Below are 57,671 nucleotides of genomic sequence, written 5' to 3' on the forward strand. Positions count from 1 at the left end.
TCGTGCAGACCGGCAAAGCTCTCGTGCAGCTACCGACGAAGGTGGAGGCCCTGTGGGATTCGATATTCGGCGGCGAACGTGGCCTCGACACTCCGATGAGCGTGGTCGGTGCCAGTGTCATCGGTGGTCAGGCCGCGGAGACCAACAATTGGGCGACATTCGTCGGATTGCTCGCGTCCCTGAACTTTTTCCTCGGAGCATTCAACATCGTGCCGCTGTTGCCGTTGGACGGTGGACACATCGCCGTGACCATATACGAGCGCATCCGCAACATCTTCCGCAATCGTCGGGGGCTGCCCGACGGGGCACCGGTGGACTACATGAAACTGATGCCGGTCACCTACGTGGTCATCGTCGTTTTCATCGGGTTCTCCTTGTTGACGCTCACGGCGGACATCGTCAACCCGATTCAATTGTTCTAAGTAGACTCGACAGTCGTAGCTAGGAAAGAAGGCCACTGTGTCCGTGTCAGTCGGATTGGGAATGCCCGCACCGCCGGTGCCCGTACTCGCGCCACGTCGAAAGACCAGGCAGCTCCAGGTCGGCTCGGTGGGAGTGGGTAGTGACAGCCCTATTTCGGTGCAGTCCATGTGCACCACCAAAACTCACGACATCAACGCCACGCTGCAGCAGATCGCGGAGCTGACGGCGTCGGGCTGCGACATCGTGCGTGTGGCATGCCCCACACAGGATGACGCCGATGCGTTGGCGATCATCGCCAAGAAGAGCCAGATTCCGGTGATCGCCGACATCCACTTCCAGCCCAAGTACATCTTCGCGGCGATCGATGCAGGCTGCGCCGCGGTGCGTGTCAACCCGGGCAACATCAAGGAGTTCGACGGCCGAGTCAAAGAAGTCGCCAAGGCTGCCGGCGACGCGAACATTCCGATCCGCATCGGCGTCAACGCCGGGTCTCTCGACCCCCGCTTGATGAAGAAGTACGGCAAGGCCACCCCGGAGGCGCTCGTCGAATCGGCGCTGTGGGAAGCGGGGTTGTTCGAAGAACACGGGTTCGGGGACATCAAGATCTCCGTCAAGCACAACGATCCGGTTGTCATGGTTGCCGCTTACGAGCAACTCGCGGCGCAGTGCGATTACCCGCTGCACCTCGGCGTCACCGAGGCGGGCCCCGCCTTCCAGGGCACCATCAAGTCGGCTGTGGCCTTCGGAGCGTTGCTCTCGCGCGGAATCGGCGACACCATTCGGGTGTCGTTGTCGGCGCCGCCCGCCGAGGAGATCAAGGTCGGCAACCAGATTCTGCAGTCGTTCAACTTGCGTCCCCGCAAGCTGGAGATCGTCTCCTGCCCGTCCTGTGGGCGTGCGCAGGTCGACGTGTACACCCTTGCCGACGAGGTCACCGCGGGACTCGAAGGCATGGAGATTCCCCTGCGCGTCGCCGTGATGGGTTGCGTCGTGAACGGGCCGGGTGAGGCACGCGATGCGGACCTGGGAGTGGCATCCGGCAACGGCAAGGGGCAGATCTTCGTCAAGGGCAAGGTCATCAAGACGGTGCCCGAGGCGCAGATCGTGGAGACCTTGATCGAGGAAGCCATGCGTATCGCCGAGGAATTCGAGAAGGACGAGACTGCAGAAGGCGGCGCACCGGTGGTGACCGTCAGCTGAGCAGGGGTGATCCGATAGATGCCCGGTTTGCCGCTCTGCCTCCGGGGGAACAGGTTCTCTGGAATGATTCGGTGCACGCTCGGTCGATGTGTCTGCGGTAGGTGGTTCAGGAGGTCGGTAGGTGCTCAAGCTCCTCGGTGCGAAGCCTCTCGGTAGTCGAGATACCGCACACGTACTGCGGGTGCTCGACGCCGACCCGGTCGCTACCTGCATGGTGGCAGCTCGGGTTCAGGAATCCGGACTCGACCCGAGGTCGTTCCACGGCGAGATGTGGAGCAGGGGCGGCCCGGACGAATCGTTGTGCTTCTACGGCGCGAACCTCGTCCCCCTGCTCGGATCGGGCGACGATCTCCGATCTTTCGCAGATCGTGCGTGCCGCGGCCCACGGTTGTGTTCCTCGCTGGTCGGCCGAGCCGAGTTGACGCTTCCGCTGTGGGAGATGCTCGAGACCGACTGGGGGCCTGCTCGCGAGGTGCGCGGTGAGCAACCACTGCTGGCCACGTCGGTTCGGTCGACCGTTCCTCCCGATCCTCAGGTTCGTCTCGTGCGACCCGACGAGCTCGACGTGTACCTCTCCGCGGCCGTTGCCATGTTCATCGAGGAAGTCGGTGTCGACCCGCGACTGAACGACGGGGGCCGAGGCTACCGTCGTCGGATCGCCAGTCTCATTGCGGCGCAGCGCGCCTGGGCTCGGTTCGAGGACGGCCGAGTGGTGTTCAAGGCCGAGATCGGATCGCAGTCGGCGACGGTGGGCCAGATTCAAGGAGTGTGGGTTCATCCCGATCGCAGGGGTCACGGCCTTGGGGCGTCGGGTACGGCGGCAGTGGTGAACTCGGTGGTCCGCCAGGGCCGAACGGCCAGCCTGTACGTCAACAGCTTCAACTATGTCGCCCGGCGCGCCTACGCGAAGATCGGCCTGACCCAGGTCGCGACGTTCACGACCGTATTGCTCGATTAGCTTGTCGCAAACCGCGATTCGTTGCCGCCGGTAGGGGGCGCGTCCCTTTACGATGGGGCGCAATGAGATCACGTGGTGCAACCGAGACGCGTTCACGAGTCGGCGCAGTGCTGGCGATCGGAGCCGTCGTCACTGCGTCCCTCACCGGCTGCACCCCGAAGCCCGACGGCCCGGAGCCGGCTGCTCAGGAATTCCTCGCCGCATTCGAGTCGAACGACATCGCCGCTGCGGCAGCGGACACCGACAAGCCCGACGCTGCGGCCACTGCACTCACCGAGACGTGGACCAACCTCCAGGCCGAGGCCCTCGATGCCGAGACGACATCGGTGCAGGTCGACGGCGACACCGCCACGGTCGGCTACACCTACACGTGGCAGCTGCCGAAGGATCGGGTGTGGACCTACGACGGTCAGCTGAACATGGGGCGCAGCGAGGGTGAGTGGGTGGTGCGCTGGACGGCGTCGGACATCCATCCCAAGCTCGGCGACACCCAAACCATGTCGCTGCGGTCGACGGCAGCCCCGCGGGCACGCGTGAACGAGCGTTCCGGTACCGACGTGCTGGTGCCCGGCGTCGTGCATCGCATCAAGTTCGACGCGGCCACTGCGAACAACAACGTGGTGGCCTCGGCGACTGCGCTCTCGACATTGCTGACGCCGTTCGACGCGTCGATCACGGCGCAGTCCATCGTGGAGTCGGCCACGTCGGTCGACGGCGACTATCCGGTGGCGCTGTTGCGAGACAGCGATTTTCAACCCATTTCGGCTGCACTCACCGAGATCCCCGGTGTCACGGCGTCCGACGAATCGGACCTGGTGTCCACCGATCCCACGTTCGCGCCCGATCTGGTCGGTCAGGTCAAGAAGGCCGTCATCGACGAGGTCGACGGCAAGGCGGGCTGGAGTGTTGTTACCACCAACCGCAACGGCGTCGACATCGACGTCCTCACCGACACTCCGCCCCAACCTGCGCCGTCCTTCTCGATCAGCCTCGATCGGAACATTCAGGTCGCGGCGCAGCGAGCGGTGAACGCGCGTACGGAGCAGGCGATGACGGTGGTCATCCAGCCGTCCACCGGTGCCATCCTCGCGGTGGCGCAGAACCCGGCCGCCGACCGAGACGGACCGGTCGCGTCCGCCGGCCTCTACCCGCCTGGATCGACATTCAAGATCATCACCGCCGGCGCTGCCATCTCGAGCGGTCTGGCGACCCCGGGCAGCACCGTCCCGTGTCCGGGTCGCATCGAGATCGGCGAGCGCAGCGTGCCCAACTACAACGAATTCGCGCTCGGCGACGTGACGATGAGTACCGCGTTCACTCGATCGTGCAACACCTCGTTCGCGAAGCTCGCGAGCGAGATGTCGCCCGACGCGTTGACCGTGGCGGCATCTCAGTTCGGCGTCGGACCGGACTACGACGTCGTCGGCCTGCCGACCGACTCGGGTTCCGTGCCTCCTGCCGAAGAGTTGGTTCAGCGCACCGAGGACGGTTTCGGGCAGGGCAAAGTGGTCGTCTCGACGTTCGGTATGGCCTTGGCCGCTGCGACCGTGGCGCACGGCTCGACGCCGGTGCCGAACCTGCTGGTGGGCCGCGATACAGCGATCACCGGCGATCACCCGCCGATCGAACCGGCGATGGTCGACGGACTGCGCGGAATGATGCGATCGGTGGTCACCAGCGGTACGGCCGAGCGCATCGCAGATCAGGGTGAGGTCTACGGGAAGACCGGCGAGGCCGAAGTGGAGGGCGGATCGCATTCGTGGTTCGTGGGCTACCGCGGCGATATCGCGTTCGCCACGCTCGTGGTGCGTGGGGGCAGCTCCGACAACGCCGTTGCGGTGACCAGAGAGATGTTCGAGCAACTTCCGTCCGGGTACTGACGGCTCCGAGGTACGTCTGGTTGCTGAGGTATGTCCGGCTCAGGAAGGCAGCACGCCGAGCCGTCGACACGCCACCACGGCCTCGTATCGGGTGTGCGACTCTGTCTTTCGCATGACGCTGCGTAGATACGACTTGACCGTCTCGGCACCGATCGACAGGCGTGCAGCGACCTCGATGTTGGTGCAGCCCAGGGCAACCTGCGAGATGACGTCGATTTCGCGTGGTGTCAACATCTGCGACATCTCCCCGGCCCGTGGGTCGTGGGGCACCTGCTGACCGAGTGACGCGGCCACCCGCGCTGCCACCGCGTCGAGTCTGCGCCGTATCGCTGCGTCACCGATCGAACGGGCGAGCTCGGACAGTTCCTCGTGGACGCTGCGCAGTTCGGCCGTGCGGGAGACATCCGAGTCGAGTATCGATCGGGTGGTCGAGAGCAGGCGGAGTCGGCGGTCGACCTCGTCTCGCACGGCGATCTCCTGGCCGAGACGCCTGGCGGCCGTCGTCATGATGTCGCCGACGCGATCACCGAGCGGGCCGCGCTCGCGCACCGCCGCGTACATGACGATTCGAGCGACTCCCGCCACCACGACGGGCACCGCGAGGATCGATTTGAGGCCTTCGCCGAGCACCGGTCGATCGAAGTGATGGGTGATCGACATCGATGATCCGTAATCACTCACCGCTGCCGGTCGGCGCTGCTCCATGACCCGGCCACCGAGTCCGGATCTGGGTGGGATGGCGAGTCCGTCGAGTCCGCGGGTGCGGGTGCCGTGGAACTCGCTCAAGAACAAGGTGTCCGAAGACACTTCCCCGCCGAACACGACTGGTACGTCGGACGCCGCCGCCACCTGGCGCAGTTCGGCGCGAAGCGCATCGCCGTCCCGAGGTCGCAGCAGATTCGAGTGAACCACGACACTTCCTTTCTCGAGTCGGCTTCGCCGGCGGTGAACGTGACCCAGATCATATCCGGTTGCGGGAACGGCGGTTCGAGTGCATCGGACATCCGCGGCGCTGCGTCGTGGACTCGCTCGCAGGCCGACTACTCTGGTTTTCATGTCTGTGACCGCCGAGAGCAAGCCCCGTCAGCCACTCGTACCAGGCGTCGTATCGCCCGTCCGTTCGGTGCCCAAGTCGATCGAGCGCCCCGAGTACGCCTGGAAGTCGACCGTTGCCGAAGGCAGCGAACCGTGGGTACAGACTCCCGAGGTCATCGAGAAGATGCGCGTGGCGTCGAAGATCGCGGCCAGGGCGCTGCAGGAAGCGGGTCGGGCAGTGGCCCCCGGCGTGACCACCGACGAGCTCGACCGGATTGCCCACGAGTACATGCTCGATCACGGCGCCTACCCGTCGACGTTGGGCTACAGGGGCTTTCCGAAGTCGTGCTGCACCTCGCTCAACGAAGTCATCTGCCACGGCATTCCGGATTCCACGGTGATCGAGGACGGCGACATCGTCAACATCGACGTCACCGCGTACATCGACGGTGTCCACGGCGACACCAACGCGACCTTCTTGGCGGGCGATGTCTCCGAAGAAGCCCGCCTGCTGGTCGAACGTACCCACGAAGCGACGATGCGTGCCATCAAGGCGGTCAAGCCGGGTCGTGCCCTGAACGTGATCGGCCGGGTCATCGAGTCGTATGCCCACCGGTTCGGTTACGGCGTGGTCGAGGACTTCACCGGTCACGGCATCGGTACCACCTTCCACAACGGCCTCGTCGTTCTGCACTACGACCAGCCGTCGGTGGACACCGTCATCGAGCCGGGAATGACCTTCACGATCGAACCGATGATCAACCTGGGCACGATCAACGCCGAGATGTGGGACGACGGCTGGACGGTGGTCACGCACGATCGCAAGTGGACGGCGCAGTTCGAGCACACCCTGGTGGTCACCGACACGGGTAGCGAGATCCTGACTCTCCCGTGAGCGGAGCCTGCGGAGTGAACAGAAAAACCCTGCCGTGAGCCTGAGAGGTGCCCTGCTGGTTGCGGGGACGACGTCGGATGCGGGCAAGAGTGTGTTGGTCGCCGGTTTGTGCCGGATGTTGGCGCGGCGCGGCGTGCGGGTGGCTCCGTTCAAGGCGCAGAACATGTCCAACAATTCGGTGGTCACGCTCGACGGCGGTGAAATCGGTCGGGCCCAGGCGATGCAGGCGGAGGCCTGCGGACTCGAGCCGAGTGTGCGCTTCAATCCGGTGTTGCTGAAGCCGGGAAGCGACCGAACCTCGCAGTTGGTGGTACGTGGTCGGGCGGTGGCGCAGGTGAGCGCGAGCAACTACATCGAGCATCGGACAGCGCTGCGGGCGGTGGTCGCCGACGAGTTGGCCTCTCTGCGTGCAGAATTCGATGTGGTGATCTGCGAGGGCGCGGGTTCGCCCGCCGAGATCAATCTGCGCGCGACCGACCTGGCCAACATGGGTCTTGCGGCGGCGGCGTCGCTGCCGGTGATCGTGGTGGGGGACATCGATCGTGGGGGAGTGCTCGCCCATCTGTTCGGCACGGTCGCGGTGCTGTCTCCCGAAGATCAGGCGCTCGTGGCGGGATTCGTCATCAACAAGTTTCGCGGCGATCCGGCTCTGTTGGCACCGGGTCTCGATCAGTTGCGTGCGCTGACGGGGCGGCCGACGTATGGAGTGGTCCCGTTCGCGGACGGATTGTGGATGGACGCCGAGGATTCCCTCGGAACAGTTGCCGATGCTCCGGTGGGGAGGCCGCGTCCTCCCGTCGGATCCCAGTGGTTACGGGTGGCGGCGGTGCGGTTGCCGAGAATCTCCAATACGACCGATGTGGAGGCGCTGGCGTGCGAGCCCGGAGTGTCGGTGCACTGGGTCACCGAGCCCTCTCGGCTCGACGATGTGGATCTGGTGGTCGTCCCCGGCAGCAAGTCCACGGTGTCGGATCTGGAGTGGTTGCGGCGCAACGGCCTTGCCGATGCGATCGCGGCACGCGGGGCTGCCGGGCTTCCGGTTCTGGGTATCTGCGGCGGCTACCAGATGCTCGGTCGAACCATCTCGGACCCGGTGGAGTCGGGTGTCGGTGTGGTCGAGGGGCTCGGGCTGCTCGATCTCGATATCGAGTTCGCAGCCGACAAGGTACTCGCGCAGGTGTCGGGTCGGTCGGTGCTGTTCGACTCGAGTTCGTTGTCCGGGTACGAGATTCATCACGGACGAGTTGTTCGTAGCGGGGACGATGCACTGCTGACTGCGGCGTCGGGTGTTCGCGAGGGCAGTGTGCGTGGCAGCGTCGTCGGAACTCACTGGCACGGCCTTCTCGAGTCCGACGATTTCAGACGATCCTTCCTTGCCTGGGTGGCGGCGAAGTCGGGTCGCGAGGGATTTCTGGTGGCCCCTGCTACGTCGGTCGCGGCACTGCGGGAGCAGCAGTTGGACCTGCTGGCCGATCTGGTGGAAGACAACCTCGACGTCGACGCCGTACTCGATCTCATCGAGCACGGCGTCGATCCTGCGTTCAAAAAGATTGTCACGCAGTTGCTTTGAGAAGTCCGACCCAGCTGGCTGCGGACAGCACCGCGGTGCTGATCAAGGGGATGACCACCAGCAGAAGAATGCGTGGGGTGTCGGTGAAGAATGTGCCGATATTCGGCCACCAGTTCTGCCAGGTGATCACGATGGCACCGCCGCCGAAGATGATGAGGGCGACCAGTCCGAGGGTGAACAGACCGTTCGTACGGAAGCGCCGATACACCACTCCGACGAAAGCACCGACGGAACCGATCAGCAGCAGGCCGATCACGAGGGTGGCCCACTGAAGCACAGGATTGTCGGTGACGTAGCGGACGATTCCGAACATCCGAATTTTCCTACCGAAGCCACCTGTCGCGGTCTCGATCACCGACAACACGTACACGATCGTGCCGATCGCGACGGACTGCGCCACGCCTACCAGAGCCGTGGCAGTGAGAAACTCACGCCTGGTGATGCTCAGACTCGACGCGAAGGGGAAGACCTGGGTGATGGCGGTGACATAGAAGGCAATGGCGAAGCCGTACACCGCGAATACTCCGCCGGTGAAATTGAAGTCCGATTCGGTGTCCGGAATGACGGAGAACAAAGCGTAGGTAATGAAGAAAACGATCGCGAGAATTCCCAGCGGCCACGCGAATGTCGTTGCCCAGGAGGTGTTGTGGATTCGAGCGACGTTCAGTATTCGTTTCATGAGACTGCCCCCTCGGTGTCGGCGGTGGTGCGTTCGATGATCAACTGCTGCAACGGAACGGCCTCGATGGTGAGTCCGGCTGCAGCGCCGTTCGATTTCTGGCTGTCGGTGAGTCGGCCGTCGATCGTCGCCCGAGCGCTCGCACCTAGAGCGGTGCGGTGCAACGTCCGATGTTCCGCCGCGAACGAATCGACGGCAGGGGCGGGGCCCGTGACCTCGTATGCACTCTCGCGCAACGCATCCGACTCGGCGTCGAGCAGGATCTTGCCCTTGTCGATGAGGATCACGTGTTCGATCAGATCGCTGACCTCGTCGATGAGATGGGTGGACAGGATGACAGTCCTGGGGTGTTCGGCGTAGTCGGCCAGCAATCGGTCGTAGAACAGGTGTCGCGAGACGGCGTCCAGTCCGAGGTACGGCTCGTCGAAGAAGGTCAGAGGTGCCCGTGACGCGAGTCCGATGACGATTCCGAGAGCCGACGTCATTCCGCGAGAGAGCTTTTTGATCTTGCGGCCCAGAGGCAAATCGAAATCGCGGAGCAATTCGGCCGCGAAGCCGTCGTCCCAGTACGGGAGAATGTGGGCCGCCTGCGAAATGGCGTTCTTGACCTTCAGATCGTCGGGGTACTTCTGGCTCTCCTTGACGAAGCACATGTGACTCAATGCGATAGGGTTCTCCCACGGGTGTTGCCCGAATATCGAGACCTCGCCCGCACTCTGGCGCATCTGCGCGGTCATCATCTGCATGACGGTGGTCTTACCCGCGCCGTTACGGCCGAGAAAGCCGTAGATCTTGTTGTGTTCGATCTCGAAGCTCACGTCGTCGACAGCGGTGAACGAGCCGAACTTCTTCGTGAGGTGGGTGGCCTTCGCGATCACGCGGCCACGTTCGCCGATCGAATCGAATTCATGGATGCTCATCGCGCTGCCTCCCAGTTGTCGAGCATTGTCTTGAGTTCGTCGACGGTCATGCCGAGCTTGTGTGCCTCGGTGACGAGCGGGTCGATGTACTGGCGTGCGAAGAGGTCGCGGCGACGGAATCGAAGAGCGTCGCGAGCCCCTGTGGTGACGAACATTCCGATTCCTCGTTTCTTGTAGACGACGCCGTCGGCGACGAGTTTGGCCAGTCCCTTACCTGCGGTGGCCGGGTTGATTCGATGGAACGCGGCCAGTTCGTTGGTCGAGGGAACCTGCTCTTCCTCTGCCAGGGAGCCGTCGATGATGGAGTTCTCGACGATCTCGGCGATCTGCAGAAAGATCGGCCTGCCCTCGTCCATCAGAACCACCGCCGATGCGTGGAGGTTGGTCGCCTCACTGGTTCATTACTCATGTAACTAACCATAGAACCGATGCGGAGTCGGCGCAAGAGGCAGTACCGTCGTCTCCATGGAGTTCACGCATGTGAGTGCTGCGGGTGGGCAATGTTCGGTGCGAGTCGCAGGCCCGGACAGCAGGCACGCCGTTCTCTTGCTTCCCGATGCAGGCGATCCGGTGGATGTGTTCGACGCCGTCAGTGAACGGCTGCACAACTCGGATCTGAAAACCGTTGCGCTGGAAAGCATCGACGGTGTCAGCGACGACGCGATCCTTGCGGTTCTCGACGAGCTGAAGCTGTCGTGGGTGCACCTCGTCGGTAGTGGCGCGGGTGCGGAGTCGGCTTGGACGTTGGCCGCCAAGACCTTCGGACGCTTTGCCAGTCTGATCGCGGTGAACCGTTGCCATCCCGCGATCGCGGACGAGGAGGGCACCGTCCGCGCCGCGGATTGCCCCCCGGTCGAGCTTCCGACAACACTGGTCGTCGGGTCCTCGCTGGGCCGCGCACCCGCCGACGCGAGCGGCCGGTTCGTCTACTCGGATTTTCGAGTGGTTCAGCTCGACGGGGTCCGGGACATCCCCGTCGACGCATCGGCCGAGCTGGCCACAGAGATCGTGCTCCGCACCAGCCCCTGGTAACCGGAGTTACAGGTCGAGACCCAGCAGAGCGTTCTCGACCACCTCGGGCAGTCCCGGGTGAATCCAGTACTGACCACGAGCCATGTCCTGGGCGGACAGCCCGAAACTCATGGCCTGGATGAGGGGCTGAATCAGCGTCGGGGCCTGTGCGCCGATGATGTGGGCTCCGAGGATCTTGCCGGTGCCCTTCTCGGCGATGATCTTGCACAGACCTTCGCTGTCCTCCATCGCCCAGCCGTAGGCGACGTCGCCGTAGTTCTGGACCTTGACGGTGATGTCCAGGCCGGCGTCACGGGCTTGTTCCTCGGTCATGCCCACCTCGGCTATCTGCGGATCGGTGAACACTGCCGCGGGGACGAACCGATGGTCGTTGGCACGCAATGCGGAGGTGTCGCCGTGCCACGCGTCCTGCAGCAGGTTGTATTGGACAACCCGAGCTTCCTGGTTGGCCACGTGCTTGAGCTGGTACGGAGACGAGACGTCGCCGAGGGCGAACACGCCCTCGGCCGTCGTACGGCCGAATTCGTCCACCACGATGCGGCCGTTGTCGTCGAGCTCGATGCCTGCCTTACCCAGATCGAGGCGATCGCCGTTCGGTTCGCGGCCCACGGCCACAAGGAACGCGTCGCCGAGAACCTTGGTGCCGTCGGCCAGTTCGACGCCGTGCAATGAGCCCTCGGACACGGCGCGGGTCTCACCGGAGTCGAGGTGGACGTCCCATTTGGCGCGGGCCAATTCGGTGAACCGCTTCGAAATGTCGGCATCGAGCGCGCGCAACAACGAGTCCTTGCGAGCAACGATGGACACCTTCGAGCCGAGGGCAGAGAACACATGCGCGAATTCTGCTGCGATGTAACCGGATCCGAGAATCACCAGATGCTCGGGAAGCGTCGGTAAGCGCATCACGTCGCTGTTGGTGTGATAGCTGACACCCGAATCTGCAATGGACTGCGGCACCGTCGGACGTGATCCGGCCGCGATGACTACCTGGTCTGCAGTGATGACGGTGCCGGTGCCGGTGTCGATCGTGCGGGGGCCGACGAACGTCGCGTGCCCCTCGAACAATGTGACGTTGGGGCTGCCCTCGGCGCGGTAGCGCTTACCGCCCTCGGAGATGGGGTCGATCCGTCCGAAGACGCGGTCGACGATGTCGGGCCAGCGCACCGCGTCGACGTGGGCATCGACCCCGTACTTCGCCGAGTCTCGTACCGTCCGAGCGACTTCTGCTGCGTACACGAACATCTTGGTGGGGATGCAGCCGACGTTGAGGCAGGTGCCGCCGAACGTGGAGTTCTCCTCGAGCAGAGCGATCTTCTGGTCGTCGAAACGTGAATCGGCGATGGAATTTCCAGATCCGGATCCGATGATCGCGACGTCGAAGTGCTCGGTCATGAAATGTGCCCGCTTTCGCTGTGGTCCTTGCCCGACGCATGGTCGGTGCTTTCTCCTCGGTGCAACCACTCGAGCCATTCGTCCATTTCCTCGAATGCCCGTACCCGCGGACCTTCGGTGGACAGAAACACGTCGTGGCGGGCTCCCTCGATGGGCACGATCGTCGTACGGTCGCCCAGGCAACCGGCCCACCGCGCGATCTGACGAACGTCGAGTACGGCATCCGCGACGTCGACGGCCGAGCTGTAACGGCGGGAGAAGTGCGTCACCTTCGAGCGAAGAATCAGCGAGGGAATGCCGATGTCGAGGCCCCGGTGCAGCTCGGCGTGTCCGTGGCGGACGGCGCGAATCCACCCGAAGGTGATGGGAAAGCCCGCGAGCGGTTTCCAGTCGAGGTCGTAGTCCCATTCGCCGTTCTCCGACGCGGCGAGCGACAATCCGTATGTGTCGAGCCCACTACCGGGGACCTGAGTCTTGGACCGGAACCGGCCGATCACGTCGATCGCTGCGGTGCCGACACTGCGAATGGCGGGCGGGCCCTGCAGGTCGAACCACGGGCTGTTGAGGACGACTCCCGCCAAGCCCAACCCTGCGGACCCGCCCTCCTGGCGATTGAGACGGTTCAGCCACAGCGGCAACACGAGGCCGCCTGTGGAGTGCGCCATCAGCAGCACCGAGGCGTCCGCGCGCTCGGCCCGTACCAGGCTCAGTGCTTCGTTCAACTCGGCGTCGTACATCGCCAGATCGGTCACGAAATGCGCAGTCTGGCCCTCGCGGCGCGAACGCCCGCACTTACGCAGGTCAAGGGCGTAGAACGCGTATCCCTTCGCCGCGAAGTGCTCGGCGATGTGCCGCTGGAAGAAGTAGTCGGTGAAACCGTGAACGTAGATCACCGCGCGCTCGAAATTCGAGGCACCGGACGGTTGATACCGCACGAGAGTGGCCTCGACCTGCCCCTCTCCGTCCGGATCGTCACCGAGTGGAATGGTCGTCTGTTCGTAGCCGTCGCCGAGGACGTCGGGCACCCAGGTAGTCACAGATCACAACTGTAGTGGGCGCCGTGAGCGGCGTCCGAGGAGCACAATCGAGAGCGGGTTGACGTGGTGTCCGATGGGGTAGGCCCAGCTAGTAACCTGACCGCATCGGGTGAATAGCCCTCTACAGCAGAGTTCTCCGGTCGAGACCTCCACAGACAAGGAAGTCGATTCTCCAGTGTCCAAAGAAGAGCAGGGTAAGCGGATCAAGACCGACGTCGTTCTGGTCGGTGCCGGAATCATGAGCGCCACCCTCGGTGCGCTGCTCCGTCAGCTCGAGCCGAACTGGTCGATCGACGTCTACGAGCGCCTCGACGCCGCCGCGGCCGAGAGCAGCGACGCGTGGAACAACGCGGGTACCGGCCACTCGGCACTGTGCGAGTTGAACTACACGCCGCAGAACAAAGACGGCAGTGTCGACATCTCCAAGGCGCTCAACGTCAACGAGCAGTTCCAGGTGTCGCGGCAGTTCTGGGCCCACGGGATCGAGACCGGCGTGCTCTCCGACGCCAAGAATTTCATCAACCCCATTCCGCACGTGAGCTTCGTGCACGGGGCCGACAACGCCAAGTACCTGCGGGCGCGGTACGAGGCACTCGTCGGCAACCCGCTGTTCGCCGGAATGGAATTCATCGATTCCAAGGACGAGTTCTCGGCGCGACTGCCGTTGATGGCCAAGGGCCGCGACTTCTCCGATCCGGTGGCGCTGAACTGGAGCCAGGAGGGCACCGACGTCGACTTCGGCGCACTCACCAAGCAGCTGCTCAACTACCTCTCGTCCGCGGGTGGAACCGTGCACTTCGGCCACGATGTGCGCAACATCACCAAGCAGTCCGACGGCACCTGGGACGTCAAGGTCGCCAACCAGCGGACGGGCGTGAAGAAGACCGTCAATGCAAAGTTCGTGTTCGTCGGCGCAGGCGGCGGCGCACTGCACCTGCTGCAGAAGTCCGGCATCGCGGAGATCAAGGGATTCGGCGGCTTCCCGGTCAGCGGCGAATGGCTGCGGTGCACCAACCCCGAACTGATCGAGCAGCATTCGGCCAAGGTGTACGGCAAGGCCTCGGTGGGCGCTCCTCCCATGTCGGTGCCGCACCTCGACACCCGAGTGATCAACGGTGAGCAGGGTCTGCTGTTCGGCCCGTACGCCGGCTGGTCGCCCAAGTTCCTCAAGCAGGGCAAGATCACCGACCTGCCCGGCTCGGTCAAGCCCGGCAACCTGATGTCCATGCTCGGCGTCGGCGTGACCGAACTCGGGCTCGTCAAGTATCTCGTCAGCGAGCTGGCGCAGTCGCAGGCCGATCGGGTGGAGACTCTTCGCGAGTTCGCCCCCTCGGTCATCGGTAAGGACTGGGAGCTCGTCACCGCAGGTCAGCGCGTTCAGGTCATCCGTAAGAAGGGTCGCGGCGGCGTGCTCGAGTTCGGCACCGCTGTGGTCAACGCTGCGGACGGCACGATCGCGGGATTGCTCGGTGCCTCACCCGGCGCATCGACCGCCGTCCCGGCCATGCTGGACGTTCTGCAGCGGTGCTTCGGCGACAAGTACGACGCGTGGCAGCCCAAGCTCAAGGAAATGGTCCCGTCGCTGGGGGTCAAGCTGGCCCAGAACAGCTCGTTGTTCGACGAGGTCTGGAGTTGGACGTCCAAGACACTGGAGCTCGAAAACTCGCGTGAGCTCGCACAGCCCACGGGTGTGTGATAGCAAAAGGTATGAATACGCAAGCAGCAGCTCTCAAACGATCATGGGCACTAGACCTGTCCAACAACACGTTGTACGACCTGTTGAAGCTGCGTGTCGAGGTGTTCGTGGTCGAGCAGGCATGTGCATATCCGGAGTTGGACGGGCGTGACCTGCTGACCGAGACACGACACTTCTGGCTCGAACGAGACGGCGAAGTGGTGTGCACGCTCCGTCTGCTCGAGGAGCACGACGACGGCGAGAAGGCGTTCCGTATCGGTCGCCTCTGCACCCAGCGCTCGGCCCGAGGGCAGGGTCACACCACGCGGATCCTGCGGGCAGCGCTCGCCGAGGTCGGCTCCGCGCCGTGCCGCATCAATGCTCAGAGCTACCTCGTCGACATGTACGCCAAGCACGGCTTCCTGCCCGACGGCGAGGAAGTTCTCGAGGACGGCATTCCGCACACCCCGATGCGTCGGGGCGGCGGCACCGCCTGGAGCGAGGCCTGACCTCCTGCAGTACTCGATAATTGGTGAGGTCGTTCCGCAGGCTCCACTCCCGGAACGAATGCCACACACGGACCTACCGTGTGTGGCATTCGTTCGTTCGGCGGTAGTGTTCCGTTCGAAGTCGGTTGCGGAGAAGTCCTGTACGAATCAGGCGCGGTCCCGCCACTGTGTTCAGGAGTTTCTCCGTTCGGCAGATTCTCCTGTCAGCCAGATCGCCGCTCGGCTTCGCGTTTTTCTACCGAACGCCCGGCGCGGAACTCCGGGCACGAAGGGACATAGCTGTGCAGCAAGGTGGAAGTGTTCCCGAACCGGGATATCCGTTCAGTGCGATCGTCGGTCAGGACCAACTGCGCCTGTCGTTGATTCTGTGCGCCGTGCATCCCGGAATCGGCGGTGTGCTGGTCCGCGGCGAGAAGGGCACCGCCAAATCGACGGTGGTGCGTGCGCTCGCGACGCTGCTGCCGGCAGTGGACGACGAGGCAGGATCGCGTCCGGCGAAACTCGTAGAGCTTCCGGTGGGAGCCACCGAGGACCGAGTGGTCGGGTCCATCGACCTCGAGAAGGTGCTGCGTGACGGTGAACGCGCCTTCCAGCCCGGCCTGCTCGCAGCTGCACACCGCGGCGTTCTCTACGTCGACGAAGTGAATCTGCTGCACGATCATCTGGTCGACGTCCTGCTCGACGCGGCCGCGATGGGCCGTGTACACGTCGAGCGTGACGGTGTATCACATTCGCACCCAGCACAATTCGTCTTGGTCGGCACGATGAACCCCGAGGAGGGTGAGCTGCGACCGCAGCTGCTCGACCGGTTCGGTCTCGCAGTGGACGTGACGGCCTCGCGTGATGTGGATGTTCGGATGAACGTCGTCCGCCGCCGGATGAACTACGAGCGCGATCCGCACGCGTTCGCCGCCCAATTTCGCGACGACGATATCGCGGTGGCCGAGCAGATTCTGGCCGCCCGGAAGATCCTCGACGATGTGGAGTTGAGCGACAAGGAGCTTCGGCGTATCGCGGCCCTCTGCGCGTCGTTCGATGTCGACGGCATGCGCGCCGATCTGGTGCTGGCACGCACGGCGTCCGCCCACGCGGCGTGGCGGGGCGCGAGCGAGGTGGGCGAGGAAGACGTGCGGGTCGCCGCGGAGCTGGCATTACCGCATCGGCGTCGACGCGACCCGTTCGACGAGCCGGGCATCGACGACAAGCAGTTGGACGACGCCATGCGCGACGCCGCGGAACAGGCAGAGCAGCAACCGGATCCAGATCCCGACCCGACGCCGGACGGCGACGGGGGAGCACCGGTGCCGGACAGTGCCGACGGGACCGAGCGTTCGGCGTCGTCCCCGTCGTCGCCCGACACCGAAACCTCGGGCACCCCTGAGCCACAGCCCTCGGGAACGGGCAAAAACAAGCAGGCAGGAACTCCGGGTGCCCAGTTCAAGGCCCGGCTGCTCGAGGTTCCCGGAGTAGGAGAGGGCGCGCCGGGTCGACGCTCGCGGTCACGCTCCTCGCACGGACGGTCGGTGCGGCCCACCGTCGAGCGAGGCAAAGGCCTGCATCTGGTCGGCACGTTGTTCGCCGCCGCCGAGCAGCAGGTCGTCCGCGGCCGTACCTCCGGCCGGCTGAAGCTCGAGCCTGCGGATCTTCGGGGCGCGATCAAGGAGGGGCGCGAGGGCAACTTGATCGTCTTCGTGGTCGATGCCTCGGGATCGATGGCTGCACGAGATCGACTCTCGGCGGTGACCGGTGCGGTGCTGTCACTGCTGCGTGATGCGTATCAACGACGCGACAAGGTCGCCGTCATCACCGTGCGCGGCAAGGAAGCCGAGACGGTATTGCCGCCGACATCATCGGTGGACGTGGCCGTGACGCGGTTGCGCAACATGAAGACCGGTGGTCGGTCTCCGTTGGCGCAGGGATTCCTGAAGGCCCGGGATCTGGTTCTGCGAGAACGGGTTCGAGACCCGCTGCGCCGCGCGTTGGTGGTTGCGTTGACCGACGGCCGAGCGACCGGAGGCACCGACCCCGTCGGCCGAGCGCGCATCGCCGCCCGGCGCATCGCATCGGACAAGATCGCCTCGGTCGTCGTCGACTGCGAATCGGGAATGGTTCGCCTCGGCCTGGCCGCAGACTTCGCCACCTGTCTCGGCGGAGGCTACGTTGCGCTGGCCGATCTCTCGGCGGAGCAGGTCACCGCCGTCGTCCGCGCAGCGGCATAGGGGGCACGCGATGCCTCAGGGTGTGCCCGCTCCCGGAACCGTTCCGCAGGACGGCCTCACGACGCGTCAGCGCCGCAATCTGCCCGTCCTCGCCGTCCACACCGGCCCGGGCAAGGGGAAATCGACCGCGGCATTCGGAATGGCGTTGCGGGCGTGGAACCAAGGGTTCGACGTAGGAGTGTTCCAGTTCGTCAAGAGTGCCAAGTGGAAAGTCGGCGAGGAAGCAGCGTTTCGGACTCTCGGCGAACTGCACGAGAGCACCGGTGTCGGCGGAGCCGTCGAATGGCACAAGATGGGCGAGGGCTGGTCATGGACTCGCAAGAAGGGCAGCGACGTCGATCACGCCGAGGCCGCAGCCGAGGGCTGGCGGGAGATCGCCCGGCGGATCGAGCAGGAGTCACACCGCTTCTACGTGCTGGACGAGTTCACCTACCCGCTCAAGTGGGGCTGGGTCGATGTCGCCGAGGTGGTCGAGGTTCTGACCCATCGACCGGGCAACCAACACGTCGTCATCACCGGACGGGATGCGCCCCGTGAGCTGATCGAGGCCGCGGATCTCGTGACCGAGATGGCCAAGGTCAAGCACCCGATGGACGCGGGACGTAAAGGTCAGCGAGGCATCGAATGGTGAATCGGTCGTGCCCCGCCGTGGTCATCGCGGCTCCGGCGTCGGGCAGCGGTAAGACGACGGTGGCCACCGGGTTGATGGGCGCACTACGTGCTGCCGGCCGAAAGGTCGCACCGTTCAAGGTGGGTCCGGACTACATCGACCCCGGCTATCACGGTCTGGCGGCCGGGCTGCCCGGCCGCAATCTCGATGCGGTCATGGTGGGTGCCGATCGAATCGGGCCTCTCTTTCGGCACGGCAGCCGGGGCTGCGACATCGCGGTCGTCGAAGGCGTCATGGGACTGTTCGACGGCAAGATCGACATGACCGGCCCCGGGGAGGCGTCCGCCGAGGGGTCGACTGCGCGGGTGGCGGCGATGCTCGGTGCCCCGGTGATCCTCGTGGTCGATGCGCGCGGCCACAGTCAGTCTCTTGCGGCTGTGCTGCACGGTTTTTCGACGTTCGATTCCAGTGTCCGCATCGGCGGAGTGATCCTCAACCGGGTCGGCAGCCAGCGGCACGAGGATGTGCTGCGTCAAGCGTGCGAGCGGGTGGGTGTGCCGGTACTCGGCGCTCTACCGAGAATGAGCGAATTGGTCGTGCCATCACGACATCTGGGCCTGATCACCGCCGTCGAACACGGTGGAGCTGCCACCGATGCGGTCGATGCGATGAGCGCACTGGTGTCGCAGTTCGTCGACATCGAGGCAGTGAGCGCGCTGGCACGATCGTCGATTCCCGCGCCGGAATGGAATCCGGCGGACGAGGTCCGCAGGTCCGAGGGATCGCCGGTCGTTGCGGTGGCCGGTGGGCCCGCATTCACCTTCGGCTACACCGAGCACGTCGAACTCCTGCGCGCAGCCGGGGCCGACGTCGCAGTCTTCGACCCTCTACGCGACGGATTGCCCACCGACACAGCAGCAGTCGTGCTGCCCGGCGGATTCCCCGAGGAGCACGCGGCCGCGCTGGCAGCGAACGAACCGCTGCTGGCCGACATCAGGACGGCCGCGGCCCGGGGGTTGCCGGTTCATGCCGAATGTGCCGGATTGCTGTATCTGGCAGGGCGATTGGACGGTCACGCCATGGCAGGCGTCGTCGACGTCGACGCGGAATTCGGGAACACTCTCACCCTCGGATATCGCGATGCCGTTGCCCTCGAATCATCCACACTGTTCGACGCAGGAACCCGTGTCACCGGCCACGAGTTCCACCGAACGAAACTCGTCGCAGTGCGCGAGAGCGCCCCGGCGGCCTGGGGCTGGCACAGGCAGAGCCCCGACGGCAGGACTGCTGCGCGTGAAGGATTCGTCCAGGGCGGTGTCCACGCGTCGTACCTGCACACCCATGCCGCGGGCAATCCCGAGTCGGTCACTCGATTCGTGTCCGCCGCAGTCGACTACGCGCGAGTGTAGAGGGATCGCGAGAGTGCAGGTGGTCGTCGGAATCGGTGCCCGAGCCGGCGTCGAACCCGCCGCCGTTGTGGCCGCGATCTCCACAGTGCTGCAGCCGAATTGGCGTGTCGAGACCATCGCCTCGATCGACCGAAAAGCGGATCTGCTGGCCGCGGTGGCGTCGAGCATGGGGGTTCGGGGGGTGACCTACTCGGCGAGGGAACTGTCGACCGTCGTCACGCCCACCGTGTCGGTCCGGGTAGCCCGTGCCGTCGGAAGTGCCAGTGTCGCCGAAGCAGCGGCACTGCTGGCCGGCAATTCGACGGAGTTGACGGTGCCCAGGTTGTGTCTGGACGGTGTCACCGTTGCCGTTGTCGAGCTCTGCCTTGACGGTGGACCGGGGGTTCGGGCCATCCTGTAGATATGACCGAAACGATGAAAGCCGTGGCCTACACCCGCTCGCTTCCGATCGACGACGCCGCCAGCCTCACCGATGTGGTCATCGACGTGCCCACCGTGCGGCCGCGCGACCTGCTGGTCGAGGTACGAGCAGTGTCGGTGAACCCGGTCGATGTCAAGGTCCGTGCCGGCAACGATCCGCAGGGCGTGTCGAAGGTTCTCGGGTTCGACGCCGCTGGTGTGGTGCGGGCCGCCGGTGCCGACGTCACCATGTTCGCACCGGGGGACGAGGTCTACTACGCGGGAGACATCGGCCGACCCGGGACCGACTCGCAGTTCCATGCCGTGGACGAGCGCATCGTGGCGAAGAAACCTAGCACCCTGGATTTCGCGGAGGCTGCGGCCCTACCGCTGACGGCCATCACAGCGTGGGAGGGGCTTTTCGACAAACTTCGCATCGACGCCGACACCACCGGGACGCTACTGATGGTGGGGGCGACCGGCGGCGTCGGATCGATCGTCCTGCAACTCGTTCGCGCTCTGGTGCCAGGGCTGCGCGTGATCGCGACTGCGTCGGATGACGCCGGCACCCAGTGGGTTCGGGCGCTCGGGGCTGCGGACATCGTCGACCACCATCTGAATCTCCGGGACGAAGTCCGTCGTGTTGCCCCGGACGGCATCGACTACGTCTTCACCACGCACTCGACGGGTCAGGTCGAGACCTATGCAGACCTGTTGAAGCCGTTCGGTCAGATAGTGGCGATCGACGATCCCGAGACGCTCGACGTTCTCCCGCTGAAGCCGAAGGCGATCTCCTGGCACTGGGAGTTCATGTTCGCTCGCCCGATCCACGAGACTGCGGATCTGATTCGTCAGCGCGAGCTACTGACCAGGGTGGCCGAGCTCGTCGATGAGGGTTCGGTGCGCACCACCGCCACGACGGTTCTTTCTCCGATCGATGCCGAGCAACTTCGCGAAGCACATCGGTTGGTCGAGACCGGGCACGTACGGGGCAAGGTCGTCGTCGCCGCCCGCTGGTGACGGCCGATCTGCTCGACTGACTGGCGAAAGCCGGCCGACGAGGGCACTGTGAATCGAATGACCTCCGACAGCCTTGTCCTCCTAGGCCCTATCGTCCGATACGTCGGCACCGAGACTGCGACCCTCTGGTTCGAGATGGCCGAAGCGTCGACCGTCACGGTCGTCACCGATGCCGGCGTCCGCGCGGCGGAACGAACCTGGGGTGTGCACGGTCACCACTACGCGCTGGTTCCACTCGAGGGTCTACCTGCCAATTCCGCGGTGCGCTACGAGGTGTTCGTCGATGAGCGGAAGGTCTGGCCGCGCGAAGGCCACACTGCGGCCATCCACACTGTCGACGCTCAGGGGCCCGTCACGTTGGCGTTCGGATCGTGCCGGCGAGGCGACAACTACAGCGAGGAATCTCTGAAACAGATCGGCGCCGACGCGTTGGCCGGGCTGGGTAACGCGCTGATCGAGGAGGATCCGAGTCGGTGGCCGCAGGCATTGCTGCTCCTCGGTGACCAGGTCTATGCCGACGACCCGTCCCCGGAAATCGTCGAACGACTTCAGGCGCGCCGAAGCTCGGGCGAGGGACCGCAGAGCGCCATCGGTACCGACGCGGAGAACGAGATCTGCGATTTCGAGGAGTACTCCTGGCTGTACCGGGAATCGTGGGGACTCGAACCCGTCAGGACACTGATGGCGAGTATCCCGTCGTGCATGATTCTCGACGACCACGACCTACGCGACGACTGGAACTCGTCCGCGTCCTGGCGTCGGGACATCGAGACTCGGCCGTGGTGGAACGATCGCGTGATCGGCGCGTACTCGTCGTACTGGGTGTACCAACACCTGGGCAATCTGTCGCCGAAGGAATTGGCGCAGGACGAGATGTACGCGGCGGTCCGGTCCGCTGCCAGTGACGCGGATCGTGAGAAGTTGTTAGCCGACTTTGCATTACGAATCGACCGCAATCCCGAGACGGGGCGCTGGAGCTTCTACCGCGATTTCGGGGACACGCGTCTGATCATGATCGATTCGCGGTGCTCGCGAAATCTGGATCCGAACAACCGAGAGATGGTGGACGAGAAGGAGTGGGCGTGGGTACGTGAGCGCGCGCTCGAAGCCACTCCGCGACACCTGCTGTTCGGTTCGTCGCTGCCCTATCTCATGCTGCCCGCTCTGCACTACTTGGAACAGTGGAACGAGGCTGTGGCGCAGGGGAGTTGGGGTTCCATGCCGGCCAAGGTGGCAGAGAAGATGCGAATCGGGCTCGACCTCGAACACTGGGCTGCCTTCACCAATTCGTTCAACGACATGGCGGCGCTGACGCGTGAGCTCTCCCGCGGCGAGAACAAGCCTGCCTCCATCATGTGGCTGTCCGGCGACGTGCACTGCTCCTATGTGGCGAACGCGGACTTCGGGGTCGGTGGGCAAGATGTGCCTGCCACCTATCAACTCACCATGTCTCCGTTCCGCAATCCGCTCGATCTCCCTATCCGCGCGGTCAACAAGCTGGCCATCAAACGTCCCGCAGCTCGGATCCTGTCGAAACTCGCCCGAGCCGCGCACGTGGGCCCCTCAGGAGTCGAATGGGAGGCAGAGGCGGGACCGTGGTTCGACAACGGCGTCATGTTGCTGACTCTGCACGGGGATTCGGCGCGGTTGCAGGTGCGCCATGCTCACGTCGACGATACCGGTGAGCAGGTTCTGACCGAGACCTCGACCCTGGCCCTCGCCTAGAGAAGATTTGACCCCCGGTAAACGATTGGCCATCCCGAGGTCGATGAGGTTGGCTGGTTCGTTGTGGCCCACCTCGAACTCAACGACATCGTGTACTTCCTGCCCGACGGACGGCAGCTCCTCGACGGTGTCGGGTTTCGCGTCGGCGACGGTGCCAAGACGGCGTTGATCGGTCCCAACGGAACCGGCAAGACGACACTGACTCGGATCATCGCAGGTGACGAGATCACCGACGAGGGTTCGGTGTCGAGTTCCGGCTCCCTCGGAGTGATGCGGCAGTTCGTCGGCCAGTTGCGCGACGACTCGACCGTGCGCGATCTGCTGCTGTCCGTCGCATCCCCGGCCGTCCGGGCTGCAGCTGCGGCACTCGACGCTGCCGAGAACACGATGATCGAGGTCGACGACGAGAAGACCCAGATGAAATACGCGCAGGCTCTCTCGGACTGGGGCGACGTCGGAGGCTACGAACTCGAGCCGTTCTGGGACAAGGTCACCACCGCAGCTCTCGGCATGCCGTTCGACCGCGCGAAGTGGCGCGCTGCGTCGACGCTCAGTGGTGGTGAGCAGAAGCGTCTGGTGCTCGAAGCGCTTTTCGCCGGGCCGGACAACCTGTTGCTTCTCGACGAGCCGGACAACTACCTCGACGTGCCGGGCAAGCGTTGGCTGGAGGCGACCATTCGCGACTCGGACAAGTCGGTGCTGTTCATCAGCCACGATCGCGAATTGATCGCCAATGCCGCGAACCGGATCGTGACCCTGGAACCGGGCGTCAGCGGTGCGACGTCCTGGGTGCACGGCGGCGGGTTCGCGACCTATCACGCTGCGCGCGAGGACCGGAATGCTCGGCTCGACGAACTGAGACGGCGGTGGGACGAGGAACTGGTCAAATTACGCGCGCTGGTGTTGCGACTGCGTGAGAAGGCGAAGTTCAACGACGGAGTGGCCGCGCGTTATCACGCGTCCCAGACTCGGTTGGCCAAATTCGAGGAGGCCGGACCGCCGGAGGCGGTGCCGTTGAAGCAGCATGTCACCGTCCGTCTTCGAGGCGGGCGAACAGCCAAGCGCGCGTTGGTGTGTACGGCGCTGGAACTGACCGGCCTGATGAAGCCCTTCGACACCGAGATCTGGTACGGAGACCGCGTTGCGGTGCTCGGGTCCAACGGTTCCGGTAAGTCTCACTTTCTCCGATTGCTCGCCAACGGTGGGACCGATCCGGAGAAGGAACACGAACCGGTGCAGGAATTGGCACTGGAGCCGGTTCCCCACACCGGCACGGCTGTCCTCGGTGCACGGGTGCGACCGGGCCTGTTCGCGCAGACCCACACTCGCCCCGATCTGGCGGGTAACACGTTGCTCGACATCTTGCACATGGGCAACGAACACCGTGACGGCATGGGGCGCGAGGCCGCAGGCCGGGCGTTGGATCGCTACGGTCTGGCTCGCGCGGCCGAGCAGTCCTACGACAATCTCTCGGGTGGACAGCAGGCCCGAGTGCAGATTCTTCTTCTCGAACTCTCGGGCGCAACACTGTTGCTGCTGGACGAGCCGACCGACAACCTCGATCTGATGTCCGCCGACGCACTGGAGGACGCGATCGCGGCGTTCGAGGGCACTGTCATCGCAGTGACCCACGACCGATGGTTCGCCCGTAGTTTCGACCGATTTCTGGTGTTCGGCAGTACCGGGCAGGCCTACGAATCCGACGAGCCCGTATGGGACGAAAAGCGAGTGCAGCGCGCGCGGTAGCGTTTCCTCCCGTGAACGCGACTGACTCTCCCTATCTGGTCGGCCTGAATCTCGACGGCCGCCGCGTCGTCGTGGTCGGGGGCGGCACCGTCGCGCAGCGCAGATTGCCGCTGCTCATCTCGTCCGGAGCCGTGGTGCACGTCATCACTCGAGAAGCCACGCCCGCGGTGGAGGCCATGGCGACCGCCGGACAGGTGACTCTCGAATTGCGCGACTACCGCCACGGCGACCTTGCCGACGCCTGGTACGCCATCGCCTGCACCGACGAGGCCGAGACCAACGTTGCGATCGTCGCAGAGGCCACCGCATCCAAGATCTTCTGTGTTCGGGCCGATATCGCCAAGGACGGCACCGCGGTCACTCCGGCCTCGGCCGAGTGGGACGGCCTGACCCTCGGTGTGCTGGCAGGCGGCGAACATCGGCGTTCCGCCGCTGTTCGCAACGCGGTGATCGAGGCCCTGCAGTCCGGGGTCGTCGCGGACTCGGCCCACGCGCCGATGACCGGCGTCGCGCTGGTCGGTGGAGGCCCCGGCGATCCGGATCTCATCACCGTCCGGGGCCGCAGACTGCTTGCCTACGCCGACGTCGTGGTGGCCGATCGCCTTGCTCCGCCGGAGCTGCTCGCCGAGCTGGGTCCGCATGTCGAGGTCATCGACGCCTCGAAGATTCCGTACGGCCGCGCGATGGCTCAGGAAGCGATCAACCAGGCGTTGATCGACGGCGCCAAGGCGGGCAAGTTCGTCGTCCGGCTCAAGGGCGGCGATCCCTACGTGTTCGGTCGGGGATACGAGGAACTCGAAGCGCTGGCAGCCGAGGGTATTCCGGTCACGGTCGTGCCCGGTATCACCAGTGCCATCTCGGTACCATCCTCCGCTGGAATCCCGGTGACACATCGGGCCGTCACCCACGAGTTCGTCGTCGTCAGCGGCCATGTTGCACCCGATCACCCCGATTCGCTGGTCGACTGGGACGCGCTCGCCAAGCTCAAAGGCACCATCGTGCTGCTGATGGCCGTCGAGCGGATCGGGAAGTTCGCCGACGTGCTCGTCGCCGGTGGACGGCCGTCCGACACCCCGGTCATCGTTGTGCAGGAGGGCACCATGCGTACGCAGCGTGAAGTTCGGGCGGACCTGAGCACCGTCGCCGAGGCCGTTCGCGAAGCAGGGATCAGGCCTCCCGCCATCGTGGTCATCGGAACCGTTGCCGGTTTCTCCGTGAACGCCGGTAACGTGAACGCTCGTGCCTGAGTCATCGATGTCCCAGACCTCCGCCACCGAGATCAAATATCCGGTGACGACCCGAGCGTTCGGGATGGCGATCATCGTCCTGAGTGGCCTGCAGCTGATGGTGGTGCTCGACGGCACCGTCGCCAACCTGGCCCTGGCACCCCTGCAGGCCGATCTCGGGCTGTCCGACGCCGGCCGCAACTGGGTGCTGACGTCGTACGCCCTGGCCTTCGGCGGACTGATGCTGCTCGGCGGCAGGCTCGGCGATGCATTCGGTCGCAAGAAGATGTTCCTGGCCGGCGTGGTGCTGTTCACGATCGCATCGCTGCTGTGCGGCCTCGCGGTCAACGAAGCCACGCTGGTCGCGGCTCGCGCGCTGCAGGGCGTCGGGGCCGCCGTGGCGTCGCCCACGGCATTCGCGCTGGTGGCCACCACCTTCGCACCGGGCCCGGTCCGCAATCAGGCCATCGCAATCTATGCGGCCATGACGGGTGTCGGTTCCATTGCCGGGCTGATCATCGGCGGTGCGCTGACCGAGGTGTCCTGGCGCTGGATCTTCCTGATCAATGTGCCGATCGGCGTGGTCATCGTGGTTCTCGCGATCGTGTCGCTGCAGGAGACGGTGGGCGCTAAGTTGGCTCTCGACGTTCCCGGCGCGATTCTGGCCACACTGGGCTGCACCGGCGTGGTGCTGGCTCTGAGCGAGGGCACCGAACTGGGCTGGACCAATCCGATCGTCGTCATCTCGCTCATCGCTGGGTTGCTCTTCCTCGGATTGTTCCTCCTGGTCGAGCGTCGTGCCGACAATCCGCTGCTGCCGTTCTCGCTGTTCCGCAACCGGGATCGGGTCGCGACCTTCGTGGCCATTTTCTTCGCCGGCGGAGTGATGTTCTGCCTCGCCGCCTACGTGGCCCTGTTCGTCCAGGACATCCTGGGATACAGCCCGCTTCATGCCGGTCTGGCGTTCGTGCCGTTCGCTTTCGGGCTCGGAGCTGCCGCGTTCCTGGCCTCGCAACTGGTGACCCGAATCGCTCCCCGCTGGTTGATTCTGAGCGGTGCCGTCATCATGGTCGGCTGGCTCATGGTGTCGGTCACGACGATGAATGCGGACTCGTCGTACTTCCCCGGACTGTTCTTCCCCGTCATCGGCATCGGCTTCGGTGTCGGACTGACGGTCGTGCCGCTCCCGCTGTGCGCCATCGCCGGAGTGAGCCCCACCGAAATAGGGCCGTTGACGGCGATTTCCCTGGTTGCTCAAACCCTCGGCGGCCCGTTGGCCTTGGCCGTCATCGGTGCGCTGGTCACCTCGCGCACCCTCTCACTGGGCGGCATCTCGGGTCCGGCGACGCTGATGAACGACAACCAGCTCGATGCATTGAGCTCGGGCTACATGTTCGCGTTGTTCTGCTGCGCCGTCTGCGCCGTGATAGCCGGCTTCGCGGCCCTCTTCATCCGATTCACCCCGCAGCAGGTCGCCCAGGCCCAGGCAGCTCAAGAAGACGCCCAGAAAGGCTGACCAGCAGGGCCGATCACACGCCCAGCACGGCCTTCGCGATGAGGAAGTAGACGATCAATCCCGTCGCATCGCAGAAGGTGGAGATGAAAGGCGTCGAGAACACCGCGGGATCGACGCCGATCTTCTTGGCAAGGAGAGGCATTGCACCGCCGACCGTGGCCGCAAGTGTGCAGATCGACAGCAGCGTGGTTCCGATCACGACGCCGAGGTGCCAGTCGTAGACGAGGCCTGCGATGACGAAGCCCAAGGTGCCCAGCATCGCACCCATCGTCGCTCCGACCCGAACCTCGCGAAACAGCACGGCGGCTATGTCCCGCGGTCGCACGTCACCCAGCGCGAGTGCCCGCGTGACAGTGGTCGCGGCCTGCGAGCCGGTGTTGCCGCCGGTTCCGGTCAGCAACGGAATGAACAGTGCGAGAGTGACGACTGCGGCGAGCGCGTGCTCGAATATCTCGAGAACCTGCACCGTGAGGATGGCCGACAGCGCGAGCACCAGCAACCACACCACGCGAGAGCGAACGATGGACAGCACCGGCGTCGACAGATACGGCCGTCGCAGCGGCTCGGAGCCGCCGGCACGGGCAGCGTCCTCGTCCTCGGCTTCTTCCAGGATTCGAGAGGACTGCTCGACCGTGAGAATGCCGATCAGTCGTTGCTCGGAATCGACCACCACCACCGCCGGACTGCGGTGCTCGAAGCACAGCCGTGCGGCCTCCTCCGCCGACGAATCGGCCTCGACCACTGGATGATCCGAGTACAGATCGCCGACCGGAGTGCTCGGTACCGCCGTCGCCAGATCGGCGAGGGTCACCACCCCCAGCAGAGTTCGGTGATCGTCGGTGATCGGCAACAGGTACACCGACTCCGCGTCCGAACCGGTGCGCCGGACGGCATCGAGCGCGTCGCCAGCGGTCGCGGCGGTTCGTAGCCGAACGAACTCCGGGCTCATGCGGCGGCCGACCGATCTGCGGTCGTATCCCATCATGGGGGCGGTGAGTGCGCGTTCGTCGGGCGACAAGCCCACCAACAACCGATGCGCGACGTTGGAGGGGAGTTCGTCGAGCAACTCGACGCGGTCGTCCGGGTCGAGCTCCTCGAACAGAGCGATCACATCGTAGCTGCGGAGACATTCGAACAACTCGCCGCGAACGGTGGCGTCGAAGCGCTCGAAGACCGCCACCGCCTCATCCTTGGGCAGAAGGCGAAACAACACCGCGCGCCGAGACGAGTCGACACGCTCGAGCACGCGGACCGCATCGGTCGTCGACAGCTCGGCCATCAGAGTGGACAGGGCGGCCATGTCACGGTCGGTCAGGAGTTCGGACGTTCGTGTCATGATGGCGTCGAGAGTTTGAAGCACGAATCCATTTTGCCCTGTCACACCTCGGTGCAGAGCCCTGCGGGGCCGGCTCGGTCAGCGCGAGAGGTCCGCCCGATCCGCTGCGGCCTGGCCCGAATCCCAGCCCTCGGCGTCCAGGCGAGGACCGCGCATCGGCTTTGCCGTCGGGAACAGTCGATCGAACTCGGCTTCGACCGCAACCGTCTGTGCGGCGAGTATCGGGAGCAGATCTCCGGATTCGTGACGCGCCTCCTCCAGGGCGTGCGCGTCGGCGTCGGTCAGGCGGTCTCCGATACGGACGGCGTATGCGTACAGGAACGCCTTGCCGAATGCAGCCGACCCGGCTTTCTTGCGCTTCTTCGCCTCCGGCGAATGGCCGAGGGCGCGGGTTGCCTGAACCAACAGGGAGGTGAACAACAATTCCGTCTGTTCCACATCCACCGGGGCACCCACCAGGGTTGCGACGGCGAACTCGGTGTCCCAGATCGCCTTGACACGGTTGGCAGTTCCGACGACGTGCAGCAGTTGCGCCTTGGCGGGCGCATGGGGGCCGTCGACATGAACACGTCGGCCGTGAATATCGATGTGGCCCTGCGAGAGCAGCATGGTGTCGATGGAGTAGCGCGTCATCAACTCCTGCGCCTTGGCCGTCAACGTTTCGGCTTCCTCCTCGAAATCCGTGGCGTCGGCCTTGGCCAGTAGGCCGCGAATCTTGCTCAGCATCTTGGTGTTCGGCGAGTCGGAGCCTGAAACACCCTGCAGTGTGGGACGAACGCGCGGCCACTGGGACGGCTTGGCTCCCAGCTGCGGCCACCGGGGGAGTGTCTGCCATTGACCGAGCAGGGTCAGTACGTTCAGCCACTGATCACTGGCAGCGATGTAATCGGACTTACCGGAGGAGTTCAGATATGCGGTCAGGAAATCCGGCGTGGCCTCGACTCGGGCCGCAACTCTGGGGAACTGCTCACAGATGGACGACATCTGATCCACCCAGTCCTGCGGGGCCCGTGAGTCGGCGTCGGTGAGGTCGGCCTGATGCAGCAGTACCGCTGCAGCGAGGTTGGCAACGGCCACCGTGTGCTGACGCCGCACGACGTGCACCAGATCCATGGGCTGCCAGCCGTTTTCGTACATCGTCTCGATCATGTTCGTCAGCGCCAGAGAGCCGAGTTCGGTCGCGTCCATCGACACCAGTCGATCTGCGACGTCGTCGGCGACGCGTTGGCTCTTGGCCTTTCCGACGGACGCGTCGGCACCGCGGCGGAGCAGTCCCGGAATCTCGTTCATTCGGTGAGCACGATCAATTCGGTGTTCGACGCCACTTCGACTCGCAGGCCTGCCTTCGATGCCACGCGCGCAATGCCTTTCACGTCTTTCGGCTCGGCTGTGGTGAGGGTCAACGCACGTGCCAGCAGTCCCTTGTGATGCTTGTTGAAGTGGCTCACCACCGATCGGCTGCCGTCGGGCTTCTCCGTGAGAACCGTTGCGGTGATCGCGCCCGGAACAGGACCGAGTTGTTGATAGGTGCCGGATCGTAGGTCGACGACGATGCCTTCGTCCTCGGCGTCGATGGCATCGGAGAGTTCGGGCTTCCAATGTGATCGCAGCGTGCCGAAGTTCGGAATCGTCGATCCGCCGGAGAGTCGGTAGGACGGGATGGGGTCCGATGCGCGAACGGCTCCGAACAATGCCGAGCCGATCCACAGCCGTGCGTCCGCCCTGGCGCGACCGGCTCGGGTGAACGACGCCGCGTCGAGGGCGTCGTAGAGCACGCCGGTGTACCGCTTCAAGGCAGGCGTGGTGGGTGAGGTCCACAACCGGGCGTTGCGTTCGATCTCGTCGACCTGGGTGGGACCGAGGCCGAGCGCGGTGACGGACGCATCGACGTCGCCGGCGAGTTCGACCAGCGCATCGGCGAGCTTTCGGCGAAGCGGAAGGAGTGACGGCAACGACAGTCGGTCCAGATCGAGAGGTGCCCCGGAACCGCCGTCGGACTTCGTCTCGGAGGGAGGCAACAGAATCAGCACGGGCTCGAGGCTACTCACTCCACGGCCGCCTGCTCACAGGTGCTGCGCGACCGACTAGTCTGACAACCCGTGATCACCCGTCTTTCGCAGCTGTTCCTCCGCACTCTTCGAGACGACCCGGCCGACGCCGAGGTCGACAGCCACAAGCTGTTGGTTCGCGCCGGTTACGTTCGTCGTATCGCGCCGGGCGTCTACTCCTGGCTGCCGCTCGGTCTGCGGGTGCTGCGGCAGGTCGAGCGTGTCGTGCGCGAGGAGATGAATGCCATCGGTGCGCAGGAGATCTCGCTGCCCGCACTGCTGCCACGCGAGCCGTACGAGACCACCAATCGGTGGACCGAATACGGCGACGCGCTGTTCCGGCTGCAGGACCGCAAGGGCAACGACATGCTGCTGGGGCCCACCCACGAAGAGCTCTTCGCATTGACGGTGAAGGCCGAGTACAACTCGTACAAGGATCTGCCGGTCACGCTCTACCAGATCCAGACCAAGTACCGGGACGAGGAGCGCCCCCGCGCGGGCATCCTCCGCGGACGCGAATTCGTCATGAAGGACTCCTACTCCTTCGACATGGACGAGGACGGACTGAAGAAGTCCTACGACGCTCATCGGGAGGCCTACCAGCGCATCTTCGCCAGGCTCGGTGTCTCGTATGTCATCGTCGCCGCGACGTCGGGGGCCATGGGCGGCAGCGCATCCGAGGAATTCCTGGCCGAGAGCGACATCGGCGAAGACACCTACGTCCGCTGCGTCGAATCGGGTTACGCCGCCAACGTCGAGGCCGTCACCACGCCTGCACCCGAGCCGCTCCCCATCGAGGGCCAGCCGGCCGCCGTCGACTACGAGACGGGCGAGACTCCGACCATCGCGACGTTGGTCGAATGGGCCAACAGCGCCGATCTGGGTCGCACCGTCACCGGGGCCGACACGCTCAAGAACATTCTGCTCAAGGTTCGGGGTGCCGAGGGGGAGTGGGAGCTGCTGGCGATCGGGCTGCCCGGTGACCGTGAGGTGGACGAGAAGCGGCTCGAAGCATCGCTCGAGCCCGCCGAGTTCGCTCTGCTGACCGACGCGGACTTCGCTGCCAATCCGTTCCTGGTCAAGGGCTACATCGGACCTCGCGGGTTGCAGGCGAACGGAGTTCGCTATCTCGTGGACCCGCGGGTGGTCGACGGCACGTCGTGGATCACCGGCGCGGACGTCAAGGGTAAGCACGTGGTGAACCTCGTTGCCGGTCGCGATTTCGTTCCCGACGGCACCATCGAAGCGGCGGAGGTGCGTGACGGCGACATGTCTCCCGACGGTCGTGGACCGCTGATCAGTGCCCGCGGAATCGAGATCGGGCACATCTTCCAGCTCGGCTACAAGTACACCGACGCGTTCTCGGTCGACGTCCTGGGCGAGACCGGTAAGCCCGTCCGTCTGGTGCAGGGTTCCTACGGAGTCGGTGTCTCTCGCCTGGTGGCTGTGATCGCCGAGCAGATGCACGACGACAAGGGCCTGCGGTGGCCGTCGGAGGTTGCGCCCGCCGATGTCCATCTGGTGATCGCGAACAAGGACGACGCGGCTCGCGCCGGCGCGGAATCGATTGCGACACAACTCGATACACAGGGTATCGAGGTTCTCTTCGACGATCGCAAGGCCTCGCCGGGAGTGAAGTTCAAGGACTCGGAACTGATCGGCGTTCCGCTCGTGGTCGTGCTCGGCCGTGGCTGGGCCGACGGCAAGGTCGAGATCCGCGATCGCTTCTCCGGTGAGAGCCGCGAGCTGGACATCGACTCGGCGGTCGAGGAGATCGTCAAGGCCGTGCGGCACACGCCGTAGAACAGTACTGCGATCTGTGTGCGCGGTCGTTTACCCGCTGGTAGCTTCGGGTCAACGACTAGGAGAGGTCACACCGTGGCTCAGTATGCGCTGTTCGATCCGAGTACGTTCGATCCGGCCGAGCTCGACGAGGATTCTCGCCGACAGTTGCGTGCGTTGATCGAGTGGTTCGAGAGTCGCGGCAAAGGCAGGCTCTTGGCGGACGATCTCGACAGCGTCTGGCCGGCCGACTTTCTCGAATTCGTCGCCGAGCAGAAGTTGTTCGCAACGTTCTCCACGCCCGCCGCCTTCGCCGACGGTGCGCCGAACACGCGATGGGACGCCGCTCGCAACGCCGCGCTGAGCGAGATTCTGGGGTTCTACGGTCTTGCCTACTGGTACACCTGGCAGGTCACTGTCCTCGGTCTCGGTCCGATCTGGATGAGCGCCAACGACGACGCCAAGCGGCGCGCAGCGACCGAACTGGACCGCGGCGGAGTCATGGCCTTCGGCCTGTCCGAGCGGGCGCACGGTGCCGACGTGTACTCCACCGACATGCTGTTGACGCCCACGACCGAGGACTCGGACATCGAGTTCACCGCGTCGGGGGAGAAGTACTACATCGGAAACGGCAACGTGGCAGGCATGGTGTCGGTGTTCGGGCGACGCACCGATATCGAGGGTCCCGATTCGTACGTGTTCTTCGTGGCCGACAGTGCGCATCCTGCATATCTGTTGCGTGAGAGCGTCGTGCACGGCCAGATGTACGTCAGCACGTTCTCGCTCGACAACTACCCCGTTCGCGAGCAGGACATCCTGCACACCGGGGCCGATGCTTTCTCGGCGGCACTGAACACGGTCAACGTCGGCAAGTTCAACCTCTGTACCGGTTCGATCGGGATCTGCGAGCACGCGTTCTACGAGGCGATCACGCACGCGAACAACAGAATTCTCTACGGAAATCGAGTCACCGACTTTCCGCATGTACGCAGCGCATTCGTCGACGGCTACTCGCGCCTGATCGCGATGAAGCTCTTCAGCGCCCGAGCGGTGGACTACTTCCGTGCTGCCGGACCCGAGGACCGGCGCTACCTGCTGTTCAATCCGATGACCAAGGCCAAGGTCACCTCGGAGGGTGAAACCGTCGTTCGTCTGTTGCACGACGTCATCGCAGCCAAGGGGTACGAGAAGAACACCTACTTCCGTGAGGCCGCCCAGTTGATCGGAACACTTCCCAAACTCGAAGGCACCGTGCACGTCAACGTTGCCCTGATGCTCAAGTTCATGCCCGCGTACATGTTTTCGCCCACCGATTACCCCGACGTCGGCACTCGGACCGAGCCGGTGGACGACAGCTTCTTCTTCGCTCAGGGCCCGGCCAGGGGTGCGAGCTCGGTGCGGTTCCACGACTGGAATCCGGTGTACCAGAAGCACTCCGGTATCCCGAATGTCGGACGGTTCTACGAGCAGGCGCAGGCGTTCGGGTCATTTCTCGCCGAGTGCGCGCCCGACGAAGCGCAGCAGAAGGACCTCGACTTCCTGCTCGTGGTGGGCCACCTGTTCTCGCTCGTCGTCTACGGTCACCTACTGCTCGAGCAGGCCCACGAGATCTCGTCCGAGATGATGGACCAGATCTTCGATTTCCAGATCAGAGACTTTTCCGGTTATGCCGTCGCGCTGTACGGGAAACCGTCATCGACTGTGGCGCAACAACAGTGGGCTATGGACGCGATTCGGAAGCCGGTGGTCGATGCGGGCCGTTTCGAGACGGTCTGGAACGAGGTCGTCTCGTACGACGGTCGGTACGAGATGCGTCCCTGATCTTCACAGCGCTCCGGGGTCGGCCGGAACGAGCTTGGTTCCGAACGCGCACATCGTCATCTCGTGTAGACCAGCGCTGTCTTCGGGATGCTCCGGTGCCTGCATCGACATCAGGACGTTGAGCAGCATTCCGTGGGCGATGAACTGTCGTGCCTGATCTTCCGAACACCGGGTTCCGTTGCGGATCTGGCTGTAGATCGCGCCCATTCCTTCTCTGGCCTGACGGCCGATCTCGGGTACCGCCCCTGCGCCGAATCCGTGCATCATGACCATCAACAGGTCGCGGTCGGCGACCAGATCGGCGTAGGCACCGCCGAGGTCGGCCCAGGTCCGGTCGTCGGCCGGGTCGAGCGGGCCCGAAGCCAGGACTTCGTCGAATGCCGTCATGATGCCGTCGATGGAGCGTTGGAAGACGAGCCGAAACAATTCCACCTTGGTTCCGAACATCCGGACCACGTACGGCTGCGATACGCCGGCTTCCTTCGCCACTGCGTCGGTACTCGTTCCGGCAAAGCCCCCGCGTGCGAACGCACGCGTCGCGGCGTCGAGGACGAGTTCTCGCCGTTCGGCCGCGTCCATGCGGGTGGCTCTGGGCTTGGACACTGGGGCGTCGGACATGTTGACAGGTTATCAGTCGATAACTTACGGTCGGATATAAGTAATCATTCGATGCTTACAAGTTCGAGACAGGACCTGAACGATGACCGCCACAGCCTCTCCGCCTGCAGTGCAGCCGTCCACTCGGAATGTTCCCGTGTGGCTCGGCATCGTCGCAGCATCGTTACCGATGTTCATGGCAACACTCGACAATTTGGTGATGACCAGCGCGTTGCCGGTCATCCAGCAGGATCTGAACGCCTCTGTCGGACAACTGCAGTGGTTCCTCAACGCATACACCCTCAGCTTCGCGACGTTCATGCTCACGGCGGCAACGCTCGGTGACAGATGGGGCAGACGCGCGGTGTTCCTCGGCGGAATCGCTGTTTTCACCGCCGCCTCGGTGGCCAGCGCGCTCGCTGCGACTCCATCGATGCTCATCGCAGCGCGTGCCGTGCAAGGAATCGGTGCCGCCGCGATCATGCCGTTGTCCCTGGCGCTGCTCGCCGCGGTGGTGCCGGTGGGCAAGCGCGCGATGGCAATCGGGATCTGGGGTGGAGTCTCCGGACTCGGGGTCGCTCTGGGTCCGGTGGTCGGCGGAGCCGTGGTCGACGGGATTTCCTGGCAGGCGATCTTCTGGATCAACGTCCCGGTGGCACTCGTCGCCATTCCGCTGGCGTACCTCGCGCTGAAGGAAACCGCAGGGCGCAGCCAGCCGCTCGATCTGCTCGGCGTGGTCCTCGCGGGCGGCGGTGTCTTCCTCCTGGTCTGGGCGGTGGTCCACGGCAATGACGACGGGTGGGCGTCGGCCACGGTGCTCGCCGGGTTCATCGGCTCGGCGGTGCTGCTCGTGACCTTCGTTCTGCGTGCCTCGCGCACCCGCTACTCGGTACTGCCGCTCGCCCTCTTCCGTTCTCGCAGCTTCACCATCGCCAACATCATCGGAATCGCATTCTCACTCGGCATGTTCGGCGCGGTCTTCCTCCTCGCGCAGTACTTGCAGATCGTCATGAACTACACCCCGTTCCAGGCGGGCCTACGCACACTGCCGTGGACGGCAGCACCGATGGTGGTCGCACCGATCGCAGGTGTGCTCGCCGAGCGCGTCGGGCTGCGCGGACTTTTGGTCAGCGGTTTGGCGCTGCAGTCGGTCTCGCTCGTGTGGATGGCGCTGATCCTTGGACCCGACACCGAGTACCCGTCGATGGTCCCGGCGTTGCTGATGGCCGGAGTGGGTATGGGACTGACGTTCGCTCCGTCCGCTACCGCAGTGCTGCGCGATATGAAGGACGACGATCACGCCACCGCGAGCAGCGCGAACTCCACTGTGCGAGAGGTGGGTATCGCGCTCGGCATCGCGGTACTGACTGCGGTGTTCATCGGAGCAGGCGGATCTCTGACGCCCACCGGTTACACCGACGCCTTGGCACCCGCACTGCTCGTCGGCACAGGGGCGGTGGCGATCGGACTCGTGGCGGCGCTGTTCATGCCGAGGGGATCCGCCGGACCGGCGGACGGCCTCACGGTCGGCCGGGAAATGCCGTCGACGACGGACTGACGCCCAGAATCTGCTGCCACGTCGCGAGGCGAACTGCGGCGTCGGTCAGTGCCTGTACCCCCATCTCGCGGGTGGCACCGGACTGGCTGCGCTCGATCAGCGACCGCCACGCGATGCTCGTGTCGATCTCGGCCTGCGCGGCCAACTGCGCAGCCGAGATCGCGTCGGTCACCGGAAACGGAGACGCATACGCCGGATCGGGCAGCGGCACAGCGACACTCGCCGCTTGGAGGGCATCGATAGTCGAATCTCGACGCGCGCGGTGTGCCGAAGTGTTCGCCGCCACCACGTCGGCGCGGGCGGGGTTGGAGAACGCCGCGACGACGCCGTAGGCGAACACCGCCGCGTACTCCGCGTGCAGGGCGTCGACAAGGCCTTGCTGTTCCGGACCGAGATCGCTCATGCCAGCACCACCAGGGCCGAGACGGTGCACGAGGCGCTGATCGAACCGAGAAGTCCTGCGCGGTAACCGCTTTCGTTTCGAGCCGCTTCTGCTGCGCTACGGGCGGATGTGGTCAGGATGTCCCGCACTGCGGCGAGATCGGGTGGCGGCCCTGTAGGCGCGGTGGTCGTGGTGGGCCCTGCCGAGGTGGTATCGGCCGACGAAGTGTCGGTCGAGATACCGGTCGCGCGGGCGATCTCGGTGTCGAGAGCATCGGCGTGCTCGGTCCGCTGGGCCGCGACGATCCCGAGCGCAGCTGCATAGTCGGGGATCGCCGTTGCCGCCGCAGTGGCGTCCGCGGCATCGCTGCGAGCAGCGCGCAGTTGTGCGGTCAGAGAATCGAGCGCAGGGCCTGAGATCTCCTCTCGGCCGCAGGCCACCGACACGGAGACTGTGGTTGCCGACAGTACGGCGGCACCGGCGAGTCGGAACAACCCGCGGCGACTGAGTGCGAATGGGGCGATCGGCGTGGGCACCCCGACATCGTGCCAGATCGCCGCGCCTGCCCGTGCCACGAACATGTTGCGCCGCCCGTGCGTGGTCACGAGCACCGTCCCCGGGGCGGTAGGCTGTTGGTTCTGCAAACGCAGTCCGGCTGCAGCCCGCCGGATCGCTCACAACTACACACGAGGAGTTCGCGACATGCCTGTTCCGTCGAAGGAGAGGGTTGTCGAACTGCTCGTCGACCTCGTTCGAGATCGAGGCTACGACCTCGAGGACGTGAACGTCGTCGCCGCAGGAAAGCACAGTGCGGTGCGGATCATGGTCGACCGCGAAGAGGGAATCGACCTCGACGCGCTCCCGGAACTCAGCCGCGAGATTTCCGACGCCTTCGATGCCGTGTCGGATTTCGGGGAAGCCCCGTACACGCTGGAAGTCACCACTCCGGGAATCGACCGCCCGCTGACCGAGGCGCGGCACTGGCGTCGGTCTCGGGGCCGGAAGGTGCGCATCGAGCTCGCCGACGCCAAGTTCGAGGGCCGGATCGGCGAGCTCGACGGAAATTCGGTCACCGTGGTGATCAAGGAGAAGGGCGTGCTGTCCACTCGTTCGATTGCTCTGGCTGAAGTTGTGAAAGCTGTTGTGCAGGTGGAATTCTCACGGCCGACCGCTGAAGAGATGGACCTGGCGGGTGGTGTGGTCGGCAGTAGGCCGTCACCCGCGAACACCGACGAGATCGTGGATGTGGAAGCACCGGAAGAAGGGTCGAACAAGTGAATATCGACATTGCCGCATTGCGTGCCATCGAGGCGGACAAGGGAATTCCGATCGAGATGGTGATCTCGACGATCCAGACCGCATTGCTGACCGCCTACCGACACACCGAGGGGCACCAGTCCAACGCGTGGATCGATGTCGATCGAAAGACCGGCTCGGTCCGGGTCATGGCCAAGGAAATCGACGCGGACGGCAACGTGATCTCCGAGTGGGACGACACCCCGGAGGGATTCGGGCGTATCGCGGCGACCACCGCTCGCCAGGTCATTCTGCAGCGCCTGCGCGACGCCGAGCACGAGCGCTCGTTCGGCGAGTACTCCACTCACGAAGGTGAGATCGTCAACGGCGTCATCCAGCGCGACACCCGCGCCAACGCCAAGGGCACCGTCATCGTGCGCATCGGCAGCGACGCCAACGGGGCCGACGGCCTCCTGCCTCCCGCCGAGCAGGTTCCGGGTGAGAGCTACGAGCACGGTGAGCGCATCAAGTGCTACGTAGTCGGAGTCGCTCGGGGCAACCGGGGTCCGCAGATCACACTCTCACGCACCCATCCCAATCTGGTCCGCAAACTGTTCGCCCTCGAGGTGCCCGAGATCGCCGACGGTTCGGTCGACATCGTCGCCGTTGCACGCGAGTCGGGTCACCGATCCAAGATTGCTGTCGCCTCGACCGTGTCGGGTCTCAACGCCAAGGGTGCCTGCATCGGACCGATGGGGCAGCGAGTGCGGAACGTGATGAGCGAGCTGGCAGGCGAGAAGATCGACATCATCGACTTCGACGAGGACCCGGCCACGTTCGTCGGGAATGCGCTCTCGCCTTCGAAGGTTGTGTCTGTGACCGTCGTGGATGCTGCTGCCCGCGCGGCTCGTGTGGTCGTTCCCGAGTACCAGCTCTCTCTGGCGATCGGCAAAGAAGGACAGAACGCCCGACTGGCCGCTCGGCTGACCGGTTGGCGCATAGATATCCGAAGCGATGCGGCGGCACCCGAGACGACCAGCGCGTAGGGCCGGAATGCGGAGTTCGAGGCAATACAGCGGTAGAGTGGTCGATGGTTCGGTAACGAACTCTCTGCCCAGGAACACGAACGCGACTATCCGGTTGTGACAGGCCGGCCAGTTCGCACGTGTGTCGGGTGCAGGGAGCGAGTGCCGGCCGCCGATCTGTTGAGGATCGTGGTTCGAGAAGCTGGTTCGCACGAATTCGCTCTCGTCCCCGACGTCCGGCATTCGATGTCCGGTCGTGGTGCGTGGTTGCACTACAGCCGAGAATGCCTGCACAATGCGGAGCGACGCCGAGTTTTCGGTCGCGCGTTTCGGATATCGGGAAATGTGGACTCGTCGGCAGTGACAGACGTGCTCGTCGAGCACGAACAGCTGCAGGACGAAGACACGACAAGAGCAACACCCGTCGACAAGAACAGGCAACAGCACTGATGAGCACACCGTGAAGCACCAACGATGAACGTCCATCGGAGATAACCCGAGGTCGTGCGGGCACCAAGCCTCGCTCGGCCTCTCAGTGAGGAGAGCAGTGGCAGGCAAGGCCCGCGTGCACGAGTTGGCAAAAGAACTCGGTGTCACCAGTAAGGAACTACTCGCACGGCTCAAAGAGCAGGGCGAGTTCGTCAAGTCCGCATCATCCACAGTCGAGGCCCCCGTGGCTCGTCGACTGCGTGAATCCTTCCCGTCCGAGAACACGGACGCACCGGCAACCAGCGCAGCTGCACCGAACGGTCGCGCAGCGGCCGATCGCGCTGCCGGCAGCACCTCGAAGCCGAGCGCGGCAAAGCCGGGCGGACCCCGTCCCGGCCCCAAGCCGGCCCCTCGACAGGCAGAACCGGAAGCACCCGCAGTGCAGGAGCCGGTGGTTCAGGCACCCGCGGAAGCAGCTCCGGCTGTACCCGCAGCACCGGCACCGGCTGCACCCGTCGCCCAGCCTGCTGCTCCCGTAGAGCAGGCACCGGCCGCGTCGGCCGGCACCGGCGAGGCAGCGCAGGCTGCGACGACACCCAAGCCTGCAGGTCCCGGCCCCAAGCCCGGGCCCAAGGCACCGCGTGTCGGAAACAACCCGTACTCCTCGGCTCCTGTGGAACGGCCGGCTCCCCGGCCCGCTCCCGGTGCGCCGCGTCCCGGCGGCGGACGGCCGGCTCCCGGACAGGGCGGGCCTCGTCCCGCCGCACCGTCCGGCGGCACTCGGCCGGCTCCCGGCCAGGGCGGACCCCGTCCCGCACCGGGCCAGGCCGGACCTCGTCCGAGCCCCGGCTCGATGCCTCCTCGCCCGAACCCGGGTGCGATGCCGACCCGTTCGGCACGTCCCGGTCCCGCAGCGGGACGCCCCGGGCGTCCCGGTGGCGCTCCGGGCGGTCGTCCCGGCGGCGGCGGTGGCGGTGGCTACCGCGGCGGCGGTGCTCCCGGCGCTCCCGGTGGTGCCCCCGCAGGCGGCGCTCCCGCAGGCGGCTTCCGTGGTCGTCCCGGCGGCGGTGGACGCCCCGGTCAGCGCGGCGCAGCAGCAGGTGCATTCGGTCGTCCCGGCGGAGCAGTTCGTCGTGGCCGCAAGTCGAAGCGGGCGAAACGCGCCGAGTACGAGAGCATGCAGGCTCCCGCAGTCGGTGGCGTCAGGCTGCCCCGCGGAAACGGTGAGACCATTCGTCTCGCTCGCGGCGCATCGCTGTCGGACTTCGCGGACAAGATCGACGCGAACCCGGCCGCACTCGTGCAGGCCCTGTTCAACCTCGGTGAGATGGTCACCGCGACGCAGTCCGTCAACGACGAGACGCTGGAGCTTCTCGGCGGCGAGATGAACTACGTCGTTCAGGTCGTCAGCCCCGAGGACGAAGACCGCGAACTGCTCGACTCGTTCGACCTCACCTACGGCGAGGACGCCGGCGGCGAGGAAGATCTCGAGCAGCGTCCCCCGGTGGTCACCGTCATGGGCCACGTCGATCACGGTAAGACGCGACTGCTCGACTCGATTCGTAACACCACGGTGCGCGAAGGCGAGGCCGGCGGCATCACGCAGCACATCGGTGCATACCAGGTGCTGACCGAGCTCGAGGGCAACGAGCGTTTGGTCACCTTCATCGACACCCCCGGTCACGAGGCCTTCACGGCCATGCGTGCCCGTGGTGCGAAGGCCACCGACCTCGCGATCCTGGTGGTCGCAGCCGACGACGGCGTCATGCCGCAGACGGTGGAGGCCATCAACCACGCCCAGGCGGCCGACGTGCCGATCGTGGTCGCGGTGAACAAGATCGACAAGGAAGGCGCGAACCCGGACAAGATCCGGCAGCAGCTGACCGAATACGGCCTGGTCGCCGAGGAGTACGGCGGCGAGACGATGTTCGTCGACATCTCCGCCAAGCAGGGCACCAACATCGATGCCCTCCTCGAAGCGGTGCTGCTGACGGCCGACGCGTCGCTCGATCTGCGCGCCAACCCGGACATGGACGCTCAGGGTGTCGCCATCGAGGCGCACCTCGACCGTGGTCGTGGCCCGGTCGCGACCGTGCTCATCGCACGCGGAACGCTCCGTGTCGGTGACTCGATCGTCGCCGGTGACGCATACGGACGCGTCCGCCGGATGGTCGACGAGCACGGCGAGGATGTCACCGAAGCGATGCCGTCCCGTCCCGTGCAGGTCATCGGCTTCACGTCGGTGCCCGGTGCAGGCGACAACCTTCTCGTCGTCGACGAGGACCGGATCGCCCGCCAGATCGCCGACCGTCGAAACGCGCGTAAGCGCAATGCTCTCGCGGCCAAGAGCCGTAAGCGCATCAGCCTCGACGATCTCGATGCAGCTCTGAAGGAGACTTCGCAGCTGAACTTGATCCTCAAGGGTGACAACTCGGGAACCGTGGAAGCACTCGAAGAGGCGCTGCTCGGTATCGAGATCGACGACGAGGTGGAGCTGCGCGTCATCGACCGCGGTGTCGGTGGCGTCACGGAGACCAACGTCAACCTGGCGTCGGCATCCAACGCGATCATCATCGGCTTCAACGTTCGCGCGGAGGGCAAGGCCACCGAGCTGGCCAACCGCGAGGGCGTCGACATCCGGTACTACTCGGTGATCTACCAGGCGATCGACGAGATCGAGAAGGCCCTCAAGGGCATGCTCAAGCCGGTGTACGAGGAGGTTGCCCTCGGGCAGGCCGAGATCCGCGCGCTGTTCCGTTCCTCCAAGGTCGGAAACATCGCCGGTTGCCTCGTCACCTCCGGTACGATCCGTCGCAACGCGAAGGCACGACTCATCCGAGACAGTGCCGTTGTTGCGGAAACCGTCACGATCTCCTCGCTCCGCCGCGAGAAGGACGACGCGACGGAGGTTCGTGAGGGATACGAGTGTGGTTTGACGGTGACGTACTCCGACATCAAGGTGGGCGATGTCATCGAGGCGTACGAACTCCGTGAAAAGCCACGCGACTAGAACCGATGCGGAGCCGTTCGGCTCCGCATCCGGTCGCGTCGGCTCGGTGGTGAAGCCAGGGGAGTGACACTGCGCTCCGACTTTCGAGCCGGTGGTGGTACGACAGCTGTACTGCCACCGGCTTTGTCGTCGAAGCTGATCGAAGGACGTCAGCGTGTATCTGGGTGCTTTGGAGTTGGACGTGTTGTTGGGGGACGTGCGTTCGCTCGCCGAGAAGCGGTCGATGGTGGAACCGGTTCTCGGTGATCTGCAACGGCTGGGAGTTTCGGCTGCCGAAACCGGTGAGCGAGAACGTATTCGGCGGTCCCTGCTGGGGGTTGCCGCTGCCGGTACCGATGTCGATCTCTTGCACGACAAACTGGACGAGTGCGAACGGCATGTCGCCGAACGTCACGATCTGGAACTGTTGGCGGTACGCCGGAGAATCTTCGGACCCGAGGATTGATCCGGGCGTCTGCCGAGCACTGTTCGGCAGAGTGAAGTGCACAACCGTCGAATGTCGCAAGAGAACCGACGTTCGGCCATGAAAGAGGAGTGTGATTGTCGTGGTGGATCAGGCCAGGGCTCGTAAGTTGTCCAAGCGAATCGCCGCCATCGTTGCAACGGCGATCGATCACGAGATCAAGGATCCGCGGCTGGCATTCGTGACCATCACCGATACCAAGGTGACTGCCGACCTGCACGACGCCACGGTGTACTACACCGTCATGGGTGAAGATCTCGATACTCCGCCCGACCTGCAGGCTGCCGCCGCGGGACTGGAGAAGGCCAAGGGTGTGCTGCGCTCGAAGGTCGGTGCCGGAACGGGCGTGCGGTACACACCGACATTGACGTTCGTGACCGACACTGTGCCCGACACCGCGCGCCACATGGAAGACCTTCTCGAACGCGCTCGCGTGGCCGACGAGGAATTGGCTCGCGCCCGAGCGAACGCCAAGCCCGCAGGCGACCCCGATCCGTACAAAGCCCCCCGTGAGCTTGCAGACGTCGAGCCCTCCGAAGCCGACTGACATGTCCGATGGTTCGGGGACAGCGACGGAGGCCGACAGCGATCTGGCGCAGGCGATCGAGATGCTCGAACGTGCATCCTCGGTGACCGTTCTGTGTCACGTTCAGCCCGACGCCGACACGATCGGGAGTGGGCTTGCGCTCGGTTCCGTGCTCGAACGGCGCGGTGCGACCGTCCAGGTGGCGTTCGCTGCGCCGGCGTCCCTGCCCGAGTCGATGGACGAGTTGCCCGGGAGGCACCTACTCGTCGACGCCGACAAGGTCACCGATACCGTCGACTTGGTCGTCACGGTCGACGCCGGAAGCCGGGGTCGGCTGGGTTCGCTGGGTGATCGACTCGATTCTGCGTCGGCCAGCCTCGTGATCGACCATCACCGCAGCAACACCCGGTTCGGAACGGTCAATGTGGTGCATGCGTCCGCGGAGTCGACCACTGCGGTGATCGCGAGACTGTTGGACCAGTGGGGTGTCGAGATCGATGCAGATCTGGCGCACCTGCTGTTCGCAGGCTTGGTCACCGACACCGGTTCGTTCCGATGGGTTCGCCCTGGTTCGCACCTGTTGGCCGAGAGACTGCTCGCGACAGGTATCGACGGCGCACACATCGCGCGCAAACTGCTCGACACGCATCCGTTCGACTGGCTGCCGATGCTCGGTTCGGTCCTCGGTTCGGCCTCCCTGCTTGCCGACGCCGTCGACGGTCGCGGGCTGGTGTACGCCGTCATTCGAAGCGAGGATTCGGCCGGATTGCGGTCCGAGGAGATCGAGAGTGTCATCGACATCGTGCGCACCACCTCCGAAGCCGAAGTGGCCGCCGTGTTGAAGCAGCAGGATTTCGGCTCGGTGTGGGTGGTGTCGCTGCGCTCGAAGACCGAGGTCGACGTGTCGGCGGTGGCGTGCACGCTCGGCGGTGGCGGGCACCGCAATGCGGCGGGTTACACCGCGACGGGCGAGCTTGCCGATGTCGTGGACGCGTTGCGCGAGGCCCTGTCGGCCTCGTGAGTTCCACCCCGGTCACTGCTCGCAAGATTCTCGGTCTCTCCCTGCCTTCTCTCGGCGTCCTCGCTGCCGAACCCCTCTACCTGTTGTTCGACGCCGCCGTGGTCGGCCGGCTGGGTGCTGTGGCGCTCGCAGGCCTGGCGATAGGCGGTCTCGTGTTGGCTCAGGTCAGCACACAACTGACGTTTCTGTCCTACGGCACGACCGCGCGTGCGGCTCGCAAACACGGTGCCGGTCGTGAACGCGACGCCGTCGGGGAGGGCGTGCAGGCAACCTGGTTGGCCTTCGCCATCGGAATCGCCATCGTTGCGGTGATGCAACTTGCGGCCGAGCCGGTGGTATCGGTACTGACCGGCGGCGGCGACATCGCGGCCGAGGCGATCTCGTGGCTGCGAGTGGCTCTGCTGGGTGTGCCGTTCATCCTGGTATCGCTGGCCGGAAACGGATGGATGCGCGGCGTCCAGAACACGGTGACGCCACTGCGTTTCGTCGTGTTCGGCTTCGGTGTGTCGGCGGTGCTGTGCCCACTTCTGGTCCATGGGTTGCTCGGGTTCCCGCGGCTGGAACTGGTGGGATCGGCCGTGGCCAACGTGATCGGCCAGGGTGTCGCCGGTGCGCTGTTCGTCGTCGCGGTAGTTCGGTCGAGCACCGAACTTCGCCCCCACTGGACGGTGATGCGCGCACAATTGGTGCTCGGCCGCGACCTGATCGTGCGCAGCCTGGCGTTTCAGGCCTGCTTCCTGTCCGCCGCTGCCGTCGCGTCGAGGTTCGGTGCGGCGTCGGTCGCCGCCAACCAGGTGGTGCTGCACATGTGGAACCTGGTGTCGTTGATGCTCGATTCGCTGGCGATCGCCGCTCAGACTCTGGTGGGAGCCGCCCTGGGAGCGAGCAGGACCGATGACGCGCGCGCACTCGCATGGCGTCTGACCGCATGGTCCACGGTGTTCGCGGTGGTCCTCGCCGGGGTGTTCGCCGTCGGGCGTTCGTTCGTCCCGGATCTGTTCACCACCGACGCCTCGGTCATCGACGAGATGCATGCGATCTGGTGGATCTTCGTCGCGATCATTCCCATCGCCGGAGTGGTGTTCGCGCTGGACGGAGTCCTGCTGGGCAGTGGCGACGCGGCGTTTCTACGCAACGCGACCATGGCCTGCGCCGTCGTGGGTTTTCTGCCGTTCATCTGGTCGGCTCTCGTAGTCGACTGGGGGCTGGTAGGAATCTGGATCGGCCTCGGTGTCTTCGTCGGGCTGCGCATGCTCGCCGTCGCGGGTCGAGTGCTGTCGGGCAGGTGGCTCGTGATCGGCAGCGATCGACAACTACACCGGTAACTGTCGGTCAGAGCCGCGACGGTAGCGCCGGGTGCAGTGCCACTTCGAGGCTCTTCACCACGAAGAACACGCTGCGACCCGGTTCGAGCCCGAGATCCGAGACCGCAGCGGGAGTGATGTCGGCCGCGATTCCGGGGGAGCCGTCCGGATGCGGGCGGGATCGGACACGAATGCCGGAGCCCTGCACCTCCATCTCCTCGACCACCACTTCGAAGACGTTGCGGGGGCTCGCGTGCGGAGCAACCGGATGTACCGAGACGGCAGCGGGGGAGAACACCGCGACCACGGGCGTTCCAGCGGCGTGCTGTCCGGAGCCATGGACCGTCACACCCCAGTCGGTACGCAGAGCCGTGGTGTCGTCGGCGTCGATCGCGCGGCCCGAGAGCAGGTTGATTCCGGCGATCCGGGCACCGAATTCGCTGCGGGGGGCGGTGAGGACCTCGGCAACCGAGCCCCGCTCGACCACGCGTCCACCCTCGACGACTGCGACGGAATCGGCCAGCGCTACGACGTCGAGCAGATCGTGGGTGACGATCAGCGCCGTGCGAGAGCTCTCACGCAATACCGTGCGCAGCACTCGCCGGACGGCCGGTGCCGTCTCGACATCGAGAGCGGCACAGGGTTCGTCGAGTAGCAGCAGTCGAGGATCCGCCGCGAGAGCACGCGCAATCGCGACCCGTTGGGCCTGGCCACCGGACAGCTGGGCAGGGCGGCGTCCGGCCAGGTGGGAGGCTCCGACGGCGTCGAGCCACCTGTCGGCCACGACTTTCGCACGTGCTCGGTTCGCGCCGGTACTTCGCGGCGCGAAGGCAACGTTCGTGCGCGCGTCCATGTGGGGAAACAGCAGTGCGTCCTGAGCCAGAGTTGCGACGCCCCGTGCGTGTATCGGGACGAAGGTCTTCGACGACGTGTCGGTCAACACATCCTCGCCGAGTAGGACGACACCGTCATCGGGTGTGACCGACCCCGACACCAATTGGAGCAGCGTCGATTTCCCGGCCCCGTTGGGCCCGAGTACCGCAACGGTCTCGCCCTCTTCGACGTCCAGTTCGAGGGCGACGCCGCGGGCGCCGAGGGTGGCACGCAGATGCAGTGAGCTCACAGCGTTCCCGACGATCGAGTGCCCCGCGCAGTGACGACGACGAGTGCCGCGACCAGTATCAACAGTATCGACAGCGCCACCGCGGCATCGGGATCGGTTTCGCGTTGAAGATAGATCTCCAGCGGCAGTGTCCGGGTCACCCCCTCGAGCGAGCCGGCGAACGTCAACGTCGCGCCGAATTCTCCGAGTGCGCGGGCGAAGGCGAGAACGGTTCCGGACAGTAGTCCGGGAAGAATCAGGGGAACGGTGACCCGGCGCAGGACGGTGGTGGGAGTGGCCCCCAGGGTCGCGGCCACCACGTCGTAGCGGTTGCCGGCCGTGCGCAAGGCACCCTCGACGCTGACGACGAGAAACGGCAGCGAGACGAACACCTGAGCCAACACGACGGCCGAGGTGGTGAACGCGATCCTGATTCCGAAGGCCTCCAGATGCTCACCGAGCAGTCCCTGACGCCCGAAGGTGTAGAGCAGGGCGATGCCGCCGACGACCGGGGGCAGTACGAGAGGGAGAACGACGAGGGAACGCAGTACCGAGAGTCCTCGTATCGGGCTGCGTGAGAGCACGATTGCCATCGGCACGCCCAGTACCAGGCACAATGCTGTGCTGGCCGTCGCCGTCTTCACACTCAGCATCAACGCCGCAACCGCAGACTCGGAGGTGACGAGCCCCACGAAGTTCGACCAGTCGATCCTGGTGAACATCGCGGCCAGCGGGGCAACGACGACGAGCGCGCCGACGGCGGCCGGAACGAAAATCCAGATCGGCACACCGACGGTCGACCGCCCGTCATCGGCGACTCGTAGGGTCACGGAGCGCCGAAGCCGGCGCGACCGAGGACGTCACGGCCGACCGGTCCGGCGACGAATTCGGCGAACGCACGAGCGGTGGCTTCGTTGTCGGACTCACTCAATGCCGCAACCGGGTAGGTGTTGACGGCTCCGCTCGATTCCGCGAACGGCACTGCGGTCACGGCGTCTCCCGCTCCGGACGCGTCGGTGACGTAGACCAGGCCGGCATCGGCTTGTCCCGACGTGACTTTGCCCAGCACGTCGGTGACCGAGGATTCCTCGCTGACCGCCGGAATGTCGGTACCGGATGCGGCCTCGACGGACGCGGTGGCGGCTCCGCACGGTACCTGGGGCGCGCAGATCACCGTCAGGACGTCGGGGTCGGCCAGTTCGGCCAACGACGTGATGCCGTCCGGGTTCCCCGGCGCGGTCACGATGGTCAGGGTGTTGGAGGCGAAGTCGACGGGATCGCCCGCGACCACGCCGGCGTCGACCGCGGCGGTCATGTTCTTGGTGTCCGCGGACGCGAAGACATCCGCGGGTGCTCCGGAGATCAACTGCGCGACCAGGTCGGAAGAGCCTGCGAAGCTGAATTCGACGGAGGTGCCGGGGTGCTCGGCCTCGAACCGTGCACCGAGATCGGTGAACGTGGTCTTCAGCGATGCCGCGGCGAACACGGTGATGTCACCATCGATGGCGTCGACGCTCGGTGCCGGGTCGGTGTCGACCGTCTCGGATTGTCCGGCGCATCCGGTGAATACGAGGGTGACGGCACTCAGAGCCACGACTGCCGGGCGAACTCTCTTCACGACATTTCTCCTGAGATCTAGGGTGTCTCGACGATGACGGTCGTGGCCTTGACGACCGCAACGGTGACCTTGCCCGGCTCCAGGCCCAGCTCACGAACCGATGCGGTACTCATCAAGGACACGATGGAGAACGGTCCGCACTGCATGCTGACCTCGCTCATCACCGTGTCCGAGACGACGTCGGTGACCAGTCCGACCAGCCGGTTGCGTGCGGAACTGGCACCGGAGGTGACTTCCGGTGGGGGTGCGGCGTGCTCACGGGCGTAGGCGGCCAGGTCCTGGCCGGCGATCACCTTGCGTCCCGTCCGGTCCTCGTGCGATGCGAGCGTGCCGCTGTCGATCCACCGACGCACGGTGTCGTCACTGACGCCGAGGAGCGCAGCTGCATCTCGAACTCGTACCGGGGGAACCGTCATCGATGTACCTGCATTGGCGGAAATCTCCGCAGATAAGTCATGCATGGCACCATATACCCGAATCTGCGGTCGACGCGACCGGATTGCCGCCGCGAGGTTCCGAGTCGGTCGTCCGCTCGACGGGGCTTCGCTTCACCCCGACGGCACCGGCTACGGAATCTCCGTGGAGTATTGAGCGTTGGTACGTTCTCGGACGGTTCCGGCGATTCGACGTCGACGGCCGTGCGGACCGGAAGGGGTCATCAGTGGCAGCGAAGCTGTGGGCAGTGAGCGACATTCACGTCGGACATCGGGGCAACCGGCCCGTCACAGAGGACATCTTTCCCGAATCGCCCGAAGATTGGCTGATCGTTGCCGGCGACGTGTCGGAGAAGACCGATGACATCAAGTGGGCGCTCGAACTGCTCCGTAGCCGGTTCGCGAAGGTCATCTGGGTACCCGGGAACCACGAACTGTGGACGACGGTCAAGGACCCCGTTCAGATCCACGGAGCCGCTCGCTACGAGTATCTGGTCAACCTGTGCCGCGAGATCGACGTCATCACCCCCGAGGACCCGTATCTGCGCTGGGAAGGTGAGGGCGGACCCGCGACGATAGTGCCGATGTTTCTGCTCTACGACTACTCGTTCCTCCCGCAGGGAGCGCGGGACAAAGAACACGGGCTGGCGATCGCGCGCGAGAAGAACGTCGTCGCCACCGACGAGTTCCTGCTGTCCTCGCAGCCGTATGCAACGCGGGATGCCTGGTGCCACGCTCGAATCGAGGCCACCCGGGAGCGCCTCGACGCACTGGACACCACGGTTCCCACCGTGCTCATCAACCACTTTCCGATGGTTCGCCAGCCGACCGAGGTGCTGTTCTACCCGGAGTTCGCCCTGTGGTGCGGGTCGACTCTGACGGCGGACTGGCACACCAGATACAACGCGATCTGCTCGGTGTACGGGCACCTGCACATCCCGCGGACCACCTACTACGACGGTGTCCGCTTCGAGGAGGTCTCGGTGGGATACCCGCGTGAATGGCAGCGCCGTGGACTACCGAACAACGTTCTGCGCCAGATCCTTCCGGTTCCCGAGTATCCGCCGGGCACGTTGAACAAATGGGGTGGACACTTCACCGTGACGCCCGAGATGGAGGCAGAGGTCGAGAAGATGAGGGCTGGCAAGTGATCGAATCGATACTCCCCAACGGGGTCGTCTCGGCCGAATTATTCGCTGATCCACCGGGTTTGACGCCGCATCCACTCGAAGCGCCGTTGGTCGCCAAGGCCGTGGACAAACGTAAACGTGAGTTCACCTCGGCTCGACACTGCGCGCGTGTGGCGATGGAGAAGCTGGGCGTGGAGCCCGCGCCGATCATGCGCGGCAAATCCGGTGCACCGCAGTGGCCGAAGGGTGTGGTCGGATCCCTGACTCACTGCGACGGGTATCGCGGTGCCGTATTGGCGTATTCGATGCAGGTGCGTTCGGTGGGTATCGACGCCGAGCCGCACGGCCCCTTGCCCGACGGAGTCTTGGAGGCGGTGAGCCTGCCGGCCGAGCGAGACTGGCTCGCGACCGCCGGTCGTGAGGACGTCCATTGGGACCGAGTGTTGTTCTGCGCCAAGGAAGCCACGTACAAGGCGTGGGAGCCGCTGACCGGACGGTGGCTCGGGTTCGAGGACGCGCACATCACGTTCGAGCGAACCGGCTCCGGTGACGACATCTCGGGAACGTTCCACTCCGAGTTGTTGGTGCCGGGGGACACCGTCACCGGCCCGCCTCTGTCGGCGTTCGACGGTCGATGGATGGTGGCGGGCGGTCTGGTGATGACTGCGATCTCGGTGACGTGACGACCGGATTCGCGAGCCTGGCACAATGCTCTCTCGTGAGTGCTCGCGAAAAGATTTCGTCCGGTCTCGTCGGTGCCGGCTTGCTTGTGGTCGACAAGGGGCCGGGTGTGACGAGCCACGATGTCGTGGCGTCGTGCCGAAAGCTGTTGCGCACCAGAAAAGTCGGTCATGCGGGGACTCTCGATCCCATGGCGACGGGAGTTCTCGTGCTCGGCGTGGAGCGTGCGACGAAAATGCTCGGTCTACTTTCGCTGACCACCAAGTCGTATACCGCGACCGTTCGGCTGGGCCGCAGCACGACGACCGACGATGCCGAGGGCGACGTGCTGGCGGACGTGTCGGCAGCGCACGTGGCCGACTCCGACATCGCCACTGCGATCGCAGCTCTGACCGGAGACATCGACCAGGTGCCTGCCAGTGTCAGCGCCATCAAGGTCGACGGTCAGCGGGCCCACAAGTTGTCCCGCGCAGGTGAGGAGTTCACCCTCGCTGCCCGCACGGTGAGCGTCACCCGGTTCGACGTGGCGGCCAGGCGAGACGTGGCCGACGGTGAGTCCACGTTCGTCGATCTCGACGTGGAGGTGGATTGTTCGTCGGGGACCTACGTGCGGGCGCTGGCACGCGATCTCGGTTCGGCACTCGGTGTCGGTGGTCATCTGACTGTGCTGCGTCGCACTCGAGTCGGTCCCTTCACACTCGAGCACGCACGCACGCTCGACGAACTGGCCGAGGATCCGGCCGTCAGCCTGGATATCGACCAGGCGGCGCGTACCGCATTTCCACACCGGCAGATCGATGCCGCCGAGGCGGAATCACTGAGCCAGGGGCGCTGGCTGGACCCGATCGGAATCGATGGGGTGTACGCGGCCGTCGATCCGACGGGCCACACCATCGCTCTGCTTCAGGAGAAGGGCAAGAGGGCGAGCTCGGTCATGGTCGTACGGCCCGCGACCCTGCGCGGACACTGAACCGCCAGGTGATCAGTTGGCCGGAACCATCCAGATGGCTTCGGCGGCGCGGTGACCGAGGTCGATTGCGTCCTTGGTACCGGTGCGAGCGAGTTCGATGGCAACGGTTCCGGCGTAGTCGCGTCGTTCGATCACCGTGATCGGTAGGTCGAGCGTGATGCCGACGGAATCGAAGTAGCGAAGCATTGCCGGGTCGGAATCGGAGATTCGGGCAACGCGGCCGGACTGTCCGTCCAGGTACTCGCTCAGGCGCGTTGCGGACGGCGTGTCGATTGCGCCGTCGACCGAGGGAATCGGGTCTCCGTGCGGATCTCGCTCGGGGTGGCCGAGTTTCGCGTCGATGCGGTCCATCATCAGGTCGGAGACGGCGTGTTCGAGGATCTCGGCCTCGTCGTGCACCTCGTCCCATCCGTATCCGAGTTCGCGAACCAGGTAGGTCTCGATCAGACGGTGCCGACGAACCATTCCGATGGCAGCCAGGCGGCCCTTCTCGGTCAGCGAGATCGCTCCGTACCGGGCGTGGTCGACCATGCCCTGGTCGGCGAGCTTGCGAATCGCCTCGGACACCGTCGATGCGGAGACACCGATGCGCTCGGAGAGCATCTTGGTGCTGACGGAGTCCTCGCTCCACTCGCTGGCCGTCCAGATGACCTTCAGATAGTCCTGCGCAACCGCCGACAGCTGGACGCCCTCGTCGGCCGGAGCGGGATCGTCTTTTCGTTGCGCCACGTCGCCGAGCTTAGGCAATCCAATGGAAAAAGACACCTCACCCGGCCGGAGCTGTCGGCACCTGTCCGCGTTGCCGGAGAGCACGGGTGACGATGCCCTGTGACGGGCTGAAGAGGTACGCGAGCACGAAGACGAGCCCCTGGGTCAGCACGACGCTGCCACCGGAGGACACGTCGAGGTAGAAGCTGGCATAGATCCCGACCAGCGCGCATCCCACCGAGATCAGTGGTGCCAGCACCAGCATCCGGCCGAAGCTGTGCGTGAGCAGATACGCCGACGCACCGGGGGTGATGAGCATCGCCACCACGAGAATCACGCCGACGGCCTGAAGTGCCACCACGGTCGTCAACGCCAGCAGGGTCAGCATCACGGCCGAGATAACGGTCGGATTGATGCCGACGGCCCGAGCCTGGGTGCGGTCGAATGCGAAGAGCGTGAAATCGCGACGCTTGACGACCATGACGGCGAGCGCAATGCCGCCGAGAACGAACACCTGAATCATGTCTGCCTGCGATACGCCCAGGAGATTGCCGAACAGGATGTGGTTGAGGTCGATCTGGCTGGGAAACTTCGAGATCAGGACGACACCGAGCGCGAACAAGGTCGTGAAGACGACGCCGATCGCGGCGTCCTCCTTGACGATGGTGGTGTTGCGCACGACCCCGATGGCGCCGACTGCGATGAGGGCGAACAGGAGAGCGCCGATTGCGAACGGTGCACCCAACAGATACGACAATGCGACGCCGGGGAGCACTGCGTGCGAGACGGCGTCGCCCATCAGAGACCAGCCGATGAGGACGAGCCAGCAGCTCAGCACAGCGCACACGATCGAGGCGGTGACGGTCACCAGGAGCGCCCGCTGCATGAAGGTGTATTCGAGTGGGTCCACGAGAAAGTCGACGAGGTACACGGTTCAGCTCGCTTCCGTGGTTCGGGTGGCGGGAGTTCGAGTGCCCGCACCGAGCTGGTCGACCTTCGACGGGTCGATGCCGAAGGCCAGCGCGAGGTTCTCCGGTCTCAGTACCTCGGCCGGACTGCCGTGCATCAGCACCCGCTGCTGCAGCAGGATCGCCTCGTCGCACAGATCCGGTAGGGCGTGAAGATCGTGCGTGGACACGAGAACCGAGGCTCCGTGCGCGGCGAGTTCGCGCAGCAGCCGGGTGATGGTCGCTTCGGTCTTCTTGTCCACTCCGGCGAAGGGCTCGTCGAGCAACAACAACGACGCCTCCTGGGCGATGGCGCGGGCGACGAACGCTCGTTTGCGTTGGCCACCGGAGAGTTGGCCGATCTGTCGGTTCGCGAGTTCGCCGAGGTCGACGCGCTGCAGTGCCTCGTCGACGGCCAGTCGATCGGCTGCGCGGGGGGTGCGGAGGAAGTTCTGCTTCCCGTATCGGCCCATCATCACCACGTCGCGCACGCTGATCGGGAACGTCCAGTCGACTGATTCCGCCTGGGGCACGTAACTGACCGTGCCTGCCTTGCGTGCCTGGGCAGGGTCGCCGCCGAACACGGTGATCGAACCGGAGTTGGGCCTGACGACGCCCATGACGGCCTTGAACAGCGTCGATTTGCCCGATCCGTTCATGCCGACCAGCCCGCACACCCGACCCGGTGCGAGCGTCAGGCTGGCATCGACGAGTGCCACGACGTCTCGATATCGGACGTTGACGGTATCGACCGTCAGAGCTGCCCCGTTCTCGTGCGGTGCTGCAGCATGCTCGGTCATCGTTCTCCTACCAATGCGTCGGCGATCAACCGTGCGTCGTAGCGCAGTAGATCCAGGTATGTGGGGACGGGGCCTGCCGCATCGCTCAGCGAGTCGACGTAGAGCTTTCCCCCGAATCGAGCACCGGTGTCCTCGGCGACCTGCAGCTGTGCCTTGTCCGAGACGGTCGACTCGCAGAACACGGCGGGTACGTCGTTGTCACGAACGAAATCGATGGTGCGCACCACCTGCTTCGGCGTTCCTTCCTGCTCTGCGTTGACCGGCCACAGGTAGGCCTCCTGCAGGTCGAAGTCGCGGGCCAGATAGCCGAATGCACCTTCACAGGTGACGAGTGCACGCTGACGTTCGGGCAGGGCGGAGAGGTCTGCGTCGAGTTCGGTACCGACCTCGCGGAGTTGTCCGATGTAGCCGGCTGCGTTGGCTCGGTAGTCGTCGGTGTTGGCGGGGTCGAGGGCGACGAACGCGTCGGCGATGTTCTCGACGTACGTCTCGGCCACGACCGGGGACATCCATGCGTGGGGGTTCGCTTTGCCCGCGTAGGCGTCGTCGCGGATGTAGATCGGGTCCACATTCGCACTCACCACTGCGTGGGGTGCGGGGATGCGCTCGACGAATTTCTCGAACCAGGCCTCCAGTCCGAGTCCGTTGTCGAGGATCAGCTCGGCCTGCTCGGCCGTACGCAGATCTCCTGGCGTCGGTTCGTAACCGTGGATCTCGGCACCGGCTTTTGTGATGGATTCCACTCGTAAATGATCGCCGGCGACATTGGCGGCCATGTCGGCGAGGACGGTGAATGTCGTCAGAACCAAGGGTCTGCCGTCGTCGAGCGCAGTGTGATCGTCGTCGCCCACGGACCGGGCGCAGCTGGTCGACGCCACTACTAGTAGTCCAGCCACGGCCCAGCTCGCAACCACTCGTCCGGCGTGGGATCCATCCGAGCGAAGAAAAAAGTTAGGCACCCCGAAATATTTACCGTGGGGATACCTTTTTGTCCATACCTGCCGCACACGACACGCCTGTCCGAGAGTGACCGGGCGGCCGTGGGGCCGTAGGCTTCCCGGTGTGCAGAGATGGCGAGGTCTCGACGATGTACCTGCCGACTGGGGCAGGTGCGTGCTCACGATCGGCGTATTCGACGGCGTTCATCGTGGACACGCACAACTGATCGGGCGCGCGGTGGCCGCAGCGAAGAAGCGCGGCGTTCCGAGCGTGCTCATGACGTTCGATCCCCACCCGATGGAAGTGGTCCGGCCCGGAAGTCATCCCGCCCAGCTGACAACGCTGACCAGGCGGGCCGAGTTGGCCGAACAGCTGGGAATCGAAGTGTTCTGCGTCATGCCGTTCACGCCCGAGCTGATGAAGCTGACGCCCGAGCGGTACGTGCACGAGATTCTCATCGAACGGCTGCACGTTGCCGAGGTCGTCGTCGGCGAGAACTTCACGTACGGCAAGAAGGCGCTCGGCACCGTTCCGATGCTGCGCAAGATCGGGGAACGGGCAGGATTCGCGGTCGACGGAGTGAACCTGCTCGCCGAGCACGCCGTGACCTTCTCCTCCACCTACATCAGATCCTGTGTGGACGCGGGAGACGTCGCTGCCGCCACCGCCGCGCTCGGGCGTCCGCATCGCGTGGAGGGTGTCGTCGTGCACGGCGATGGACGAGGCCGCCAAATGGGCTATCCCACAGCCAATGTTGCGCCGCCCATGTATTCGGCCATACCCGCGGACGGTGTCTACGCGGCGTGGTTCACCGTGCTCGGGCCCGGTCCGATCATGGGTACGGTGACGCCGGGGGAGCGGCACCCGGCCGCGGTGTCGGTGGGGACCAATCCCACGTTCTCGGGTCGAACCAGGACCGTCGAGGCATTCGTACTCGACGGCGAGGCAGACCTGTACGGGCAGCATGTGGCAGTCGACTTCGTCGACCGGCTGCGCGGCATGGAGAAGTTCGACTCCATGGAGGCGCTCGTCGAGGAAATGGGACGCGATGCCGAGCGAGCCCGCTCGATTCTGGCGGCGAGCACGGCCTGATAGGCTGTCCCCTCGGTGCTCGCTGCGGTCCGTGGCGGCTGTACCGGCTTCGATCCCCTCGTGTCGACCTCGGTTGCTCGATGGGGGCGCGTTGCTTCCTTTCACGCGGACGTCATTGATCAGGAGTAGTACCAGTGGCATTGACCACCGAACAGAAGAAGGCCGTTCTCGGCGAGTACGGCTTGCACCCCACCGACACGGGCTCGCCCGAGGCGCAGGTTGCAATGCTCACCAAGCGCATCGTCGACTTGACCGAGCACCTCAAGACGCACAAGCACGACCACCACTCCCGCCGCGGCCTGCTGCTGCTGGTCGGACGTCGTCGTCGTCTGCTCAAGTACATCGCGAAGGTCGACGTCACCCGCTACCGCTCGCTCATCGAGCGTCTGGGTCTGCGTCGATAATTCGCATCGACGCGAGGTTGTCACCGACGCACGGTTCGACGCGCCGGTGCGCACCCGACTCGCAGCAATAGTGCAGTAGCCAACGAGGCAGTGCTTAGACTGTTCCTCGTTGGCTATCTGTGTTTGTACCGCAAGAACAGTTACGCCAGCACGAAGAAGCGGATGCACGGCATCCGCACACCGCCGTGTATGCCTGTCACGCCGTGGTGACGGTCTTCGGTAGTGGCCTTTCGGATACGAGATCCGGCGGGCTTCGATCGATGGCCGCCTCCGCGCAGCCGCGTCCCGAGAGAATCTCTCGTCGGATGGACGGCACAGGTATGCCGCCACAGCCAGGAGGGCTAGTGGTGTGTCCGCGCGGGCACGGCAAAGACGAGAGGACGAGAAGAGAACATATGACAGAGACAACAACCGTGGACATCGAAGAAGGCGTCTACGAAGCAACCGCGATCATCGACAACGGCACGTTCGGCAAGCGGACCATCCGCTTCGAGACCGGTCGCCTCGCACAGCAGGCCGCAGGCGCAGTTGCCGCGTACCTCGACGAGGACACGATGCTGCTGTCGGCGACGACCGCAGGCAAGCACCCCCGCGAAGGGTTCGATTTCTTCCCGCTGACGGTCGACGTCGAAGAGCGCATGTACGCGGCCGGCCGTATCCCCGGATCGTTCTTCCGCCGCGAGGGTCGTCCGTCCACCGACGCCATCCTCACCTGCCGCCTGATCGACCGGCCGCTGCGTCCGACGTTCGTCGACGGACTGCGTAACGAGATCCAGGTCGTCATCACCGTGATGAGCCTCAATCCCGCCGATCTGTACGACGTCGTCGCGATCAACGCGGCCTCGGCTTCGACGCAGATCGCCGGACTGCCGTTCTCCGGCCCGATCGGCGGCGTCCGCGTCGCACTGATCGACAAGCAGTGGGTCGCGTTCCCGACCAACGAGCAGCTCGAGAAGGCCGTGTTCAACATGGTCGTCGCCGGCCGCATCGTCTCCGGCTCCGGTGCCGACGCAGACGTCGCCATCATGATGGTCGAAGCAGAGGCCACGGAGAACGTCATCGAGCTCATCGAGGGCGGTGCCACCGCCCCCAACGAGTCGGTGGTCGCCGAGGGCCTCGAGGCTTCGAAGCCCTTCATCGCTGCCCTGTGCACCGCACAGCAGGAGCTCGCGTCCAAGGCAGCCAAGCCCACCGGCGACTACCCGGTCTTCCCGGCGTACCAGTCGGACGTCT

The 57,671-nt window shown here is 65.0% G+C and carries 55 protein-coding genes (2 of these 55 running past the window's edge); 35 read left to right on the forward strand and 20 right to left on the reverse strand.

What is annotated here, in order from left to right:
- The 4 genes from CH275_RS03230 to CH275_RS03245 form a co-directional block, all read left to right on the forward strand.
- A protein-coding gene (locus CH275_RS03230; protein WP_094675043.1) for a M50 family metallopeptidase crosses the window boundary here: on the forward strand, nucleotides 1-422 show its final stretch. 790 nt of this gene lie to the left of the window's left edge; 422 of the gene's 1,212 nt are visible here — the last part of the coding sequence; its start codon lies off the left edge, out of view; it ends in the stop codon at nucleotides 420-422.
- Between the two features lie 61 nt (nucleotides 423-483).
- Nucleotides 484-1,623, forward strand: coding sequence for a flavodoxin-dependent (E)-4-hydroxy-3-methylbut-2-enyl-diphosphate synthase (gene ispG, locus CH275_RS03235; RefSeq protein ID WP_094675388.1), 1,140 nt, complete (start codon nucleotides 484-486; stop codon nucleotides 1,621-1,623).
- 121 nt (nucleotides 1,624-1,744) lie between these two features.
- A complete protein-coding gene (locus CH275_RS03240; RefSeq protein WP_094675045.1) occupies nucleotides 1,745-2,581 on the forward strand; it encodes a GNAT family N-acetyltransferase in 837 nt (278 codons plus the stop codon).
- 62 nt (nucleotides 2,582-2,643) lie between these two features.
- The gene (locus tag CH275_RS03245; RefSeq protein WP_179275945.1) at nucleotides 2,644-4,461 is read left to right on the forward strand and encodes a penicillin-binding transpeptidase domain-containing protein; all 1,818 of its coding nucleotides are present in this window, start codon (nucleotides 2,644-2,646) and stop codon (nucleotides 4,459-4,461) included.
- Between the two features lie 39 nt (nucleotides 4,462-4,500).
- Here CH275_RS03245 and CH275_RS03250 read toward each other — a convergent pair whose 3' ends face one another.
- Nucleotides 4,501-5,373 carry a helix-turn-helix transcriptional regulator gene (locus CH275_RS03250; RefSeq protein ID WP_256990832.1) on the reverse strand — a complete coding sequence of 291 codons (873 nt, stop codon included), beginning with the start codon at nucleotides 5,371-5,373 and terminating at the stop codon, nucleotides 4,501-4,503.
- 142 nt (nucleotides 5,374-5,515) lie between these two features.
- On the opposite strand from CH275_RS03250, the gene map reads away from it, so the two are divergent.
- Both map and CH275_RS03260 read left to right on the forward strand, forming a co-directional pair.
- Nucleotides 5,516-6,391 carry a type I methionyl aminopeptidase gene (gene map / locus CH275_RS03255; protein WP_094675049.1) on the forward strand — a complete coding sequence of 292 codons (876 nt, stop codon included), beginning with the start codon at nucleotides 5,516-5,518 and terminating at the stop codon, nucleotides 6,389-6,391.
- A 40-nt stretch (nucleotides 6,392-6,431) separates the two neighbouring features.
- The gene (locus tag CH275_RS03260) at nucleotides 6,432-7,961 is read left to right on the forward strand and encodes a cobyric acid synthase (RefSeq protein WP_094675392.1); all 1,530 of its coding nucleotides are present in this window, start codon (nucleotides 6,432-6,434) and stop codon (nucleotides 7,959-7,961) included.
- Here the strand turns inward: CH275_RS03260 and CH275_RS03265 are convergent.
- The 3 genes from CH275_RS03265 to CH275_RS03275 are packed head-to-tail and all read right to left on the reverse strand — an operon-like array spanning nucleotide 7,945 to nucleotide 9,919.
- Nucleotides 7,945-8,640, reverse strand: a complete 696-nt coding sequence (locus CH275_RS03265) for an ABC transporter permease (protein WP_094675051.1) — start codon at nucleotides 8,638-8,640, stop codon at nucleotides 7,945-7,947. The genes CH275_RS03260 and CH275_RS03265 overlap by 17 nt on opposite strands.
- Nucleotides 8,637-9,560 carry an ABC transporter ATP-binding protein gene (locus CH275_RS03270; protein ID WP_094675053.1) on the reverse strand — a complete coding sequence of 308 codons (924 nt, stop codon included), beginning with the start codon at nucleotides 9,558-9,560 and terminating at the stop codon, nucleotides 8,637-8,639. Before CH275_RS03270 ends, CH275_RS03265 begins: the two co-directional genes overlap by 4 nt.
- Entirely contained in the window at nucleotides 9,557-9,919 is a 363-nt protein-coding gene (locus CH275_RS03275) for a GntR family transcriptional regulator (RefSeq protein WP_179275965.1), read from the reverse strand. The genes CH275_RS03270 and CH275_RS03275 overlap by 4 nt, the downstream gene beginning before the upstream one ends.
- A gap of 106 nt (nucleotides 9,920-10,025) precedes the next feature.
- Here CH275_RS03275 and CH275_RS03280 point away from each other — a divergent pair, with 106 nt between their 5' ends.
- The gene (locus CH275_RS03280; protein ID WP_094675055.1) at nucleotides 10,026-10,592 is read left to right on the forward strand and encodes an alpha/beta fold hydrolase; all 567 of its coding nucleotides are present in this window, start codon (nucleotides 10,026-10,028) and stop codon (nucleotides 10,590-10,592) included.
- Between the two features lie 6 nt (nucleotides 10,593-10,598).
- Here CH275_RS03280 and mtr read toward each other — a convergent pair whose 3' ends face one another.
- Both mtr and CH275_RS03290 read right to left on the reverse strand, forming a co-directional pair.
- The gene (gene mtr, locus CH275_RS03285; RefSeq protein ID WP_094675057.1) at nucleotides 10,599-11,984 is read right to left on the reverse strand and encodes a mycothione reductase; all 1,386 of its coding nucleotides are present in this window, start codon (nucleotides 11,982-11,984) and stop codon (nucleotides 10,599-10,601) included.
- A complete protein-coding gene (locus CH275_RS03290; protein WP_179275946.1) occupies nucleotides 11,981-13,021 on the reverse strand; it encodes an alpha/beta hydrolase in 1,041 nt (346 codons plus the stop codon). Before CH275_RS03290 ends, mtr begins: the two co-directional genes overlap by 4 nt.
- 175 nt (nucleotides 13,022-13,196) lie before the next feature.
- Between CH275_RS03290 and mqo the strand changes: the two genes are divergently transcribed.
- From mqo to CH275_RS03345, 11 genes are all read left to right on the forward strand, one after another.
- Entirely contained in the window at nucleotides 13,197-14,717 is a 1,521-nt protein-coding gene (gene mqo / locus CH275_RS03295) for a malate dehydrogenase (quinone) (RefSeq protein ID WP_094675059.1), read from the forward strand.
- 11 nt (nucleotides 14,718-14,728) lie between these two features.
- Nucleotides 14,729-15,205, forward strand: a complete 477-nt coding sequence (locus CH275_RS03300) for a GNAT family N-acetyltransferase (protein ID WP_032377066.1) — start codon at nucleotides 14,729-14,731, stop codon at nucleotides 15,203-15,205.
- A gap of 275 nt (nucleotides 15,206-15,480) precedes the next feature.
- Nucleotides 15,481-17,424 carry a magnesium chelatase subunit D family protein gene (locus CH275_RS03305; protein ID WP_094675397.1) on the forward strand — a complete coding sequence of 648 codons (1,944 nt, stop codon included), beginning with the start codon at nucleotides 15,481-15,483 and terminating at the stop codon, nucleotides 17,422-17,424.
- A gap of 10 nt (nucleotides 17,425-17,434) precedes the next feature.
- Nucleotides 17,435-18,055 carry a cob(I)yrinic acid a,c-diamide adenosyltransferase gene (gene cobO / locus CH275_RS03310; RefSeq protein ID WP_094675061.1) on the forward strand — a complete coding sequence of 207 codons (621 nt, stop codon included), beginning with the start codon at nucleotides 17,435-17,437 and terminating at the stop codon, nucleotides 18,053-18,055.
- Nucleotides 18,049-19,443: a cobyrinate a,c-diamide synthase gene (locus tag CH275_RS03315; protein WP_179275947.1), complete on the forward strand. Its 1,395-nt coding sequence runs from the start codon at nucleotides 18,049-18,051 to the stop codon at nucleotides 19,441-19,443. The genes cobO and CH275_RS03315 overlap by 7 nt, the downstream gene beginning before the upstream one ends.
- Before the next feature lie 13 nt (nucleotides 19,444-19,456).
- Nucleotides 19,457-19,843, forward strand: a complete 387-nt coding sequence (locus CH275_RS03320) for a cobalamin biosynthesis protein (RefSeq protein WP_179275948.1) — start codon at nucleotides 19,457-19,459, stop codon at nucleotides 19,841-19,843.
- 2 nt (nucleotides 19,844-19,845) lie between these two features.
- The gene (locus CH275_RS03325; RefSeq protein WP_094675067.1) at nucleotides 19,846-20,862 is read left to right on the forward strand and encodes a zinc-binding alcohol dehydrogenase family protein; all 1,017 of its coding nucleotides are present in this window, start codon (nucleotides 19,846-19,848) and stop codon (nucleotides 20,860-20,862) included.
- Between the two features lie 57 nt (nucleotides 20,863-20,919).
- The gene (locus CH275_RS03330; protein WP_179275949.1) at nucleotides 20,920-22,587 is read left to right on the forward strand and encodes a DUF7800 domain-containing protein; all 1,668 of its coding nucleotides are present in this window, start codon (nucleotides 20,920-20,922) and stop codon (nucleotides 22,585-22,587) included.
- Nucleotides 22,588-22,650: 63 nt separating this feature from the next.
- Nucleotides 22,651-24,333, forward strand: coding sequence for an ATP-binding cassette domain-containing protein (locus CH275_RS03335; RefSeq protein WP_094675071.1), 1,683 nt, complete (start codon nucleotides 22,651-22,653; stop codon nucleotides 24,331-24,333).
- The gene (gene cobA / locus CH275_RS03340) at nucleotides 24,300-25,580 is read left to right on the forward strand and encodes a uroporphyrinogen-III C-methyltransferase (protein ID WP_094675073.1); all 1,281 of its coding nucleotides are present in this window, start codon (nucleotides 24,300-24,302) and stop codon (nucleotides 25,578-25,580) included. Before CH275_RS03335 ends, cobA begins: the two co-directional genes overlap by 34 nt.
- A 7-nt stretch (nucleotides 25,581-25,587) precedes the next feature.
- Nucleotides 25,588-27,075, forward strand: a complete 1,488-nt coding sequence (locus CH275_RS03345) for an MFS transporter (RefSeq protein WP_094675075.1) — start codon at nucleotides 25,588-25,590, stop codon at nucleotides 27,073-27,075.
- A gap of 13 nt (nucleotides 27,076-27,088) precedes the next feature.
- Here CH275_RS03345 and mgtE read toward each other — a convergent pair whose 3' ends face one another.
- The 3 genes from mgtE to yaaA are packed head-to-tail and all read right to left on the reverse strand — an operon-like array spanning nucleotide 27,089 to nucleotide 30,441.
- Complete coding sequence (gene mgtE / locus CH275_RS03350; RefSeq protein WP_094675077.1) at nucleotides 27,089-28,435, reverse strand: magnesium transporter; 1,347 nt, start codon at nucleotides 28,433-28,435, stop codon at nucleotides 27,089-27,091.
- A gap of 54 nt (nucleotides 28,436-28,489) precedes the next feature.
- Nucleotides 28,490-29,701, reverse strand: a complete 1,212-nt coding sequence (locus tag CH275_RS03355) for a DUF2786 domain-containing protein (protein WP_094675079.1) — start codon at nucleotides 29,699-29,701, stop codon at nucleotides 28,490-28,492.
- Entirely contained in the window at nucleotides 29,698-30,441 is a 744-nt protein-coding gene (gene yaaA, locus CH275_RS03360) for a peroxide stress protein YaaA (protein WP_094675081.1), read from the reverse strand. The genes CH275_RS03355 and yaaA overlap by 4 nt, the downstream gene beginning before the upstream one ends.
- A gap of 69 nt (nucleotides 30,442-30,510) precedes the next feature.
- Between yaaA and CH275_RS03365 the strand changes: the two genes are divergently transcribed.
- Together CH275_RS03365 and CH275_RS03370 are read left to right on the forward strand one after the other, a co-directional pair.
- Nucleotides 30,511-32,262 (forward strand): proline--tRNA ligase, encoded by a 1,752-nt coding sequence (locus CH275_RS03365; RefSeq protein ID WP_094675083.1) that lies wholly within the window; start codon nucleotides 30,511-30,513, stop codon nucleotides 32,260-32,262.
- A 75-nt stretch (nucleotides 32,263-32,337) separates the two neighbouring features.
- Nucleotides 32,338-34,062, forward strand: a complete 1,725-nt coding sequence (locus CH275_RS03370) for an acyl-CoA dehydrogenase family protein (protein ID WP_094675085.1) — start codon at nucleotides 32,338-32,340, stop codon at nucleotides 34,060-34,062.
- Nucleotides 34,063-34,065: 3 nt separating this feature from the next.
- Here the strand turns inward: CH275_RS03370 and CH275_RS03375 are convergent, their stop codons facing one another.
- Nucleotides 34,066-34,680 (reverse strand): TetR/AcrR family transcriptional regulator, encoded by a 615-nt coding sequence (locus CH275_RS03375; RefSeq protein WP_256990833.1) that lies wholly within the window; start codon nucleotides 34,678-34,680, stop codon nucleotides 34,066-34,068.
- 82 nt (nucleotides 34,681-34,762) lie between these two features.
- Here CH275_RS03375 and CH275_RS03380 point away from each other — a divergent pair, with 82 nt between their 5' ends.
- A complete protein-coding gene (locus CH275_RS03380; protein WP_094675087.1) occupies nucleotides 34,763-36,217 on the forward strand; it encodes an MFS transporter in 1,455 nt (484 codons plus the stop codon).
- Here the strand turns inward: CH275_RS03380 and CH275_RS03385 are convergent.
- Entirely contained in the window at nucleotides 36,180-36,620 is a 441-nt protein-coding gene (locus CH275_RS03385) for a ferritin-like domain-containing protein (protein ID WP_094675089.1), read from the reverse strand. The genes CH275_RS03380 and CH275_RS03385 overlap by 38 nt on opposite strands.
- Nucleotides 36,617-37,204: a hypothetical protein gene (locus tag CH275_RS03390; protein WP_256990834.1), complete on the reverse strand. Its 588-nt coding sequence runs from the start codon at nucleotides 37,202-37,204 to the stop codon at nucleotides 36,617-36,619. Before CH275_RS03390 ends, CH275_RS03385 begins: the two co-directional genes overlap by 4 nt.
- A gap of 97 nt (nucleotides 37,205-37,301) precedes the next feature.
- On the opposite strand from CH275_RS03390, the gene rimP reads away from it, so the two are divergent.
- The 8 genes from rimP (at nucleotide 37,302) to CH275_RS03430 (ending at nucleotide 45,634) form a co-directional block, all read left to right on the forward strand.
- On the forward strand, nucleotides 37,302-37,877 hold the full coding sequence (gene rimP, locus CH275_RS03395) for a ribosome maturation factor RimP (protein ID WP_094675091.1): 576 nt from the start codon (nucleotides 37,302-37,304) through the stop codon (nucleotides 37,875-37,877).
- On the forward strand, nucleotides 37,874-38,881 hold the full coding sequence (gene nusA, locus CH275_RS03400) for a transcription termination factor NusA (RefSeq protein ID WP_037189588.1): 1,008 nt from the start codon (nucleotides 37,874-37,876) through the stop codon (nucleotides 38,879-38,881). The genes rimP and nusA overlap by 4 nt, the downstream gene beginning before the upstream one ends.
- Before the next feature lie 168 nt (nucleotides 38,882-39,049).
- On the forward strand, nucleotides 39,050-39,310 hold the full coding sequence (locus CH275_RS03405) for a YlxR family protein (protein ID WP_373453673.1): 261 nt from the start codon (nucleotides 39,050-39,052) through the stop codon (nucleotides 39,308-39,310).
- A 97-nt stretch (nucleotides 39,311-39,407) separates the two neighbouring features.
- A complete protein-coding gene (gene infB, locus CH275_RS03410) occupies nucleotides 39,408-42,299 on the forward strand; it encodes a translation initiation factor IF-2 (RefSeq protein ID WP_094675095.1) in 2,892 nt (963 codons plus the stop codon).
- Nucleotides 42,300-42,453: 154 nt separating this feature from the next.
- Nucleotides 42,454-42,744, forward strand: a complete 291-nt coding sequence (locus CH275_RS03415; protein ID WP_068050194.1) for a DUF503 domain-containing protein — start codon at nucleotides 42,454-42,456, stop codon at nucleotides 42,742-42,744.
- 100 nt (nucleotides 42,745-42,844) lie between these two features.
- Complete coding sequence (gene rbfA, locus CH275_RS03420) at nucleotides 42,845-43,309, forward strand: 30S ribosome-binding factor RbfA (protein ID WP_094675403.1); 465 nt, start codon at nucleotides 42,845-42,847, stop codon at nucleotides 43,307-43,309.
- Between the two features lies 1 nt (nucleotide 43,310).
- Nucleotides 43,311-44,309 (forward strand): DHH family phosphoesterase, encoded by a 999-nt coding sequence (locus CH275_RS03425; protein ID WP_094675097.1) that lies wholly within the window; start codon nucleotides 43,311-43,313, stop codon nucleotides 44,307-44,309.
- The gene (locus CH275_RS03430) at nucleotides 44,306-45,634 is read left to right on the forward strand and encodes an MATE family efflux transporter (RefSeq protein ID WP_094675099.1); all 1,329 of its coding nucleotides are present in this window, start codon (nucleotides 44,306-44,308) and stop codon (nucleotides 45,632-45,634) included. The genes CH275_RS03425 and CH275_RS03430 overlap by 4 nt, the downstream gene beginning before the upstream one ends.
- A gap of 7 nt (nucleotides 45,635-45,641) precedes the next feature.
- Here the strand turns inward: CH275_RS03430 and CH275_RS03435 are convergent, their stop codons facing one another.
- The 4 genes from CH275_RS03435 to CH275_RS03450 are packed head-to-tail and all read right to left on the reverse strand — an operon-like array spanning nucleotide 45,642 to nucleotide 48,749.
- Nucleotides 45,642-46,736, reverse strand: a complete 1,095-nt coding sequence (locus CH275_RS03435) for a sulfate/molybdate ABC transporter ATP-binding protein (RefSeq protein ID WP_094675101.1) — start codon at nucleotides 46,734-46,736, stop codon at nucleotides 45,642-45,644.
- Nucleotides 46,733-47,545, reverse strand: coding sequence for an ABC transporter permease (locus CH275_RS03440; protein WP_094675103.1), 813 nt, complete (start codon nucleotides 47,543-47,545; stop codon nucleotides 46,733-46,735). The genes CH275_RS03435 and CH275_RS03440 overlap by 4 nt, the downstream gene beginning before the upstream one ends.
- Nucleotides 47,542-48,333, reverse strand: a complete 792-nt coding sequence (gene modA, locus CH275_RS03445; protein ID WP_179275950.1) for a molybdate ABC transporter substrate-binding protein — start codon at nucleotides 48,331-48,333, stop codon at nucleotides 47,542-47,544. The genes CH275_RS03440 and modA overlap by 4 nt, the downstream gene beginning before the upstream one ends.
- Nucleotides 48,334-48,350: 17 nt before the next feature.
- Nucleotides 48,351-48,749: a TOBE domain-containing protein gene (locus CH275_RS03450; protein WP_094675105.1), complete on the reverse strand. Its 399-nt coding sequence runs from the start codon at nucleotides 48,747-48,749 to the stop codon at nucleotides 48,351-48,353.
- Between the two features lie 245 nt (nucleotides 48,750-48,994).
- Here CH275_RS03450 and CH275_RS03455 point away from each other — a divergent pair, with 245 nt between their 5' ends.
- From CH275_RS03455 to truB, 3 genes are read left to right on the forward strand one after another with little or no spacing between them, the layout of a single operon-like run.
- Nucleotides 48,995-49,918 (forward strand): metallophosphoesterase family protein, encoded by a 924-nt coding sequence (locus tag CH275_RS03455; RefSeq protein ID WP_094675407.1) that lies wholly within the window; start codon nucleotides 48,995-48,997, stop codon nucleotides 49,916-49,918.
- Complete coding sequence (locus tag CH275_RS03460; protein ID WP_094675107.1) at nucleotides 49,915-50,580, forward strand: 4'-phosphopantetheinyl transferase family protein; 666 nt, start codon at nucleotides 49,915-49,917, stop codon at nucleotides 50,578-50,580. The genes CH275_RS03455 and CH275_RS03460 overlap by 4 nt, the downstream gene beginning before the upstream one ends.
- Nucleotides 50,581-50,615: 35 nt before the next feature.
- Nucleotides 50,616-51,548 carry a tRNA pseudouridine(55) synthase TruB gene (gene truB, locus CH275_RS03465; protein ID WP_094675409.1) on the forward strand — a complete coding sequence of 311 codons (933 nt, stop codon included), beginning with the start codon at nucleotides 50,616-50,618 and terminating at the stop codon, nucleotides 51,546-51,548.
- A gap of 12 nt (nucleotides 51,549-51,560) precedes the next feature.
- On the opposite strand, the gene CH275_RS03470 is transcribed toward truB, so the two are convergent.
- The 4 genes from CH275_RS03470 to CH275_RS03485 are packed head-to-tail and all read right to left on the reverse strand — an operon-like array spanning nucleotide 51,561 to nucleotide 54,881.
- Entirely contained in the window at nucleotides 51,561-52,277 is a 717-nt protein-coding gene (locus CH275_RS03470; protein WP_094675109.1) for a metal-dependent transcriptional regulator, read from the reverse strand.
- Between the two features lie 37 nt (nucleotides 52,278-52,314).
- Nucleotides 52,315-53,187 carry a metal ABC transporter permease gene (locus CH275_RS03475; RefSeq protein WP_094675111.1) on the reverse strand — a complete coding sequence of 291 codons (873 nt, stop codon included), beginning with the start codon at nucleotides 53,185-53,187 and terminating at the stop codon, nucleotides 52,315-52,317.
- A 3-nt stretch (nucleotides 53,188-53,190) separates the two neighbouring features.
- Nucleotides 53,191-54,003, reverse strand: a complete 813-nt coding sequence (locus CH275_RS03480; RefSeq protein ID WP_094675113.1) for a metal ABC transporter ATP-binding protein — start codon at nucleotides 54,001-54,003, stop codon at nucleotides 53,191-53,193.
- Nucleotides 54,000-54,881: a metal ABC transporter substrate-binding protein gene (locus CH275_RS03485; protein WP_256990835.1), complete on the reverse strand. Its 882-nt coding sequence runs from the start codon at nucleotides 54,879-54,881 to the stop codon at nucleotides 54,000-54,002. The genes CH275_RS03480 and CH275_RS03485 overlap by 4 nt, the downstream gene beginning before the upstream one ends.
- A gap of 184 nt (nucleotides 54,882-55,065) precedes the next feature.
- Here CH275_RS03485 and CH275_RS03490 point away from each other — a divergent pair, with 184 nt between their 5' ends.
- The 3 genes from CH275_RS03490 to CH275_RS03500 all read left to right on the forward strand — a co-directional run.
- A complete protein-coding gene (locus CH275_RS03490; RefSeq protein WP_094675117.1) occupies nucleotides 55,066-56,034 on the forward strand; it encodes a bifunctional riboflavin kinase/FAD synthetase in 969 nt (322 codons plus the stop codon).
- Between the two features lie 134 nt (nucleotides 56,035-56,168).
- On the forward strand, nucleotides 56,169-56,438 hold the full coding sequence (rpsO, locus tag CH275_RS03495; RefSeq protein ID WP_032397847.1) for a 30S ribosomal protein S15: 270 nt from the start codon (nucleotides 56,169-56,171) through the stop codon (nucleotides 56,436-56,438).
- 395 nt (nucleotides 56,439-56,833) lie between these two features.
- Nucleotides 56,834-57,671, forward strand: the start of a protein-coding gene (locus tag CH275_RS03500) for a polyribonucleotide nucleotidyltransferase (protein ID WP_094675119.1). Its footprint extends 1,424 nt past the window's final position; the window shows 838 of its 2,262 coding nt (coding positions 1-838); the start codon lies at nucleotides 56,834-56,836; its stop codon lies beyond the right edge, outside the window.

The sequence above is a fragment of the Rhodococcus sp. 06-235-1A genome, assembly GCF_002258785.1.
Taxonomy (GTDB): Bacteria; Actinomycetota; Actinomycetes; order Mycobacteriales; family Mycobacteriaceae; genus Rhodococcoides.

What these genes read in the sequence shown, in the direction of transcription:
- ispG (WP_094675388.1), top strand. Translation starts at nt 484, where the DNA reads ATGCCCGCACCGCCGGTGCCCGTACTCGCGCCACGTCGAAAGACCAGG.
- CH275_RS03245 (WP_179275945.1), top strand. Translation starts at nt 2,644, where the DNA reads ATGAGATCACGTGGTGCAACCGAGACGCGTTCACGAGTCGGCGCAGTG.
- map (WP_094675049.1), top strand. Translation starts at nt 5,516, where the DNA reads ATGTCTGTGACCGCCGAGAGCAAGCCCCGTCAGCCACTCGTACCAGGC.
- CH275_RS03265 (WP_094675051.1), bottom strand. Translation starts at nt 8,640, where the DNA reads ATGAAACGAATACTGAACGTCGCTCGAATCCACAACACCTCCTGGGCA.
- CH275_RS03270 (WP_094675053.1), bottom strand. Translation starts at nt 9,560, where the DNA reads ATGAGCATCCATGAATTCGATTCGATCGGCGAACGTGGCCGCGTGATC.
- CH275_RS03280 (WP_094675055.1), top strand. Translation starts at nt 10,026, where the DNA reads ATGGAGTTCACGCATGTGAGTGCTGCGGGTGGGCAATGTTCGGTGCGA.
- mtr (WP_094675057.1), bottom strand. Translation starts at nt 11,984, where the DNA reads ATGACCGAGCACTTCGACGTCGCGATCATCGGATCCGGATCTGGAAAT.
- CH275_RS03300 (WP_032377066.1), top strand. Translation starts at nt 14,729, where the DNA reads ATGAATACGCAAGCAGCAGCTCTCAAACGATCATGGGCACTAGACCTG.
- cobO (WP_094675061.1), top strand. Translation starts at nt 17,435, where the DNA reads ATGCCTCAGGGTGTGCCCGCTCCCGGAACCGTTCCGCAGGACGGCCTC.
- CH275_RS03315 (WP_179275947.1), top strand. Translation starts at nt 18,049, where the DNA reads ATGGTGAATCGGTCGTGCCCCGCCGTGGTCATCGCGGCTCCGGCGTCG.
- CH275_RS03325 (WP_094675067.1), top strand. Translation starts at nt 19,846, where the DNA reads ATGACCGAAACGATGAAAGCCGTGGCCTACACCCGCTCGCTTCCGATC.
- CH275_RS03330 (WP_179275949.1), top strand. Translation starts at nt 20,920, where the DNA reads ATGACCTCCGACAGCCTTGTCCTCCTAGGCCCTATCGTCCGATACGTC.
- cobA (WP_094675073.1), top strand. Translation starts at nt 24,300, where the DNA reads ATGGGACGAAAAGCGAGTGCAGCGCGCGCGGTAGCGTTTCCTCCCGTG.
- CH275_RS03345 (WP_094675075.1), top strand. Translation starts at nt 25,588, where the DNA reads ATGTCCCAGACCTCCGCCACCGAGATCAAATATCCGGTGACGACCCGA.
- CH275_RS03355 (WP_094675079.1), bottom strand. Translation starts at nt 29,701, where the DNA reads ATGAACGAGATTCCGGGACTGCTCCGCCGCGGTGCCGACGCGTCCGTC.
- CH275_RS03375 (WP_256990833.1), bottom strand. Translation starts at nt 34,680, where the DNA reads ATGTCCGACGCCCCAGTGTCCAAGCCCAGAGCCACCCGCATGGACGCG.
- CH275_RS03380 (WP_094675087.1), top strand. Translation starts at nt 34,763, where the DNA reads ATGACCGCCACAGCCTCTCCGCCTGCAGTGCAGCCGTCCACTCGGAAT.
- CH275_RS03385 (WP_094675089.1), bottom strand. Translation starts at nt 36,620, where the DNA reads ATGAGCGATCTCGGTCCGGAACAGCAAGGCCTTGTCGACGCCCTGCAC.
- rimP (WP_094675091.1), top strand. Translation starts at nt 37,302, where the DNA reads ATGCCTGTTCCGTCGAAGGAGAGGGTTGTCGAACTGCTCGTCGACCTC.
- CH275_RS03425 (WP_094675097.1), top strand. Translation starts at nt 43,311, where the DNA reads ATGTCCGATGGTTCGGGGACAGCGACGGAGGCCGACAGCGATCTGGCG.
- CH275_RS03450 (WP_094675105.1), bottom strand. Translation starts at nt 48,749, where the DNA reads ATGACGGTTCCCCCGGTACGAGTTCGAGATGCAGCTGCGCTCCTCGGC.
- CH275_RS03480 (WP_094675113.1), bottom strand. Translation starts at nt 54,003, where the DNA reads ATGACCGAGCATGCTGCAGCACCGCACGAGAACGGGGCAGCTCTGACG.